48 protein-coding genes and 2 pseudogenes (1 of these 50 running past the window's edge) are annotated in these 57,671 nt (G+C 64.3%); 23 read left to right on the plus strand and 27 right to left on the minus strand.

Translation table 11 applies throughout. The features are described 5' to 3' along the window. From BMX07_RS16875 to BMX07_RS16910, 8 genes are all read left to right on the plus strand, one after another. Positions 1-474, plus strand: a 474-nt coding sequence (locus tag BMX07_RS16875; RefSeq protein ID WP_090620688.1) for a DsrE/DsrF/DrsH-like family protein, incomplete at its 5' end; no start/stop codon positions are given. 374 nt (positions 475-848) lie between these two features. Continuing rightward, positions 849-1,343, plus strand: coding sequence for a ubiD operon protein (locus BMX07_RS16880; protein ID WP_090620011.1), 495 nt, complete (start codon positions 849-851; stop codon positions 1,341-1,343). A 3-nt stretch (positions 1,344-1,346) separates the two neighbouring features. Then, positions 1,347-2,858: a UbiD family decarboxylase gene (locus BMX07_RS16885; protein WP_090620013.1), complete on the plus strand. Its 1,512-nt coding sequence runs from the start codon at positions 1,347-1,349 to the stop codon at positions 2,856-2,858. Further along, positions 2,855-4,255 carry a UbiD family decarboxylase gene (locus tag BMX07_RS16890; protein ID WP_090620016.1) on the plus strand — a complete coding sequence of 467 codons (1,401 nt, stop codon included), beginning with the start codon at positions 2,855-2,857 and terminating at the stop codon, positions 4,253-4,255. The genes BMX07_RS16885 and BMX07_RS16890 overlap by 4 nt, the downstream gene beginning before the upstream one ends. A gap of 188 nt (positions 4,256-4,443) precedes the next feature. Beyond that, positions 4,444-6,126 (plus strand): acetate--CoA ligase, encoded by a 1,683-nt coding sequence (locus BMX07_RS16895; RefSeq protein ID WP_090620019.1) that lies wholly within the window; start codon positions 4,444-4,446, stop codon positions 6,124-6,126. A gap of 57 nt (positions 6,127-6,183) precedes the next feature. Further along, positions 6,184-7,401: an acyl-CoA dehydrogenase family protein gene (locus tag BMX07_RS16900; RefSeq protein WP_090620022.1), complete on the plus strand. Its 1,218-nt coding sequence runs from the start codon at positions 6,184-6,186 to the stop codon at positions 7,399-7,401. 2 nt (positions 7,402-7,403) lie between these two features. Continuing rightward, on the plus strand, positions 7,404-9,176 hold the full coding sequence (locus BMX07_RS16905) for an acetyl-CoA carboxylase biotin carboxylase subunit (protein ID WP_090620024.1): 1,773 nt from the start codon (positions 7,404-7,406) through the stop codon (positions 9,174-9,176). A 5-nt stretch (positions 9,177-9,181) separates the two neighbouring features. Then, positions 9,182-10,933, plus strand: coding sequence for an acyl-CoA carboxylase subunit beta (locus BMX07_RS16910; RefSeq protein ID WP_090620027.1), 1,752 nt, complete (start codon positions 9,182-9,184; stop codon positions 10,931-10,933). A gap of 233 nt (positions 10,934-11,166) precedes the next feature. Here BMX07_RS16910 and BMX07_RS16915 read toward each other — a convergent pair whose 3' ends face one another. From BMX07_RS16915 to BMX07_RS16925, 3 genes are all read right to left on the minus strand, one after another. Beyond that, complete coding sequence (locus BMX07_RS16915) at positions 11,167-11,889, minus strand: class I SAM-dependent methyltransferase (protein WP_090620690.1); 723 nt, start codon at positions 11,887-11,889, stop codon at positions 11,167-11,169. A gap of 134 nt (positions 11,890-12,023) precedes the next feature. Beyond that, positions 12,024-12,473, minus strand: coding sequence for a MaoC family dehydratase (locus tag BMX07_RS16920; RefSeq protein WP_090620029.1), 450 nt, complete (start codon positions 12,471-12,473; stop codon positions 12,024-12,026). 32 nt (positions 12,474-12,505) lie between these two features. Next, positions 12,506-12,784 (minus strand): hypothetical protein, encoded by a 279-nt coding sequence (locus tag BMX07_RS16925; protein WP_090620032.1) that lies wholly within the window; start codon positions 12,782-12,784, stop codon positions 12,506-12,508. Positions 12,785-13,232: 448 nt separating this feature from the next. Here BMX07_RS16925 and BMX07_RS16930 point away from each other — a divergent pair, with 448 nt between their 5' ends. Then, on the plus strand, positions 13,233-13,799 hold the full coding sequence (locus BMX07_RS16930) for a hypothetical protein (protein ID WP_090620035.1): 567 nt from the start codon (positions 13,233-13,235) through the stop codon (positions 13,797-13,799). A gap of 65 nt (positions 13,800-13,864) precedes the next feature. Here the strand turns inward: BMX07_RS16930 and BMX07_RS16935 are convergent, their stop codons facing one another. Further along, a complete protein-coding gene (locus BMX07_RS16935; protein ID WP_090620038.1) occupies positions 13,865-16,900 on the minus strand; it encodes an MMPL family transporter in 3,036 nt (1,011 codons plus the stop codon). Positions 16,901-17,548: 648 nt separating this feature from the next. On the opposite strand from BMX07_RS16935, the gene BMX07_RS16940 reads away from it, so the two are divergent. Continuing rightward, a complete protein-coding gene (locus tag BMX07_RS16940; protein ID WP_090620041.1) occupies positions 17,549-17,986 on the plus strand; it encodes a zinc ribbon domain-containing protein in 438 nt (145 codons plus the stop codon). A 50-nt stretch (positions 17,987-18,036) separates the two neighbouring features. On the opposite strand, the gene BMX07_RS16945 is transcribed toward BMX07_RS16940, so the two are convergent. Next, positions 18,037-18,636 carry a TetR/AcrR family transcriptional regulator gene (locus tag BMX07_RS16945; RefSeq protein ID WP_090620044.1) on the minus strand — a complete coding sequence of 200 codons (600 nt, stop codon included), beginning with the start codon at positions 18,634-18,636 and terminating at the stop codon, positions 18,037-18,039. A gap of 380 nt (positions 18,637-19,016) precedes the next feature. Here BMX07_RS16945 and BMX07_RS16950 point away from each other — a divergent pair, with 380 nt between their 5' ends. The 4 genes from BMX07_RS16950 to BMX07_RS16965 all read left to right on the plus strand — a co-directional run bounded on the left by BMX07_RS16950 (position 19,017) and on the right by BMX07_RS16965 (position 22,823). Further along, entirely contained in the window at positions 19,017-19,838 is an 822-nt protein-coding gene (locus BMX07_RS16950) for a hypothetical protein (protein WP_090620047.1), read from the plus strand. An 820-nt stretch (positions 19,839-20,658) separates the two neighbouring features. After that, positions 20,659-20,907 (plus strand): hypothetical protein, encoded by a 249-nt coding sequence (locus BMX07_RS16955; RefSeq protein ID WP_090620051.1) that lies wholly within the window; start codon positions 20,659-20,661, stop codon positions 20,905-20,907. Then, the gene (locus BMX07_RS16960) at positions 20,904-22,475 is read left to right on the plus strand and encodes an acyl-CoA carboxylase subunit beta (protein WP_090620054.1); all 1,572 of its coding nucleotides are present in this window, start codon (positions 20,904-20,906) and stop codon (positions 22,473-22,475) included. Before BMX07_RS16955 ends, BMX07_RS16960 begins: the two co-directional genes overlap by 4 nt. 93 nt (positions 22,476-22,568) lie before the next feature. After that, positions 22,569-22,823: a Clp protease/crotonase-like domain-containing protein gene (locus tag BMX07_RS16965; RefSeq protein ID WP_139210935.1), complete on the plus strand. Its 255-nt coding sequence runs from the start codon at positions 22,569-22,571 to the stop codon at positions 22,821-22,823. A 1,506-nt stretch (positions 22,824-24,329) separates the two neighbouring features. Here the strand turns inward: BMX07_RS16965 and BMX07_RS16975 are convergent. From BMX07_RS16975 to BMX07_RS16995, 4 genes and pseudogenes are all read right to left on the minus strand, one after another. Then, complete coding sequence (locus BMX07_RS16975) at positions 24,330-24,563, minus strand: ribbon-helix-helix domain-containing protein (RefSeq protein WP_090620061.1); 234 nt, start codon at positions 24,561-24,563, stop codon at positions 24,330-24,332. Positions 24,564-24,792: 229 nt separating this feature from the next. Further along, on the minus strand, positions 24,793-25,950 hold the full coding sequence (locus BMX07_RS16980; protein WP_090620064.1) for an MFS transporter: 1,158 nt from the start codon (positions 25,948-25,950) through the stop codon (positions 24,793-24,795). A 625-nt stretch (positions 25,951-26,575) separates the two neighbouring features. Next, positions 26,576-26,869 carry a PadR family transcriptional regulator gene (locus tag BMX07_RS16990; RefSeq protein WP_090620692.1) on the minus strand — a complete coding sequence of 98 codons (294 nt, stop codon included), beginning with the start codon at positions 26,867-26,869 and terminating at the stop codon, positions 26,576-26,578. A gap of 120 nt (positions 26,870-26,989) precedes the next feature. Then, a pseudogene (locus tag BMX07_RS16995) lies at positions 26,990-27,199 on the minus strand (hypothetical protein); the annotation flags it as partial. 208 nt (positions 27,200-27,407) lie between these two features. Here BMX07_RS16995 and BMX07_RS17000 point away from each other — a divergent pair. Both BMX07_RS17000 and BMX07_RS25210 read left to right on the plus strand, forming a co-directional pair. Then, positions 27,408-27,599 carry a hypothetical protein gene (locus BMX07_RS17000; RefSeq protein WP_090620070.1) on the plus strand — a complete coding sequence of 64 codons (192 nt, stop codon included), beginning with the start codon at positions 27,408-27,410 and terminating at the stop codon, positions 27,597-27,599. A gap of 3 nt (positions 27,600-27,602) precedes the next feature. Further along, complete coding sequence (locus BMX07_RS25210) at positions 27,603-31,943, plus strand: class I SAM-dependent DNA methyltransferase (RefSeq protein ID WP_090620073.1); 4,341 nt, start codon at positions 27,603-27,605, stop codon at positions 31,941-31,943. 89 nt (positions 31,944-32,032) lie between these two features. Here the strand turns inward: BMX07_RS25210 and BMX07_RS17010 are convergent, their stop codons facing one another. Further along, a complete protein-coding gene (locus BMX07_RS17010; RefSeq protein WP_090620075.1) occupies positions 32,033-32,968 on the minus strand; it encodes a WD40/YVTN/BNR-like repeat-containing protein in 936 nt (311 codons plus the stop codon). Positions 32,969-33,449: 481 nt separating this feature from the next. After that, positions 33,450-34,520: an aminotransferase class I/II-fold pyridoxal phosphate-dependent enzyme gene (locus tag BMX07_RS17015; protein ID WP_090620079.1), complete on the minus strand. Its 1,071-nt coding sequence runs from the start codon at positions 34,518-34,520 to the stop codon at positions 33,450-33,452. A 341-nt stretch (positions 34,521-34,861) separates the two neighbouring features. Between BMX07_RS17015 and BMX07_RS17020 the strand changes: the two genes are divergently transcribed. Further along, positions 34,862-35,137 (plus strand): PadR family transcriptional regulator, encoded by a 276-nt coding sequence (locus BMX07_RS17020; protein ID WP_090620082.1) that lies wholly within the window; start codon positions 34,862-34,864, stop codon positions 35,135-35,137. A 489-nt stretch (positions 35,138-35,626) separates the two neighbouring features. Here BMX07_RS17020 and BMX07_RS17025 read toward each other — a convergent pair whose 3' ends face one another. The 11 genes from BMX07_RS17025 to BMX07_RS17075 all read right to left on the minus strand — a co-directional run bounded on the left by BMX07_RS17025 (position 35,627) and on the right by BMX07_RS17075 (position 46,311). Beyond that, the gene (locus BMX07_RS17025) at positions 35,627-36,466 is read right to left on the minus strand and encodes a class 1 fructose-bisphosphatase (protein ID WP_090620085.1); all 840 of its coding nucleotides are present in this window, start codon (positions 36,464-36,466) and stop codon (positions 35,627-35,629) included. 58 nt (positions 36,467-36,524) lie between these two features. Then, positions 36,525-37,007, minus strand: coding sequence for a PTS fructose transporter subunit IIB (locus tag BMX07_RS17030; RefSeq protein WP_090620087.1), 483 nt, complete (start codon positions 37,005-37,007; stop codon positions 36,525-36,527). A gap of 10 nt (positions 37,008-37,017) precedes the next feature. Next, complete coding sequence (gene ptsP / locus BMX07_RS17035) at positions 37,018-38,712, minus strand: phosphoenolpyruvate--protein phosphotransferase (RefSeq protein WP_090620090.1); 1,695 nt, start codon at positions 38,710-38,712, stop codon at positions 37,018-37,020. 12 nt (positions 38,713-38,724) lie between these two features. Further along, complete coding sequence (locus tag BMX07_RS17040) at positions 38,725-39,015, minus strand: HPr family phosphocarrier protein (RefSeq protein WP_090620093.1); 291 nt, start codon at positions 39,013-39,015, stop codon at positions 38,725-38,727. Continuing rightward, complete coding sequence (locus BMX07_RS17045) at positions 39,012-39,488, minus strand: PTS sugar transporter subunit IIA (RefSeq protein WP_090620095.1); 477 nt, start codon at positions 39,486-39,488, stop codon at positions 39,012-39,014. The genes BMX07_RS17040 and BMX07_RS17045 overlap by 4 nt, the downstream gene beginning before the upstream one ends. Positions 39,489-39,526: 38 nt before the next feature. After that, a complete protein-coding gene (locus BMX07_RS17050) occupies positions 39,527-40,717 on the minus strand; it encodes a PTS fructose transporter subunit IIC (RefSeq protein WP_090620098.1) in 1,191 nt (396 codons plus the stop codon). Positions 40,718-40,935: 218 nt separating this feature from the next. Beyond that, a complete protein-coding gene (pfkB, locus tag BMX07_RS17055) occupies positions 40,936-41,871 on the minus strand; it encodes a 1-phosphofructokinase (RefSeq protein WP_090620101.1) in 936 nt (311 codons plus the stop codon). Next, complete coding sequence (gene glpR / locus BMX07_RS17060; RefSeq protein WP_090620104.1) at positions 41,868-42,635, minus strand: HTH-type transcriptional regulator GlpR; 768 nt, start codon at positions 42,633-42,635, stop codon at positions 41,868-41,870. The genes pfkB and glpR overlap by 4 nt, the downstream gene beginning before the upstream one ends. A gap of 177 nt (positions 42,636-42,812) precedes the next feature. Next, complete coding sequence (locus BMX07_RS17065) at positions 42,813-43,601, minus strand: class I fructose-bisphosphate aldolase (RefSeq protein ID WP_090620107.1); 789 nt, start codon at positions 43,599-43,601, stop codon at positions 42,813-42,815. A 130-nt stretch (positions 43,602-43,731) separates the two neighbouring features. Then, the gene (locus tag BMX07_RS17070) at positions 43,732-45,381 is read right to left on the minus strand and encodes an MBL fold metallo-hydrolase (protein WP_090620110.1); all 1,650 of its coding nucleotides are present in this window, start codon (positions 45,379-45,381) and stop codon (positions 43,732-43,734) included. Positions 45,382-45,549: 168 nt separating this feature from the next. After that, the gene (locus BMX07_RS17075; RefSeq protein WP_090620113.1) at positions 45,550-46,311 is read right to left on the minus strand and encodes an aldo/keto reductase; all 762 of its coding nucleotides are present in this window, start codon (positions 46,309-46,311) and stop codon (positions 45,550-45,552) included. Positions 46,312-46,597: 286 nt separating this feature from the next. On the opposite strand from BMX07_RS17075, the gene BMX07_RS17080 reads away from it, so the two are divergent. Then, positions 46,598-47,377: a DUF429 domain-containing protein gene (locus BMX07_RS17080; RefSeq protein ID WP_090620116.1), complete on the plus strand. Its 780-nt coding sequence runs from the start codon at positions 46,598-46,600 to the stop codon at positions 47,375-47,377. Positions 47,378-47,455: 78 nt separating this feature from the next. Here the strand turns inward: BMX07_RS17080 and BMX07_RS17085 are convergent, their stop codons facing one another. From BMX07_RS17085 to BMX07_RS17095, 3 genes are all read right to left on the minus strand, one after another. Continuing rightward, positions 47,456-47,659 carry a hypothetical protein gene (locus BMX07_RS17085; RefSeq protein ID WP_139210939.1) on the minus strand — a complete coding sequence of 68 codons (204 nt, stop codon included), beginning with the start codon at positions 47,657-47,659 and terminating at the stop codon, positions 47,456-47,458. A gap of 225 nt (positions 47,660-47,884) precedes the next feature. Continuing rightward, complete coding sequence (locus BMX07_RS17090; protein WP_090620122.1) at positions 47,885-48,673, minus strand: acetoacetate decarboxylase family protein; 789 nt, start codon at positions 48,671-48,673, stop codon at positions 47,885-47,887. 16 nt (positions 48,674-48,689) lie between these two features. After that, the gene (locus tag BMX07_RS17095; protein ID WP_090620125.1) at positions 48,690-50,057 is read right to left on the minus strand and encodes an alpha/beta fold hydrolase; all 1,368 of its coding nucleotides are present in this window, start codon (positions 50,055-50,057) and stop codon (positions 48,690-48,692) included. Positions 50,058-50,342: 285 nt separating this feature from the next. Between BMX07_RS17095 and BMX07_RS24900 the strand changes: the two genes are divergently transcribed. Next, on the plus strand, positions 50,343-51,623 hold the full coding sequence (locus tag BMX07_RS24900) for a DUF2238 domain-containing protein (RefSeq protein ID WP_217643704.1): 1,281 nt from the start codon (positions 50,343-50,345) through the stop codon (positions 51,621-51,623). 238 nt (positions 51,624-51,861) lie between these two features. On the opposite strand, the gene BMX07_RS17105 is transcribed toward BMX07_RS24900, so the two are convergent. Then, complete coding sequence (locus tag BMX07_RS17105; RefSeq protein WP_090620128.1) at positions 51,862-53,217, minus strand: metallophosphoesterase; 1,356 nt, start codon at positions 53,215-53,217, stop codon at positions 51,862-51,864. A 393-nt stretch (positions 53,218-53,610) separates the two neighbouring features. Between BMX07_RS17105 and BMX07_RS17110 the strand changes: the two genes are divergently transcribed. Next, positions 53,611-54,291 carry a nucleotidyltransferase domain-containing protein gene (locus BMX07_RS17110; protein ID WP_090620130.1) on the plus strand — a complete coding sequence of 227 codons (681 nt, stop codon included), beginning with the start codon at positions 53,611-53,613 and terminating at the stop codon, positions 54,289-54,291. Next, the gene (locus tag BMX07_RS17115) at positions 54,284-54,781 is read left to right on the plus strand and encodes a DUF8154 family protein (protein WP_090620133.1); all 498 of its coding nucleotides are present in this window, start codon (positions 54,284-54,286) and stop codon (positions 54,779-54,781) included. The genes BMX07_RS17110 and BMX07_RS17115 overlap by 8 nt, the downstream gene beginning before the upstream one ends. A gap of 754 nt (positions 54,782-55,535) precedes the next feature. Here BMX07_RS17115 and BMX07_RS17120 read toward each other — a convergent pair. Then, a pseudogene (locus tag BMX07_RS17120) lies at positions 55,536-56,551 on the minus strand (M48 family metallopeptidase). Positions 56,552-56,902: 351 nt separating this feature from the next. On the opposite strand from BMX07_RS17120, the gene BMX07_RS17125 reads away from it, so the two are divergent. Together BMX07_RS17125 and BMX07_RS17130 are read left to right on the plus strand one after the other, a co-directional pair. Continuing rightward, positions 56,903-57,505: an NADPH-dependent FMN reductase gene (locus BMX07_RS17125; RefSeq protein WP_090620135.1), complete on the plus strand. Its 603-nt coding sequence runs from the start codon at positions 56,903-56,905 to the stop codon at positions 57,503-57,505. Between the two features lie 34 nt (positions 57,506-57,539). Continuing rightward, on the plus strand, positions 57,540-57,671 hold the 5' end (the start) of the coding sequence (locus tag BMX07_RS17130; RefSeq protein ID WP_245742146.1) for an NADP-dependent oxidoreductase. It continues 795 nt past the right edge of the window; only the first 132 of its 927 coding nucleotides appear in the window; it begins with the start codon at positions 57,540-57,542; its stop codon lies off the right edge, out of view.

Here is a 57,671-nt window from a genome sequence, read left to right on the forward strand (position 1 = left end):
GAACTCGGCGACGACGGCAAAAAGATGACCATCGTCGCGACCAAGGGCAGCTTCGACATGGCCTACCCGCCGCTGATCCTCGCGAGCACGGCCGCTGCCTTCGGCTGGGACGTCGTCGTCTTCCACACCTTCTGGGGACTCGACATCCTCCACGAGGAGAAATCGGCAGACCTCAAACTGAGCGCCGTCGGCAACCCGAACATGCCGCTGCCGAACTCGATCGCCGCCCTTCCCGGGATGGACCGCATGGCCACCAAAATGATGCAGAAGAAAATCGACGAAAACGGCACCGCCACCATCCAGGAACTCATCGACCTCTCCCTCGAGCAGGGCGTCGACCTCCAGGCCTGCCAGATGACCATCGAACTGATGGACTACGACGAAGACGACTTCTACGACGGCGTCACGACCGGCGTCGGAGCCGCCACCGCCCTACAGCACATGGCCGAGTCCGACGTGCAACTCCTCGTTTAGTTCGTGACTGGTCCCGTCAGTGGACCTTCGGAGCCGCCCCCGTCCACGAAGCTGTCCCGCTCTTTGTGAGAAGCGATATCGGAACCCGGCGACCGCCGTTCGTGTCAGTTCGTTCATCGGACGGCTGCGAGCAACGACGGGCTCCACCGACTGTCCTCACAGTCCATGCGGCCGCGACAGCAATCTCGGCGAATGTTCCGTCGCCGTTTCCGATATATCGTCGACACGTATCGGTTCGAGCGCGGCACGGGCCGAAAACGAGACTACGGACCGATCTCCGGCGAGAACCCCACACTTTAGGAAGGGAGGAGAGTAGAAACGCCCAATCGGGACGTGCGAGCGAGAGCGACGACCCACGTGACCGAGGAGAGGTCATGTCGGACCACTACATCACAGCAGCGGAACATCTACCCGACGAGGAACAGACGGAAACGACGCTCCAGATCACCGACGCCGAGACGAAGCGGATATTCGAGGCACGGGTCCGGATCGCCCGGGCACCCGACGATCTCACCGATCCGCAACCGCTGCGGGTCGTCACAGGACCACACGAGAACGTCAGCGAAGAACGGTACGTGGAGTTCATCGACGAGATCGACTCGGCGGGGATCAACGACGGTCTCCTGCGTCGACTCACGAGCGAGCAGGAAACGACCTCGAACATCGTCAATACTCGATCCGACGATCTCAAGGTCGTGTTGCGCTATCTCGTCGAATCGGGGCAGTACGAATCGACCGCCGAGGCGCTCCGAGAGATTTCGTTTCGATACCTCGCGGATCACCACCCCGCCCTGCTCGAGTCGTACGAGGACGTCCGCACCGAGTTCGAAGCCGACCCGCTTCGGCGTGCCCTCACGGAACGAGAGTGACTCATGTCGGCTGAGTCGTTCCGAGAGTACCTCCGGCTTCTCGCGGACGAAGACGCCCTCGTCTCGGTCGCGGAGTCGGTGTCGTGGGACCTCGAGGCGAGCGCGATCACGACCCTCGCCAATCGGACCGACGGCGAAGTTCCGGTCTTCGAGTCGATCGAGGAGACCGCAATCGGCGCGACACTCGTCGGCGATCCGTATCGAGGGCCGGGATACAGGCCGTGGGCGCACCTCGCTCGAGCGTTCGGGCTACCAGCCGAGCTGTCGGGGCCGGCGTACTACGAGGCGGTCGTCGACCGACTCCGATCACCCCACGAACCGCGAGTCGTCGGGCGGGACGTGGCACCCTGTAAGAACGTCGTCCGGACCGGAACGGACGTCGACCTCCTGTCGATCCCCTGGCCGTACATCCATCAGGGCGACGGCGGACGGTACTCGAACCTCCACACCGTCGTCGCGCCGGATCCGGAGACGAAGTGGGGACACTGGTCGAGCCACCGCATGATGGTCCACGACGACGCCCTCGCCAGCCTGTTGTTTCTGGCGGGCGAACAGGCGCCGAATCGCTACTATTACGAATACGAACCGCAGGCGGAGCCGATGCCGGTGGCGGTCGTCCTGGGTGCCGAACCGGCCGTCCAGTGCAGTACGGAGATGTGGATTCCGACGGGGCGGAGCGAGGCCGCGTTCGCAGGTGGATTGAAAGACGGGGCAGTCGAGCTGGTCACGTGCGAGACGAACGACCTGTACGTTCCAGCGACGGCGGAGCTCGTCATCGAGGGACGCGTGGTCCCTCACGAGCGGCTCGACGAAGGCCCGTTCGGCGATTACTTCGGGTACATGAACGGCCCACGACGGTCCATGCCCGTGTTCGTCGTCGACGCGATAACCCGCCGGACGGAGCCGCACGTCCCGTTTTGCGTCGAGGGAACCGGCGTCGGATACGGCCAGAACTCCAGCAGCACGCTCCAGACCGCCGCGGCCGGTCCCGACGCGACCCTCGGCCTTCGGGCGGCCGGCTTCGACGTAACACTGGCCGTCCCGTGGCGCTTTACCTCGCGGACCGTCTGGGTCATCGCGACGGACCCTTCCTATCCGGGCTCCCTCCACGAGCTGGCGAACTTCGTGTTTACCACGTGGGGGATGCTCCACATCGATTTCTTCGTGTTCGTCGATGCCGACGTCGATCCACTCGATCCGCGGGCCGTGTTGACGGCGATCGCCCTCGAGGCCGACCCGGACGCCGACTTCCACCAGTTCGGCGTCGAACGAATGCCGAAAGTGCCGCTCAACATCTACCAGACACCTGACGAGAAGGGCAGCGCGGACGTCGGGACCTCGAAAGCCAAGACCGCGAAAGCGTACATCGACGCGACCAGCGACCGGCCGTCGGGGGAGGGGAACGGAACCGGAGACGTGACGGAGCTGCGAAAGCGCGCCCAGGAACTCCTCGTCGATGCGGGCCTCTCGCCGGCGCGGTTCGACCTCCTCGAGGAGGGGGGTGGATCTCGATGATTCCGTTCGCGCAGTATCTGCGGGGGCTGGCGAGCGACGGCGACCTGGTGACGCTCGACAGGCCCACCGACGTTCCGCCGGACGTCATCGCGTCCGAAGCGCTCCGCGCGAACGGGCCCGCACTCCGATACGGCGGAGACGACGGGGTCGACCTCGCCAGCGGGGCGTTCAGCGGCCCGGATCAGATGCAGCGCCGGGAAACGAAGCCGTGGTCACGGCTGGCACTGGGACTCGGACTGGAACCCGACGCGTCGTTCGTCACCGTACTCGAGGTGGTCACGGGGCTCGGACCCGCCGGCGACGAGGGGGAACCGACGTACACCGGGCAGGCGGCGTCGCGTACCCTCGGCAGCGTCCGGGCGCTACACCTGCCACGCGGTGTCGAGGACGTCTGGCCGTCACTGACGCTGGGCGTGGCCTCGGTGTCGACGTCGGACGGGTCCCACTGGGCACCGATTCACGGCTCCGTTATCGGCGACGACAAACTCGGCGTGTCCACCCCCGTCGCCCTCTCGTCGCTCCTGGATGACGACGGGATGCTCGCCATCGCCCTCGGAGTGCCACCGGCGGCCATCGCGACCGCGTACCTGCTCGCAGTGACGGGGTGCATCGACGTCCCGATCCAGGCCTGCGGCGTCGCGAACGACGTTCCGCTCGCCCCGACCAACGGCGGCCTCGTCCCGAGCGCGACGGAACTGGTCATCGAGACGTCGGTCGACGATCGCGACCCCGATTTCCAGTCGGACCGGCGCGAAGCGTGGGAACACGGCGTCGAAAGTACGCCGTTGGCGCTGTCGGTCGAACGGATCATCGCGACCGACGATCCGGTGATCCCCTTCTCTCCGCTCGGACGACCGCTCGCCGACGACCTGCAACTCGCGGGCGTAACGACCGCGGCGACGCTGTACCACCGCGTCAACGACTACTGGGGAATCTCGCCCGTCGAGTGGGTCCTGTTACCGGCGGAAGCCGAACTCGGCATCTGTTTCGTGGCCACCGACGTCCTTTATGCGGGCTTCGAGTGGCAACTCGCCAACATCCTCTTTACGTTCTCGTCGCTGTTCGACACCATCGTCATCGTCGACGACACCGTCCCGCCGCGAGAACTCGGACGCGTCCTCGGCGATATCTGGGTGAAAGCGCATCCGTCTCGAGACTGGATCTTCAGTGAACCGTCCGCACCGGCCGCAAACCGGCCTCGCTATCGACAGGACGGAACGACTGGCGCTCGGCTGTACGTGAACGCGGCCTGGGACCCTCGCTGGGAGGACTCGTACATCGCCCCGCGAGTCGCGTTCGAACGGTCGTTCCCGGACACCGTCCGTAGGGCGGCCCGAAAAGCGTGGAACACACGTCACGACCCGGGATCCGAAGACGGCGACCCCGACCGTCGCTGACCGACGGCCGCGACTGCGTGGTGGCAGCTACCGACTATCGTGTCGGTTACTAATCGAAAACAGAACCGTTTACGCCAGATGCTGTCGCTGTAACTTTTCTAACGTTAATAGTTTTGTGTATATTTCTACTGTTTTAGTTGCAGAATTTACCGGTGCGGTTATATAGGGGAACGGAATCCGAGCCGTGTATGGGTTCCAGCCACAACCTGTCCGACTACGAGACTGCACGGAAGCAGTTCTCGTGGGACGACATCTATGCAGCGGCCGACTGGGATGCACCGGGGAACCTGAACATCGCACACGAGGTCGCCGATCGTCACGCCGACGACCGCGAGAAAGTTGCGCTCTACCAGGTCGACACCGACGGGGAGCTCACGAAAACGACGTTCTGGGAGCTGGCCGATCGCTCGAGCCAGTTCGCGAACGTCCTCGAGGAACTCGGCGTCGAGCGGGGTGATCGCGTGTTCTCGTACATGCCGCGGATTCCGGAACACTACGTGGCGCTGATCGGAACGCTCAAGCGGGGCGCGGTCTGGGGCAGCGTCAACGAGCGGTTCGGTCCGGACGGCATCTCCTACCGGCTCGACGACTGTGACGCGACGGTCGTCGTCACCACGACCGACAATCGCGACACCGTCGACGCCGCGCTCGCCGACGCGCCGTCGGTCGAGCACGTCGTCACCGTCGACCGCGGCGGCGGTGCGCCCGCCGAGGACGTCGTGTTCAATACGGCGCTCGACGGTGCGAGTACGGCGTACGACACCGCCGACACCGGCGGCGAGGACGACGCGCTGCTCTATTACACGTCCGGGACGACCGGGCTGGCGAAAGGCGTCCTGCACAAACAGCGCTGGGTGGCCGGCGTGGCCGCCACGCAGAAGTACGCCGTCGACCTCCAGCCGGGTGACCTCTACTGGAGCACCGGCGACCTGGGCTGGTTGACCGGCGCGATCAACACGCTCGGTGCCTGGTTCTGGGGGGCCTCGCTGTTCACCTACGAGGGCGAGTTCGATCCGGAGGCGTGGGCCGACCTGCTCGACGACTATCCGATCACCGTCCTGTTCTCGGTTCCGACGGCCTACCGCATGCTCCGGGAGAAGGAGGAGGTGCTGGAGGGCGTCGACCTCGACCTGCGCCACGCGCTATCGATCGGCGAGCCCCTCAGCGCCGGCGTCGTCGAGTGGGGCGAGGACGAACTCGACGTCACCATCCTCGACACGTACGGCCAGACGGAGACGGGCAACATGATCATCAACAACTATCCCACGATGGAGCTCCGGCCCGGCTCGATGGGCAAGCCCCTCCCCGGAATCGAGGCCGACATCGTCGACCCCGAAACCGGTGCCGTGCTCGAGCCCGGCGAGACGGGCGAAATCGCCCAGCGAGGGGACTACCCCTGCTTCTTCGCCGAGTACTGGAACAAACCCGAGAAGACCGCGTCGTGTTTCGTCGACGGTCCCGACGGCAGGTGGTATCTCTCGGGCGACCTCGCGCACAAGGACGAGGACGGTTACGTCTGGTTCGAGGGGCGAGCGGACGACGTCATCCTCTCGTCGGGATACCGGATCGGCCCGTTCGAAGTCGAGAGTTCGCTGGGCGAGCACGAAGCCGTCGCCGAGGCCGCCGTCGTGCCCAAGCCCCACTCGGAGCGGGGCAACATCGTGAAGGCCTACATCGTTCTCAGCGAAGGCGCGACGCCCGCCGAGGATCTCAAAGCGGAGATCAAGGACCACGTGCGCGACGAACTCTCGGCCCACGAGTACCCTCGAGAGATCGAGTTCCGCGAGGAACTGCCGAAGACTGTCACCGGGAAGATCCGCCGAACCGAGCTCCGGGACGAGGCGGAAGGAGAGACCGAGGCGTCGCCGTAAGCGAGCGCCTCGCGAGACGAGCTATCGAAGACGACGAGCAGTTCGATCCACCGCACGATGAATTTCGAATCTACAGACGAACGTTCGATGATCCGGTCGACCGCGGAATCCGTCGCGGCCGAATACGGACCGGAGTACTGGCGAGCAAAAGAAGAACACGGCGAGTTTGCCCAGGAGTACTGGGACGAGCTCGCCGAGGCTGGCTTCCACGGGCTACTGGTCCCCGAGGAGTACGGCGGCGCCGGCATGGGGATGCAGGAGATGGGGCTGGCGATGGAGACGCTCTGCGCCGAGGGCTGTGGCATGGCCGGCACCTGGTATCTGGTGCTCACCGCGGGGATGGCCGCCGTCGGCATCCGCGAGAACGGCACCGAGACCCAGAAGGAGACCTACCTGCCCGACATCGCCGCCGGCGAGCGGAACTTCTCCATCGGCATCACCGAGCCCGAAGCGGGAACGAACACGCTGAACGTCGCCACGCGGGCCCAGAAGGAGTCCGCCGAGGAAACCACGGCTGACCCATCGGAAGCCGTCGCTTCCGAGGACGGCGACGAGTACGTCCTCAACGGGACCAAGGCGTGGATCACCTTCGCCGATCGGGCGGACAATATGATCCTCGTTACCCGTACGACCCCGCGCGAGGCGGTCGACCAGGGCACCGACGGCATCAGCCTGTTCATCGTCGATATGGACGACCCCGGGATCGAGGTCTCGCCGATCCCCAAACACGGGATCAACTACTCGAACTCCTGTGAGGTGTTCATCGAGGACGTTCGCGTCCCCGAGGAGAACCTGCTCGGTACGGAAGACGAGGGCTGGTGGGCGCTCGTCGACATGTTGAACCCCGAGCGCATCGGCTTCGCCGCGGCCGGGACGGGGATCGGGAAACTGGCCGCCGAGACCGCCATCGAGTACGCCACCGACCGGGAGGTGTTCGGTGCCCCGGTCGGGAGCCACCAGGCCGTCTCCTTCCCCATCACGCAGGCCTACGCGCGGATGGAGACGGCCGCGCTGATGCGCGAGAAAGCCGCCTGGCTCTACGACCACGGCGAGGACTGCGGCTACGAGACCAACGTCGCGAAAGCGACGGCCGTCAGCGCCGGCATCGAGGCGGTCAAGCAGTCGATGCAGGCGTTCGGCGGCTGGGGCTACGCGACGGAATACGACGTCGAGCGGTGGTGGCGTGAGATCAACCTCACGCGGTTAGCCCCCGTCTCCCAGCAGATGGCGTACAACCACATCGGCCAGCAGCTCGGCTTCCCCAAATCCTACTGATCATGTTCGAGAAAGTTCTCGTCGCCAATCGCGGCGAAATCGCCGTTCGCGTGATGGCAGCGTGCGAAGAACTCGGTATCGAGACGGTCGCCATCTACAGCGACGCCGACCGCAACGCCGGCCACGTCGACTACGCCGACGAGGCGTACAACGTCGGTCCGGCACCGGCCAGCGAGTCGTACCTCGATCAGGCGGCGATCGTCGACGTCGCCGAACGCGCCGGCGCGGACGCGATCCATCCCGGTTACGGCTTCCTCGCCGAAAACGCCGCGTTCGCCCGCCGCGTCGAATCGACGGCCGGCGTCACGTGGGTCGGACCGCCCAGCGACGCCATGGAGACGCTCGGCGAGAAGACGACGGCCCGGACCGTCATGCGGGAGGCCGGCGTTCCGGTCGTCCCCGGGACGACCGAACCGGTCGCCGACGCCGACGACGTGCGGACGCTGGGTTCGGAGTACGGCTACCCCATCGCCATCAAGGCCGACGGCGGCGGTGGCGGCCGGGGCATGAAGATCGTCCGCGGCGAGGCCGAAGTCGAGGACGCGCTCGAGAGCGCACGGCGCGAGGGCGAGGCGTACTTCGACAACGACACGGTCTACGTCGAGAAATACCTCGACGCCCCCAAACACATCGAGGTGCAGGTGATCGCCGACCGTCACGGCAACGTCCGACACCTCGGCGAGCGCGACTGCTCGCTCCAGCGTCGCCACCAGAAGGTCATCGAAGAAGCGCCGAGCCCGGCGCTCGACGCCGACCTGCGCGACGAGATCGCCGAGGCCGCTCGCCGAGGCGTCCGTGAAGCCGGATACACGAACGCCGGAACCGTCGAGTTCCTCGTCGAAGATGGCGCGTTCTACTTCATGGAGGTGAACACCCGCATCCAGGTCGAACACACCGTCACCGAGGAAGTGACGGGAATCGACATCGTCCGGTGGCAGCTGCGGGTCGCCGCCGGCGAGGAACTCGCGTTCGACCAGAACGCCGTCGAAATCGACGGTCACGCGGTCGAGTACCGCATCAACGCCGAGAATCCGGCCGCCGACTTCGCACCGACTCCCGGCCGGCTCACTACCTACAGGCCACCGTCGAGCATCGGCGTCCGCCTCGACCACGCGGTCGCGCAGGGCGACGAGATCGGCGGCGACTACGACTCGATGATCGCGAAACTGATCGTCAGCGGCGACGACCGCGATCACTGCCTCGAGCGATCGAAGCGGGCGCTCGAGCACTTCGACGTCGAAGGTGTGCACACGACGATCCCCTTCCACCGGCTGGTGCTCGACGACGACGTCTTCGTCGCCGGGGATCACACCACGAACTACCTCGATCGAGCGTTCGACGCCGACGCGCTCGAGACGGCCGTCGACCGCTGGGGACCCGCAGCGGCGACCGACGGCGATGGCACGCGGTCGACGACGTCGGCGGTGACCGTCGAAGTCGATGGCCGGCGGTTCGACGTCGTCATCGAGGATGGGGCCCCACAGGCTGCCGTCGAGAGCGGCGACACCCAAACCGGTCCCGGCGGTGACACCGGAGCGGACGGTACCGCCGCGGTCGCCACCGGCGACGCCGTCACCGCGGAGATGCAGGGGACGATCCTCTCGGTCGCCGTCGAGGAGGGCGACGACGTCGCGGCCGGGGACGTCGTCTGCGTGCTCGAGGCGATGAAGATGGAAAACGACGTGGTCGCCGCCAGCGGCGGGACGGTCGAATCGGTTCCGATCACGGCGGGTGACTCCGTCGATATGGGCGACACCCTCATCACACTGGAGTAATCACGATGCGAGTCAGTATTTCCGACGACGCGACCGAAGCACAGGCGCGAGCGATCGCCGAAGCCATGGCGTTGCAGTACCGTGACGACGTGACCGTCGTCACCGATGGCGGCGACGAACTCGGCAGCGCCTCCTACGACGGCAGCTCCGACACGACGCCGGGAACAGACCCGGACGACCTCGGGCCGACGGCCCGCGAGGAGGCACTGCGCGAGGAAATCGACGACATCCTCGAGGGCGGCCCGGAGAAGTACAGGGAGCAACTCCCGGAGGAGGGGAAGCTATTCGTCCGCGACCGGCTCGACCTCTGGTTCGGTGACGACTTCCTCTTCGAGGACGGGAAATTCGCGGCGTTCGACGACTGGCACCCGAGCGGGTCGAACGTCGACGACGGGACCGACGACCGGCTCCCGGCCGACGGCCTGATCACGGGCGCCGCCGAGTTCGAGGGCCGTGACATTCACGTCATGGCCAACGACTACACGGTCAAGCGAGGCAGCATGGCCGCGAAAGGGGTCGAGAAGTTCCTGCGGATGCAACAGCGTGCCCTGAAGACGGGCAAGCCGGTGCTGTATCTGATGGACTCCTCGGGTGGCCGGATCGACCAGCAGACCGGGTTCTTCGCGAACCGCGAGGGCATCGGGAAGTACTACTACAATCACTCGATGCTTTCGGGACGCGTGCCACAGATCTGCGTGCTGTACGGCCCCTGTATCGCCGGGGCGGCCTACACGCCTATCTTCGCGGACTTTACCGTCATGGTCCGGGACGTGAGTGCGATGGCCATCGCCAGCCCGCGAATGGTCGAGATGGTCACCGGTGAGGAGATCGACCTCGAAGCGCTGGGCGGCCCGGACGTCCACGCACAGTACTCCGGAAGCGCGGACCTCGTCGCCGAAGACGAAGCGCACGCCCGGGAGCTCGTCGCGCAGCTCATCGGCTACCTGCCGAACAACAGCGACGAAACGCCGCCGCGAACCGACGGCCGGGCTCCCGCCAGTTCGCCGGCGGGCATCGACGCGATCGTCCCGCAGGAGCCGAACAAGGGCTACGACATGTTCGACGTCATCGAGCGAGTCGTCGACGCCGGCTCGGTGCTCGAGTTGCGGCCGCAGTTCGGCCAGGAGATCATCACCGCCTTCGCCCGGATCGACGGCCGGCCGGTCGGGATCGTCGCCAACCAGCCCGCCCACCGCGCCGGTGCGATCTTCCCCGACGCAGCCGAGAAAGCGGCCCAGTTCATCTGGACCTGTGACGCGTACGACGTCCCGCTGCTGTACCTCTGTGACACGCCCGGTTTCATGGCCGGCTCACAGGTCGAGAAGGAGGGAATCCTCGAGCAGGGGAAGAAGATGATCTACGCCACCTCGTCCGCGACGGTTCCCAAACAGTCGGTCGTCGTCCGGAAAGCCTACGGGGCAGGTATCTACGCGATGTCCGGTCCGGCCTACGACCCCGAGAGCGTCATCGGCCTCCCTTCGGGCGAGATCGCGATCATGGGGCCGGAGGCGGCGATCAACGCCGTCTACGCGCGCAAGCTCGCCGAAATCGACGACGAGGAGGAACGCGAGCGAACGGAACGGGAACTCCGGGAGGCGTACCGAGAGGACATCGACGTGCACCGAATGGCCAGCGAGGTCGTCGTCGACGAGATCGTTCCGCCGAGCTCGCTCCGCGAGGAGCTCACCGCCCGCTTTGCCTTCTACGAGACCGTCGAGAAGGATCTCCCGGACAAGAAACACGGAACGATCCTCTGAGCCCCAGCGACGACGGGGTCGGACGACGAGGCGTTCGAGGGCGACGATGGCCGACGAGCACGAAGCCGGCGACGGCGAGCGCGGGATCGTCACCATGCACGTCGACGTGTTCAGGGTGACCGAGCCGGATGAACCGCTGGTCTGTGCGTTCGGCCGGACGGCGCTCTCGCCGAAACGGGAACACGAACCGTCGCGATGCCGGATGGCTGGGCCGAACCGGTTCGCTCCGGCCCCTACTCGGCGACGCCGACGATCCATCGCCACCGCTGTTCGACGGTCCCCTCGAGGCCGTCGAGCAGATCGCGCGCCTTCGCGACGCGTTCCTCGGCGTCGAGTGTCGGATAGAGGCGCGCCGCCATCGCCGGAATGGTGTGGAACCGCCGGACGTCCGCGGCCGTCGTCGCGAACCGCCAGGTGCCCGCGGTGACGGCGAACGCGTCCTCGAGCGCCGCCTCGACCTCGTCGGCCCCCGCCGGCGACCGCGACTCCCGGTCGAGGGCGGCGAAGACGTCCGTTCCGTCGGCGTCGACCCAGCCGAGCGGCGCGACGGCACCGACGACTCCGCCCGACCGCAGGACCCGAGCGGCCTCCCGCACCGCGACCGCGGGATCGGGGGCGAGAAACAGCGACGCGGTGAACGCGACCCCGTCGAACGCGTCGGCGGTGAACGGCAGGCGGTCGAAATCCGCCACGACGCGCGGCGCGGACTCGAGTTCGCGCAGCATCTCACGACTGATGTCCAGCGCGACCGTCCGTCGCGACCGTTCGTCGAACACGCGCGTGCTCACGCCCGTGCCGGCCCCGGCGTCGAGAACGGACGTGAAGTGACCGTCCGCTCGAACCGACATCTCGGCGGCCAGCAGCCGCGCGAGCGCCGTGAACCGGCCGGTTCGCCGTTCGTAGGCGTCGTAAGCGGAGACGCTGTCGTCGAAGTTAGTCCGGACGACGGCCTTCATACGCCCCGAGACGACCGGCGGCGGAATATGCGTTCCCATTCGACGCACCCGCCGGATCGACCTGTCGACGTATCGCTCGCTACCCGGCCGAACCCACGAGAGACCGGTCCCGCTGCTCGACGGCGGGCGGATACCTACTCGTCCGGGTTTCGCCGCTCGATCATTCCCGTAACCGTGTAGGAGAGGACGACGTCGCCGTCCTGGTTCAGCACTTCCACGGCGTTGTCCACGTACCCGCGACGCGGATCACTCTCGGAGCGGTGTTTGTCCAGCACCTCGGTTCGAAGCGACAACGTGTCGCCCGGCGTGACCGGTTGCTGCCACCGGAGTTCGTCCGCGCCGCGACCGCCCATGCCCGCCTGCTCGAGGAGGTGGTTGTCGACGAGCATCCGCATGGATATCGCGGCGGTGTGCCACCCCGACGCGACTAACTCGCCGAACGCCGACTCGTTCGCCGCGTCCTCGTCCGTGTGGAACGGCTGCGGATCGTACTGTTCGGCGAATTCGAGTATCTCCTCCTCGGTGACGTGATAGTCACCGAACTCCTCGACCGTCCCGACCTCGATGTCTTCGAAGTAGCGCATCGGTAGTGAGGACGCAGAAGACGGAAAAAAGACTAGCGGACGACGTGTGATGCGCTCCGAGTGACCGTGCCCGCGCCAGCGAAGGCGCTCGAGTCGCCGTCCGAGCGCGAACGAAGCGACGCGTCTCGATCGGCCACGAGGACGCGCCGGCGGACGCACAGCGAGCCATCGACGAGTTCGTTCTCGACTCGCCGTCCGCCGACGAGTGACTCGAGCGGTGTCGACCCCCGGCCGCCTCGAGGCGCCGCTCGCTCGTCGGTACCTCCATCGGCCGCAGTCGTTTCGACGCCAGAGACACGGACGACCGTCATCTCCTCAGTCTTCGTCGTCCGGAGAGCCGAAGATCCCTCGCTCGGCCAACTCGTCGAGCACCCCCTCGGAATACCCGCGCTCGCGGAACACCAGTGGTATCGTTCCAGGGATGCGACTACCGATACCGCTCGTCGGCGTATCGACGACACCTGGGAAACGTGGACCGCCTCGAGATCGCGCGGCTCGGGAGCGGTTCCGCTCGTCGTTTCGGTGGACGAGTCTTCCGGCGACCCGGAGACGCCCACCCTGCGCTGCCGATCGCGCTCGACAGCCTCTGCGAGCGATATCTGGACGGGGCGAACGGTGATAACGGTGGTGGATGCGCCCACTGACGAACTGCCCGTACGTAGCCGTGACGGAAACCAGTTCGTCCGCTCCTGTCGGCGGTCAGTAGCCAGTCGATCAGCCGCACGTAAAACTTATGTCGTGATGTAACTAATTTGAACTATGAACGCCTCCACGCTGCGTGCCATCTACAACTATGGCGCGGTCCTCTCGGTCATCGCAACCGCCGTTGCCGCGGTCGCGTTCGTCGTGAACGGACAAAACAGCTTCCTCGGGCTACTCTTCGGGTTTTTTGGCCCGTTCTGCGGGTTCTTCTTCATCGGAGCGGTCCTCTCCCACACGGCCAGGTATCACGACTTGGGAGAAGAATGCTTACGCGGAATCGTGTGGCACTTCGGAAGCCTCGTCGGCTGGGGAGTTATCGCCACCGCCTCGAATGCGCTATCGATAACGCCGTTTACCGTGTTCGGACTCCCGGTACTCACAGCCCTCGGGATCGTTCTCCTGTTTGTCGGTATCCGGCGGGAGACGGGGCTCGATCTGAAAGCGAAGACCGAAAGCGGTCAACTGCTACTATCGATACTCGGAACGATCGTCGGCGGGTTTCTCGTCCTCTCTTTTGTCCTCGTCGAGGGGCGTTCGCCGCTGCTCGTCCCCGTCTACCTCCTTGCGACGGTCGTCGGATTCGGGCTCTGGCAGCGACACTTGCGACCGCAGCGAGTCGCCTGAGACGGAGCCCGGCCGCTCGAGACAGCCGTCGTGACGGAACGAAAAACGCGGCGTTCGTGAAATCGCTACGTGCCGTCCTGGTCGTTCGACGCCGCTGTGACTTGCCCGCCGTCGCTGGCCGTCGCGACGGCCGAACTGTCGCTCGGTGCGTCGAAGGAGACGTCCGGACCGAGATACTTCGTCCAGACGACGAGCAGGCTCGGGAGGACGAGCACGCTCGCGAGGAACGCGTAGATGATCGTCATCCCGGTGATGATCCCGAACTGCTGGAGCGGCGGGAGGATGGCGACGACGAGGACGCCGAAGCCGCCGACGGTCGTCGCAGCGCTGCCCAGTAGTGCGCCGCCAGTGCCGGTGACCGTCCGCGACATCGCTTCCCAGACCGACCCCGTCCGTTCCAGTTCCAGACTGTACCGTTCGCTCATGTGGATGCTGTAGGCGACGCCGAGCCCGACGGTGAGGCTCGTGATCATCCCCGTCATGACGTTGAAGGGGATCTCGAGCAGGGCCATCGTCCCGAGAATCCACGAGACGCTGAACACGACAGGGAGCAGCGTCACCGCGCCGAGCGTCGCGCTCCCCTTCGTGAGCCGATAGGCGACCATCAGGAACACGAAGACGGCCACGAGCGTTATCAGCAGGCTCTCGATGACCGTGTCCATCAGTTGCTCCTGGACGATGTCGAACAGGATCGTCTGTCCGGTCGCGGTGGCCTCGAGCCCGTTCCCGTCGAGCCCGTCCGCGATAGCTTGCATCTCGGTCGTGACATCGCTCATCGCCGCGGCCCCGCTCGTCGAGACGACCATCCGAACGGCCTCGTAGTCGCCGTCTTGGGTCCGGTGGATGACGCCGGCCGCCTCGTCGGGGGCGACGGCGAACAGCTCGTCGTACACCTGCTCGACGTTCCGGTCGGGCACCCCGTCGCCGTCGGTGTCCGCCGCGGTGAGCGTCGCGTTGAACGACTCGTTCTCCGCGGCGACCCGTTGCATCGTCCGGAGCGGACTCTGAACGTCGGCCTCGTCGCTCGAGAGGGGGACCGCGACGTCGCTGTCGGCGGCCTCGCGCTCGGCCTCGGAGAGCCGCCGTACCGTCTCGGGATCGGTTACGGTACCCTCGACGAGGATCTGCGCCTGGGAATCCTCACGGACGAAGTTCCGATTGACGAACGCGAGGTTCTCCTTCATCGAGTAGTCGCTGGGCTCGAGCGGGCCGGGAAGGGTGCTCGTCCACTCCGGGGGATCCTCCGCGATGAAATCCTCCTGATCGAAGCTGGTGTCTACCTGCGTCGCCCCGTACGCGCCGCCCGCGCTCACGAGGGCTGCGACGAGGATGACGACGATCGGAACCCGTCGCGCCGCCGTCGACCCGGTGGACAACAGCTGGCTGAACCGGCCACCGCCCGTTCCGAACGCCCGCTTGCGCCGATCGAAGCCGCGATTCTCGAGGCGTTCGTCCAGTTCGACCTTGAGAGCCGGAACCAGCGTTCCGAACACGAGCAGGGCTGCCGTGATGCCGACCGCGCTGACGATACCGAAGTCCTGAATCGGCGGCACCGGACTCGTGAGGTTCGAGAGGAATCCGATAGCCGTCGTCGCAGTCACCAACACGAGGGCGATGCCGACGCCGGCCAGCGCCACCCGCATCGAGCCACGAGCGTCGTCATCGCCGTACGCACCACCGTGCTGGCGCTGCTCGCGGTGGCGCATGAAGATGTGGATCGCGTAGTCGATCGACAGCCCGATCAGGAGGACCGGGACCGCGATGAACATCTGGTTGAAGTCGATACCCGCCCAGCCCATGAAGCCGAACGTCCAGACGAGGACGGCGACGATACCGAACAGGCCGAGGAGGATGTCCAGCAGATCGCGGTACGCGACCAACAGGGCGACGACGACGAACAGCAGCGCGAGCGGACCGACGATCGCGAGGCTATCGCCCATCGAGTTCTCGATCTCCTGGCTCATGACTCCGCCGCCGAAGACGATGACCGACGATCCGTCTCCCGCGACGTCCTCGTTCGCGATGGACTGCATGGCCAGTTGCGCATCGACGACCGCGTCGGATGCCGTTCCGCCTCGACCGCCGCCACCCTCGCTCTGGTGTGTGACCATCAGCATCGTCGCGTTCGAACTCGTCGAACCCGCCTCGTAGTTCGTCGGCATGAACGCCAGCCCACTCAGCTGCCCGGCCGACTCCTCACCCAGGACGGTATCGAGCGCGCGTTCGTACTCGGTGGCGTTCATCGACTCGACCGCGTCGATCTGTTCCTGCAGCGTGGGCGACGTGGCGTTCTCCAGCGCCGCCTGCTGTTCCGCCAGCTGGCCGCCGAGTTCCTCGAGCCGATCGGCCTGTGACTCGAGGTCCTCGCTGCGCCGTTCGAGGTCCTGGTACTCGTCGGCGAGGACACCCTGCGTGCCGAGCCGGGAGGCCGCCGCGATCTGTGACTCGTTCTCGGCGTTTCTGCGGAGCTGCGCCGACTCGTTGAACGTCGCGTACTGCGTGTCGTCGAGTTCGACCGACGAGTTCGCGGCTACCGCATCGAACTGCGCCCGCGGCGATGCCGACGGCTCCTCGTGAAGCGTGTCGAGAGCCGCACGCAGCTCCCGTTGAGTCGCGTTCAGTTCCGCACGTCGTTCCTCCAACGCGCCACGTTCCTCCCGAACGGTCGCGTTCACCGCCTCGAACTCCGCAGCCGTCGCCGCTAACTCGCGCTGTTGCTCGCCGGTAATCGACGCGATCGCGAGGAGATTCGCGACGCCGATCGTCGGCCGGTCGTCGACGAGCGTCCGGTCGATCGTCTCGTTCTCCCGGAACGACTGTTGGAGCCGAAGAGTCTCGAGTTGCGAGTCCCGTGTGAGGACGTTGTCGCCCCGCACGATCACCTGAGCTACGGTCGTGTTGTTCGGGCCGGTCGAGAAGTTCGCTTCGACGTACTCCAGTTTCTCGGATTCCGTGGTATCGCTCTGGAACTGCCCGAGGTCCGACGACTGCTCGATCGTCCCGGCACCGGCACCCGCAACGACCGTGAGTACGAGCATGACAGCGATCACGGGTCGACTGTACGCCATAATCGTCTCGGCGAATCGATCGACCCAGCTCATGCGTCGAACCGGCCTCCACGAGCACCGTCCGCGTCCGTTTCACTCGAGCGGGGCGGAAGACCGGCATCGAACCGACAGGGCGATACAGCGATCGACAGTCGTGGATTCGCCGCCGGACTCATCGCCACCCACTCCGTCGAGACGCTCGTTCGTCTCGAGCGTTCCGGTGAGCGATTCGCGGCCGTCTCGATCCTGTGCGCTGCGATAGACGAGCGGACCCGACGGATTCGTCCGGAGGGAATCCCGTTTCGGCAGTTCGTTTCAGTTCGGCAACCATCACTGACTGACTAATTAGTCAGTACACATCAACCTTTTCACTGCAGCCCGCAGTAGCGTGGCTACGCGTCGAAACGAGGGACAGAACGCGTCGATACGGGCTGATCGTTCAGTCAATTCTGTACCGGGAACACGAATACGGTACGGGAAATTGAACCGCTACAGGCCCGAATCGGGCGCGGATCACCGCCGAGAGGACCGATAACGTCGACCAGAGGTCCACCGTGGACGACCCCGAAGAGACCCCCGACTTCACGCGGCACTCGTCGAGCTTCGAGCACAGGCGGCTCACGACGGAGATTTCCGGGAGTATCTCACCCTGTTCGATTCGACGAAGCGAAGACTTATGCCTACTAATCAGTTAGTTAGAATATGGCCCAGTCGAACTCCCGGAAGCGACCGTGGCTCGCAGCGCTGCTGGCAGTCCTCGTCACCGGCCTCGGACACCTGTATCTCCGCCGATGGCGTCGCGCGCTCGGGTGGCTCGCGAGTTCGTTTCTCGTCACCGTCCTGTTCGTCGATCCGGCGGCGGTCGACGAACTTTCGACTGGAGCCCCGAGCCTCGAGACGCTACTCACGGCCGCGCCGATGCTCGTCGTCGCGGGACTCAGTACCCTCGACGCGTACGTGCTCGCTCGCGCCCGCCACTCGAGCGCGAGCGCAACCGCCCTCCCGTCCGACGCGGCCGACGACGCGTTCGCCTGTCCCCACTGCGGCAAGGCCCTCGATCCCGAACTCGAGTTCTGTCACTGGTGCACACGCTCCGTCGCGGACGCCGAACCGAACCGCGAGTCGACGAACAACGAGTGACGACTGCCGACTGACGCCGTCCGCTCGCGTATCGGCGCTGCGGCTCCACGTCAATCGCCGTCCAGCAGGACGTGACTCACGTACTCGGCGGCGGCCCGTCTCGCCGTCGGGAGCGCGCGCTCCTCGTCGAAGACGACCGCTCGAGTCCGGGCCCCGTCCACGAGCGTCATGAGTGTTCGCGCCACGTGTTCGGCGTCGACGGGCTCGAACGTGCCCGACTCGATCCCTTGTTCGATCACCGTGCGAAGCAGGTAGCGGACGTACTCGTCGTTCTCTCGGAAGCGCTCGCGGAACCGTTCCTTGTACGGTGCCTGACTCCGCATCTCGAGTATGGCGACGAGCAGGTCCACGTGGTCCTCGGCGTCGACGAGCAGTTTGTCGAGTAACAGCTCGAGTCGCTGCTCGGGATCGGTCGTCTCCACCTCGTGGACGGTGTCTTTGAACCGATCGAGGACGAAGTCCAGAAACGCCGCAAGCAGGTCCTCCTTCGTCTCGTAGTGGTAGTGGATCGCCGCCGTCGATTTGCCGTACTCGTCGGCGATCCGCTGAATCGTGAGATCCGCGTACCCGTGCTCGCGAAGCGCCCGGTAGGTCGCTCGCATGATCTCCTCGTTTGGATCGGCATCCCTCTCGTTCGGCGAGTCCGCCATCGTCTCGGTAGTTACACGGCCGACTGATAACGGTTTTGACCTGCTCGTCAGGATAGAGTACGTCGCCGTCTGGCGAGTGGCTGTACCGCGGGTCGATACAGCAATTCAAACCACTTAGCGCGACGATCTCGTTTCCGAACGTTTTTGACTGATCAGTTAGTAAGCTCGATATCGAGATGGATGGCGACACGACGGACGATCGGTTGCGTGCGACGCGCCGAGTACCGTGTAGATACGGACACGCGGACACGCGGAGACGCATCCCGGTAACTCGGCCGAGGGGCCGTGCTAGTGGGAACCCGTCGCGTCGTCGACGCCCCGTTCGACGGGCTCGACGAGTTCGATCGAGGTCTGACGCCACCACTACGGACGACTGAGAGATGATCCAAGACTACTCGCTCGACGACCGACGCGCGGAAATCGGCACCCGCCTCGAGACGGCGCTCGACGCCGCGACCGGCGCGTATCTGACGCCCGCTCGAGCGGCCGTGTTCGAATCGGACGATCGCTGGTACGGACAGCTCGCCGCGTGCAGTTACGCAGCCGTGGCCGGGACGTCCGACGACGAGGCGGCGCTTCGAGCGGCGACGGCGATGGAACTGCTTCGCGGCTATCATCGCCTCCGCGGGCGATTGCTGGGCGGTCTCGCCGAAACGACCCCGGTGGGGCTGGAATCCGATGCCGCCCTATTGGCCTCGGACTACCTCTACACGACCGCGTACTCGAGGCTCGCCGGCCTCGACGAGGCGGACAATAAGGCCGGAGCGGCTATCCGGAGGCTCGCCAGCGTCTCGGCGGCGATGATCGAAACGTACGCGAATTCCGACGCCCGGTCGTCCACGCCGCCGTCGGTCTCCGTGTCGTTCGTCGACGGGACGGCGGGTGCGCTCGGTGCCGGTGCGGCCGCGATCGGTGCGACGCTGGCGGGCACCGACGACCGTCACACGGACCGCTTCGCCACGGTGGGACGCGGGTTCAGTACGAGCCGCCGGATCCACCGCACCCTCGACGGAGACGACGACGTATCGGCCGCTGGATCGGCGGGCCTCGACGACCGACGGCTCCGGCAGCACGCTCGACGGCATCGCCACGACGCCCGCCGCGCGCTCCGGACGCTCTCGGCCGCCGTATCCGTCGAGCCGCTCACGGCGTTCCTCGAGGCGCGCCTCCCCGATGGGGTGGCGGATAGCGTACGGGAGTGAGCGATCGACAACGGACCCCGCGCGAGAGGAGGGGCGGTCGCGGTCACTCGCGTCGTCACCCGCCGTGGGACAGAGCTCGAACGACGAGAGACGACGCTCTCGCGAGGAGTTCGTCCAAAAGTAGCGGAAGAACGCCAGCGTGGACGAAGCCGTGGTTCTCGTCGACGGCGCACCCAGCACCCGACGGAACCCGTCGTTACGAGCACTGCGTTCGAGACGGGGACCGTGCGTTCGACGCATTCTCGAACGTGTCTGCTTCAATAGATAACGAGTGACCTGTTCGTTCGGCTGTATTTGTAGTAACCGATATTTTGGAGGCGAACCCTCGGTCCGCTACGTCGTCGACGATCGGCAATGCGCGACGAACCAGACGATGCCAGCCGGTATCTGCATTCTCGTCGCTTCGCCGAGAAACCGGTTCGTGAGCAGCGGCTTTCCGGGACCAGTACGTCCACTTCGTTCGTATCATGTATCGTTGAATGACGGTGGGTCGAAAATTCTGGCGTCCATCGAGATCCCACGGGGGCTGCTCGAGCCACGTCACGAAATCGGTCGTGACTCGCACGAGTGCGCCGCTGGTTTCTCGAGAGACCCGCGAACCGTCGACGAGGCTGAAGACGGCGTACAGTATCGCGACCCCGCTGTAGACCAGTTTCGTCGATCGGGGGCAATCCGCCGAGAGAGCGCACGTCACGATGTCGGGTAAGATCGCCGTCCACACCGCCGGAAGCCGCCGAGAAATGACTGCCAGTGGTCGGTTCGAGACCCTTGTTAACACACCAGAACACTTATCAAACGGTTCTGTCGATGTAGTTGATGTATGAGAGACACAGGCACGCTAGATACGAGACCCATCGAAGCGGTCCGAGACGACCTCGAGACCGATCCCGAAATCGTCGTCATCGATACCGGCACCGGGACGCCGGAAACCGCCTTCGAGACGACGGCCGTTGCCGAACTTCGGGACAACCCCGACGACGACACCGAGGTCGACGTCACGTGGGACGACACGGCGAGTGAAACGAACAAGATGCGGAAGGTCGAACTCAGAAACCAGCTCCTCGAATGACCGACGATACTCCTTTCGAGAACGTCGCAGAGGCGAAACGGACACTTTCGGACGACGCGCGTGAAGACGCAGTCGAATATCAACACGAACTCGGCAAGTTGACCGCTCGAGAACGCATCGACTACCTCCTCGACGACGGGACGTTCGACGAGATCGGCCGTCTCGCTTCGCCGATGCCGACCACCCCCGAAACGACCGACTGGGAGCGAAGCGACGCGCCGGCAGACGGCGTGATTACGGGATTCGGGACGATCGACGGTCGAGAGGTAGCCGTGTTCGCGACCGACTTCACGGTCAAAGGCGGATCGATCGGGCACGCCGGCGGTCGGAAGATGAAGCGAGTCTCCGAACGCGCGCTGGACCGGGGGCTCCCGCTGATCATGCTCCACGACGGTGGCGGCCATCGAATTCAGGAGGGACTCGATGCAGCGCCGTTCGCTCGAGGAGACAACGGGTTCTCGAAGCTACAGACGACGCTGTCAGGGTGGGTCCCTGTCGTCTCAGCGATGATGGGGCCGGCCTTCGCGGCGCCAACGAACTTCGCGGCGCTCTCGGACTTCGTCCCCATCGTCGACGGAACGGGGACGATGGGCGTCGCCGGCCCCTCGCTCGTGAAAGCGGCGCTCGGCGTCGACGGGAGTAAGGACGAACTCGGCAGTGCGCGTTTCCAGACGAGCGAGACCGGAATGGCGGACGTCGCGTGCGAGGACGACGAAGCCTGTCTCGACGCGGTTCGGACGTTCCTCTCGTATCTCCCGCGAAACGCCAGACGGGACCCACCGACGACGGATCCGGAACCGCCGGCCGATGCGGCCGTCGAGCGATTGCGCGAAATTATTCCCGCGAGCCCACGGAAGGGGTACGATATCTACGCGATTATCGACGGGATCGTCGACCGGAACTCGACGTTCGAACTCAAACCGACCTACGCTCGGAACATCGTCACGACGTTCGCGCGACTCGACGGGAGACCGATCGGCGTTATCGCCAACAACCCGCGGTTCAAAGCCGGAACGATCGATACCGCGGCCTCGGAGAAGGCGTCCCACTTCGCATCGCTGTGTGACGCGTACGGACTCCCGATCGTCACCTTGACCGACGTTCCCGGGATCCTGCCCGGTCCGGACTCGGAACAGGAGGGGATCGCCCGTCACTCGGCGAAACTGCCGTTCGAGTTGGCGCGGGCGACGGTGCCGATCGCGAACGTCGTTCTCCGTCGCGGATACGGGTTCGGCTACGTCGCGATGGGCGGCGGACGGTCGCTCGACTCCGAACTGACGGTGTTGTGGCCGACCGCCGAACTCGCGGCGATGGGTATCGAAGGTGCCGTCGACATCGCCTACGGACACGAGATCGACTCGGCGGACGATCCGGAATCCCGCCGACAGGAGTTGATCGACACGTTCGAATCGCGGACCGACGCGGTCCGCGCTGCGACCCGCGTCGGCATCGACGGTGTCGTTCAACCGGAGCAGACCCGTGATCGAATCCGTCGGGCGTTCGAGCGCGCGACCGAACCACACGATCCCGACTGGCCCCCGAAAAAGCATCCGATCAATCCCATCTGAGCGCGGGTGACGGTCGGCCGCCGTCCAACGCGAACATCACGATCAGTTGCGCTGCACGCAGCGGTTTTCCGCGGCGAGCGATTCCGCCGGTCGATGCCCGTAACCGATGTGTCGAACCGGGACACCACCGACGAGCGCGCTCGAGGCTGGGCGGATTCGGTAGTCGAGAGCGCTCCGCTGGGCATGGAGTCCGGACGACGGATGGTGAGTTCGGCCCTCGAGATGCCACTCGATACGGGCCCCGAACTCGAGCGGGAATTCGGAGCGACGCTGCCCGAAATCGACGATCATGCCGAGGGGTTCGCCGCAGGCCTCGAAAACCGGGAACCCGAGTTCGACGGAAACTAACACGGGGTCGACCCCCAGCGAGAACAGGACGACACTCGGCAGGTGACGAGGAACCTGGCGACCGACCCGTCCGAACGAGCGGGACGGTCTCGATTTCGCTCGGCGCAGCGCCGTCCGATAGCATCGGATGTATTTATATTCCGAACGGTTGCGTGGCAACTATGGGACGAGACCAACCGAAGACGAAGCCGCTCACGTCCCATCAAAGGCTTACTCGAGATTGCGAAGCCGATTCTGTCCGACGACGGAGTTCCACACGGGGCCGTCGAAATTGCGGGCCCGATGAAGCGGTTGGAGAACGACGAGTACCGACGAGCGCTTCTCGACGAAATCGAGAAAGCAGTCAACGAAATCGAAGTCAACGTTCACTCGGGCGAACTCTAGCGACGATTCGGACGAGAGATGGCGGCACACGGCGTCAGTTGCTCTCTCGACCCGTCTACGGACTCCGACGCACCCGACGACAGTGCGTCCGACACTGTCGGATTTAGGACACAGAATGGTCGTCGCGGAAAGGGGCGCGTCTCACAAGCGCGTCGTCAGGGTATCGACGCCGCGTCAGTCAGTCGGTTCCACAGTAGCCAGTCCGATCGACTGCGACTGCCGGTCACTCGAGGCGGCCTTCACTGAACGATTTGTGTTACACCAATATGCGTGTAAATCACTGTGGGAGTACGAGGAACCGACGCGCGAAACACGAGCGAGACGGGTGGCACCGTACTTCCCGTCTCTCGATTTCAGGAGGGTGTTCGGAGACGGTCCGTCACGCGAGGCGATCGACGCTCGTAGTGGTCGTGCCGAACTAGCTCCCATCGGCTCGAGTATCGGCATTCGGTCAGTGTTCGCGGAGTGGGAGCTGGTGCCGTGCGAGTCGATGATAGAAATCGCTCGAACCCGCTTGCCCGAATTACCATTTCGACATACAGTTTCTGTGCTGAAACCGTTTTATGCCGAGCGGAGCCAATCGACCATCCAGACGGCGGCGCGTGAACTGATGCGCAGCCGACGGATGGAACCGCTCCGGCTCACAGCGCCGGCGACGAACTGTGGACGCTATCGGTCCGGGGGTGAACGAACGGGACCGCGTTACGCACTCTCCCGCGAAATCGCTCCAGTTACCTCGGTGTACCTCAGCGAGCGTCGAGGGAGACGACGTCGAAGTCGCCGTGTTTCCCATCGAGACGGCTCGGAAGATACCGCTTCAGTCCACGACCACGGGATTCGATCTCGATACGGGAACCGTGGGAGTCCGACGCTATCGAACAGCCATTTCAGGGACAGGTTTTCATATTACTCAAAATTCGAACGTTTCAGAACCGCCGGTCTCGCGACCGCCAGAACACGGTACGGTCGGGCCGTCGAGACGGACGAGGGTCGATTCCACCGACGCTGACCGGGTTCGCCGCGTCAGATGCGTCGGGTCGGTGATTCGGTGGTAACGAGCACGCAAGACGAGTTCGCGATCACGGGTGCCGAGACGTCGAGACGACCGTTCCGGAGGCGAGGTCACTGGCTACCGCTGTCGGCGTCGACCCGAGCGTGCTGCTCGAGGAGCTGTTGAATCCCGGCCCTGATCGCCGCGCTCCGAGTGGGGTACGCGCCGGCGTCGACGAGCGACTCGAGCGCGTCGAGTTGTTCGTCGGTCGCCCGGAAGGTGACGCGATCGAGCGGCTGGCGGTCCGCCAGTCGGGAGTTGGCCGGTTCGGGCGTGATGTCGCTGGCGGAGGGCTGCTGTGCCATCGTTACGGAGCACCTCCTCTGTGGGTCGGAGCCGATACCTGCCCCGTCGTCGTTCTCGCGATGGCGCGTTCGACTCTGTTGCTCCGAAAGACCATGGACGGAGAAGGGCGTCGTCGGCAAAAAGGGCTCGCGTATCACGGTGAAAGTGAAACTGTATCCCGCTTCACCGACGCATCGGAACCGCACGTCGCACGGACGGGGTAGCGGAAGCGAGCGGCGCTGTCCACGGTCAGCTCGGCAACCGTCCGGTTCGGTCGATGAGCGCGAGAACGACGACTGTGGCACCGAGGACGAGAGCGCCGGTCCGGAACACCGAATCGTAAGAGTAGCCGGATTCGACGAACAGTCCCAGGACGAACGAGCCGAGCGATTGCGTGAGCATCCAGGCGGAACTGAACACGGCGTAGGCGCTACCCCGCGTCGAATCCGGCAGCGTATCGAGGAGGAACGTGTCCGTGGCCGGAAACAGCGCGTGAATGACGAAGCCGAGGATCCCGGAGACGACGATCAGTCCGATCAACCCGTCGACGACTGTCAGAACGAGCAGCGTGACGGCGAAGACGCCGACGATACTGAGCAAGTAGGGAACGCGCGGCAGCCTGTCTGCCAGATCGCCGCCGAAGTAAAACGCGGGAATGCCGGCAGTGAAGACGAGAGAGAGCAACAGCCCCGACACCTGCCCGGAAAGCCCCTTCCACTGCATGTACAGCTCGTAGAAGTTGAACACGCCCTGCCAGACGAACGACGCCGCGCCGACGACCGCGAGCGCAGTCACGATGAGACGCCACTCCGAGAGCGCGCCGGCGACGAAGTTTCGGTCCGCCTCGCTGGCCCTCGGTAGCTCGGTCCGTCTCGCGGCGATCCACGTGTAGACCGTTACCGCCGCTGCACCGACGGCGATCCCCCACAGCGAGAGGCGCCAGTCGACGACGAGCGTGAGCGCCACGAGCGGCGCGGCGACCACTGCGGCGAGCTGACTGGCGGCACCGTGAATCCCCATGACGCGGCCGACGCGGTCCGGAAACAGCTCGCTCAGAAACGGATTGGCCGAGACGAAGTACACGCCGGAGGCGATGCCCATCAGGAAGGCCCCCACCATGAGGTGGCGGACGGTCGTTGCGGTCGCAGCGAATCCGGACGCGACCGTGAGGACGGCTCCGGACCCGATCACGACGTAGTGTCGCGGCACTTTCGTCAGGAGCCACCCCGTCGGCAATCGAGGGGTCGCGCTTCCGACCCACGCGAGCGTCACGAGGAGTCCGGCAGTCGCCTCACCGATAGCGAACTCACCGATAATTACGTCCAACAGCGGTGCAAAGACGATTCGCGCGAGGTTGAGGAGGAAAACGAGACCACAGAGCGAGGCGAAGAGTCGGGCGCGGCCCATGGCCACTATTTCCGAGTATATTTGACAAACGTTCCGGATTCGAAACGAGTAGAACGAGTGGCACGAGACGGTGTTCAGTTCCGACCGTCGATACGGACGGGGACGGGACCGAGTGGATATCCGCCGTCACGAGAGCAAACGAAGAGAGATGCGTATTCGTTGAGAGGAGTCGGTACGAGCGGCAGTGACTCGCTTCCCGTCGCGGTTCGTTCGGACGTTTCGGTAGTGAACGCGGTTTCGATAGTCGTCGCGACTGCGCCGTTCGGATACCTGTTCGGGTACCGCTTCACGGTCCACGCCGTCACAGACGAGACGACGGCAGTGTGGCTGACGACTATCGCGTTCGCCGTTCTCGCTTACTCCTCTGGCCAACCTGATCTCGGTTCCTGTCACGCGGGTCGCGTGCGACGTGACCGCTGTGACACGGCTCCGTGAGGTTTCAGGGACCGTCTCGGAGACAGTCACGGCCCTCGTCTCCTGCGTCTCGCAACCAGCAGACGTGATACTCCGGAAAAAATGTTCGGGAAGAGCGTTCCGCTCGAGACCCACACTCGTCGACCGTCGGACGCGACTCGAGCGACGCGCGAGCGAGTCGATCGGGTCGGTACCAGCGACCGTATCGCCGTTACGCCGAGTCAGCGAGTAACTCGTCGACGTACTCGTCCTCCCACTCGCGCCGGGCCTCGAGTTCGCGGTGGCCGCGAGCCGTGATCGTGTAGTAATTCGTCCGCTGGTCGAGCTCGCCTTTCTCGACGAGGCCCTTGGCGACGATCTCGTCGAGGTTCGGATAGAGTCGGCCGTGATGGATCTCGTTCTCGTAGTACTCCTCGAGGTCCGCTTTGATCGCCAGTCCGTGTGGCTCGTCCAGTCCGGCGATCGTGTAGAGCAGGTCTCGCTGGAACCCCGTGAGATCGTGCATATCGAAATCTGAGGGTAGTGGCGGATAAGTACTTCGAGTACGGAAACGAGAACGCGGAGTGCGGAACGGAGATCCGTCTCCGGGCTCGGATTCCACCCCGATGTCGCCGCCGTGGCGTTCGACGACTCTCGCACAGAGCGCGAGCCCGATTCCGGCTCCAGCCTGTCGTCGACGCTGGCGTCGCCGTGAACACGGGGCAACGGCTCGACGGCGATTTCCGTGTCGTTTTCGCCGATCGTCACCTGCAGGTCCTCGAGTGCGTTTGCGACCACACGGGCCAGTTCGATCGGCTCGAACGGGTCTCCTCGTGTCTCGACTCGAGACACTCATCCTGACGAATCAGCGGTCGTCGATGGGAATCACAGCTGCGAACCGCCACCTCGAGACGACGACGGCCGGAGGCCGGAGTGGCGACGGTATCGACGCCGATCGAGCGGCAGTCCGGGAACGGGCCAACGCAGCGTCCCGGGCACCACCCCATTTCCACGAGATTGAGGAAAGACTATATATTCCCAGTAACGCTTCCGGCGCATACCGAATGACCCGGGAGCAAATCGGGAGACGAACGGGACGGCCCGGACGGATCGACGTTTTCGGGGCTGAACCCGACGAGATCGACGGTACCGTCGGCGACGCGGTCGAGGTCGACGCCGTCGACGCGAGAGTACTCGTACACGCGCTCACCGACTGCACGACCGCAGACGCGTTCGTCACCGTCACTCCGGCCTGACAGATGCAGACTGCACTCACCTACCGCACGAACCGAGATCTGTTCTCCAACCACTACCTCGACGAGCACCTCCCAGAGACGGACGCGTGGGACGAGGTCAGTGACGAAACACTCCGCGAAGCCTACGAGGCCATCAACGAACTCTGGGAGCGTGAGAAGACGACGGCCCCGAAACGGAACGAGTCCCAGCTCGAAGAGACGTTTATCCGGCCACTGTTCCGGACGTTGGGCATCCCGTTCGAAGTCGAGGAGAGCACGAGTCGCACGCGGCGACGCCCCGACTACGGGTTCTTCGAGACGGAAGACGCCACCCGCAGGGCGTTCGAGCGTCGCGAGGAGGGTGGCGACTTCTACGAGGGTTCCGTCGCCGTCGCCGACGCGAAGCGCTGGGGACGCCCCCTCGACACTCGCGGGAGCGGTGAACACGACCGCGATTTCGAGAACCCGAGCTACCAAATTCACGTCTACCTTCAGGAGACGCCGGCGCGATGGGGCGTCCTCACCGACGGCAAGAAATGGCGGCTCTACTACGCGCCGACGAGCCACCGCCTCGACTCGTACTACGAGATCGACCTCCCCACCGTACTCGAGACGGGAGACCTCGAGGCGTTCAAGTATTTCTACCTCTTTTTCCGCCACGAAGCCTTCCTCGAGGATGCAGGTGGGGACAGCTTCCTCGACGACGTCTACGACGAGTCTACCGTCTTCGCTCAGGAGTTGGGAGCGGACCTCCAGGACAACATCTACGAGGCGATCACGGTCCTCTCGGAGGGGTTTCTGCAGTACCCCGACAACGATCTCACCGAGGACGACCTCGATCTGATTCACGATAGCTCGCTCGTCTACCTGTATCGGCTCATCTTCGTCCTCTATGCCGAGAGTGAGGGCCGCGACCTGCTCGACACGAACAACGAGATTTACGAGCAGTCGTACAGCCTGAACTCGCTCAAACAGGAGGTCGCCGAGGAGCTCGACAGTGCGGACCCGACGTACCGCGACTGGCAGAACACCCTCCAGGCGCGTCTGGACGAGCTCTTCATGCTCATCGACGAGGGGAGCAAGTCACGCGGGATTCCCGAGGAGGAGCTCCACATTCCGGCGTACAACGGCGGACTGTTCCGAACGGATCCCGAGGACGACAGCCGCGAAGCGACGTTCCTCGCCACTCACGACGTCGGCGACGCCTCCCTCGCCAGAGTCATCGAACTGCTGACCCGGAGCGAGAACGCCGCCGGTGACGGAACGGTTTTCGTCGACTATTCGTCACTCGACGTGCGCCACCTCGGGAGCGTCTACGAGGGACTACTGGAGTACCAGCTCGCGGTCGCCGACGAACCGCTGACGCTCGACGACTGCGAGTACAGAAGCGCCGCCGAGGGCGACGACGTCGTCGTGCAGAACGGCGACGTGTACCTGACGACCGGCAGCGGTGAACGAAAGGCGACTGGGTCGTACTATACGCCCGAGTACGTCGTGGAGTACATCGTCGAGAACACGCTCGAGCCGCTCGTCGACGACATCCGGGCGGACCTCGACGGTCGGAGTGATCGGGACGATCGTGGCTTCGGGGCAGCGTTCGCCGAGCGCGTGTTCGATTTAAAGATTCTCGACCCGGCGATGGGGAGCGGTCACTTCCTCACGAGTGTCATCGACTACCTGGCCCGCGAGATCATCGATGCCCAAGAAAAGCAGGCCGCACAGCAGGGCATCGAAACCGTCGACGAGGAACACGACATCAACTGGGCCCGTCGACAGGTCGCCCAGCGCTGTATCTATGGGGTCGACCTGAACCCGCTTGCCGTCGAACTGGCCAAGGTGTCCCTGTGGCTGCGCACCCTCGCCGCTGAACAGCCGCTCGCCTTCCTCGATCACCACCTGAAGACGGGCAACTCGCTCGTGGGGAGTGACATCGAGGAAATCGAGGAACTTGACTCAACGGGCGGTGGCGACGGCCACAACGCCTCGCTCGCGGACTTCGGTGTGGCTCGGAAGGGGACGATCGAGCAGTTGATGCGGATCTACGAAGCGTTCATCGCCATCGAGAATCAGGAACTCGCGGACGTCAAGGAGATCGAGTCCAAGTACGACGAGTTCGAGCGGAACGAGCTTCGGCAGCGACTCGAGGCGATGGCAAACGTCCATACCGCCGACGCGTTCGGGCTGGACGGTCTCCCGAGCGACGCCTACGAGCGGATGGCAGCGGCGATGGAAGACGACGACGAATGGGAGCGAATCGAACGGATGCAGTGGTTCCAGGATGCACAACAGTGGGCCGACGACGACGACTACTTCCACTGGAGTTTGGCGTTCCCCGAAGTCTTCTACGATACGAGCGGGACCGAACGGGAGACCCCCGGGTTCGATGCGGTCGTCGGAAACCCCCCGTATCTCAAGTCACACCACATCCCGGATGGCGTAGATACCGTGTTGCGGACCGAGTACGAAACCGCTGAGGAGGGAGCGTACGACATCTACGTTCCGTTTGTGGAACTTGCAAATCGACTCCGAAACGGCCGTGGTCGGGTCGGCGTTATCGTTCCGAACAAGTTCTTCGAGGCCAACTACGGGGCCGCACTACGGAACTATCTGGTGGAAAACGATTGTCTCGACGCCGTCGTCAACTTCGGAGAGAAGCAAGTGTTCGACGGGGTGAGCACGTACACGTGCGTGGTATTCCTGGACGAAGCCGTTTCAGCCGTTGACTACCTGGCAATCTCGGACCTAACCGGCTTCGCCAATCGAAAGCCGGACGGAGACGTTGGAGAGAGGCAAACGTACGGTCTCGAGAGCCTGGGAGACAGGTGGAACTTCGTTACTGGTGACACCGCTGCCGTTATGAGCAAACTCGCCGATAAGCCGACGCTGGGCGATGCCAGTGAGCGGATTTTCAAGGGTCTCGACACCGGGATGGCCGATTTCTATGCCGTCGAAAAAAGAGCCGAACACGGAGACACCTACACGGTATACTCGGCGCAAGCCGAAGCCGAAATCGAGATCGAAACACGGCTGCTGAAACCGCTACTGAAGGGGAAAGACATCGAGTCGTTCCGTCCGGACTACCAAGATCGGCTCCTGTTCTTTCCCTACGAGACGCACACGGACGGGTACGACTTGCTGGCCGAGTCGACGATCGAGTCGACCTATCCGCACGCGTACGAATACATGAAGCAACACGAATCCGAACTGAGACAGCGGCAAAACGGCGCGTACGACGACGACGAGTGGTATCGATTCACGAATCCACGGAACCTCCATCACTACGACAACGAAAAAATCTGTTCTCCCTACAATTCCTTTCGCCCTGCGTTCATCTTCGATACGGACGAGTTCTACTTCACGACCGGCTTCGCGGGTGCCTATGGTACCATCACGACGGAGCAATCCCCCGATTTCTATCGAGCAGTCACTGCGATCCTCAACTCGACGGTGACGCAGTTCGTTATGGAACAGACGAGTACGCCGATGCGGGGGAACTACTTCTCGTACGAAAAGCGGTTCATCAAGCACATTCCCCTGCCGATCGACGCGTACTCGACGACGGCGGAGCAGCGAGAGCGTATTGCTGCGCCCCTCATTCAGGAATTCGATGCGGCTATGTGCGAGGACGGTTCTGAACCGCGGTTCTCCGAGACGGTAGAACGCTTCTGCGAAGAACGGACGAAGACAGAAGCCGTGTGTTACGCCATAGCGGATCTCTGCACCCAGATCGGGGAGATGAAAGAAGAACGCCACCGTCTGAACGGAGACGTATTGGACTACCTCGGTACGTACGACGGCGGGGAACAGTTGAGTGAAGTTGCCGAATACCAGCCGCCGAGCGGGGTTGCAGACAGCATCCTTTCGGAGACGGCGGAGAGCCGTGACAATCTCAGAGTTGGCGACGTCAGGATTCGAGAGCGTGGCTCGAAACTCCGGATCCTGGCAACAGCGCGATACAAACCGGAGACCCCTGACGAGTACGAAACTGATCGCTGGGGGTATACAGAGACGGATTATCTGCCCGCGATGGACTTCGTCGGGCTGGAAGAGGTGAAACGGAACGTGATAACCGAATTCGTCCCGAAAGCAGTCGCCAACGGCGACGGGTTCGCGGATTTCAGAGAAACGGCAACCAAGACGAACTCGATAGTCGACCGGATTGGCGGACTGACGCTGCCGAACGTAGCCGACGTAGCGTCCGGTCTGAACCGGTATCTGCGGACGAAACGACGAGACGAAGAGCTCGGTAGACGACTGGAATCCGCCACGTCCGTACTCGACGACGTAGTGTATACACTGTACGGGCTGAGCGACGAGGACGTGGAGACGGTGGAGTCGACCGTCGCTGCTGAACGCGGAAAGTGAACGCCGAGTCGGCGACCGGATCGAGTTCGCCGGCGCCCGCGGACGAGGCCGAAACGACGACGACCGTCAGCGGCGCTGTCCGCTCCCGTTCAGCAGACTGTGAGCGAGCGAATCCCCACCGAGATCGTTCCGACGCCGGTCCACGTGCCCTCCTCGTCGCGGCCGATGAGTCGACCGTCGTTGGTGCCCGCCACGACGCGCTCGTCGACGGCGGTCCACGCGAGGATGACCGCTTCCGGCCCGCCGGGGTACGAGGCAGTCGCCATCGTCTCGCCGTGATCCGTCGATTCCACGAGTATCGCGTCGGCACCGTCGTCACCGGTCCACGTCCCCGGCGGGCTCCGGGCTGCCGCCGCGTAGAGCCGTCCGCCGTGTGCGAACGCCTCCCGAAAGTATCGATGATCGAGCGCCGCGTCGAGTCGCGTCCACGACTGGCCGGCATCACGCGTCCGGTAGAGGCCATCACCGCACGAGGCGACGTACTCGTCGGGGCCGAGGACGAGGACGTGGTGGACATCGTCTTGTACCCCATCGCGGCGCTCGGTCCACGTCTCGCCCCGGTCCTCGCTGACGTGGATGCCGCCGACCTCGACGCCGGCAATCACGCGGTCGGGCCGTTCCGGATGGACGCCGAGACTGCGCACGTGGGCCTCGTTGCGATGCCGCGGCGTGTGCCACTCGGCTCGCGACGGAAGGTCCCGAAAGCCGTCGAGCTCGTCCCACGTTTCACCGCCGTCGGTGGACACGTACAGGTGCGCCGGATGGGTCCCCGCGTAGAGGCGGTCGCCGTCCGAACTGGCGACGACCGAGTACACTTCCTCCCGCGGGACGCCGAGGTTCACCCACGTCTCACCCTCGTCCGTGGATCGGTACAGCCCCGTCTTCGTCGCGGCGAACGCGCCGTCGACGGCGGGAAACGTACGAACTCTGGGCGTATCGCCGCCGTCGAGTACCCGTTCGGCGTCGTCGACGGGGACGGTTGCTGTGCGGTAGACACCGTCTCGAGTACCGATGAGGACCGCCATAGCGTGCGTACGTGCGCCGACCGCGTAATACCGAGGGGTGATCTCCCACGGACTGCCACCAATACCGTGCGTCGGTATCGTCTCTAGATGGCGGCGAGACGTGAGCGGTGACTCGGTGTCGGCTCCCGGGTCACGATGCGCCGATGGCCGACGGGCCGGGCGGGGAAGAACGCATCAGCACGGCGATAGAAGAACCGCACCGGGCGACAGCCGCTGTCCGACCTGCGAGGAGCGGTCCGGGAAGGCGGGACCGAATCCAACCGAGACGCTCGCAGGGACGCGGTAGCCTGGGTCTACAGATGAACAAGGCGAGGCCTCGGGGTCGTTTGGAAGCTCTTCGATCTTCCGTGATGACGAGGGAGCGACGCGCTCTCGAACCACTCGACCCCGAGGCGGTTCACGCCGGCTATCGCAGTCGTTGGTACGTGTTAGAAACGTCGTACAGGGCGGGACTGTTCGACGCGCCGTGACGACACCGGCGTCAGCGACGGGTTTCGATATGCCGGCCGATCCGCTCGAGACCCGCCTCGAGCTCGTCGGCGTGGAGGCCGAACCCGATTCGGAACCGGTTCGGATACCCGAAGACGTCACCGGGTGCGAGGACGACGCTCTCGGCGTCGAACAGCGAGCGACAGAACGCAGTCCCGTGTTCGAACCCGTCGGGAACTGTCGGAAATCCGTTGACGCCCGTCGGTTCGAACCAGTCGAGATCGTAGCGCCCGACGAATTCGGCGACGCGTTCCCGGTTCGCCCGTGCGTGGGTACGGTTCGCCTCGAGGATGGCGGCCTCTTGGCCACCGAGCGCCTGTCGAGCGATGTGCTGCCCGAGAATCGGCGGTGAAATAGTCGTGTAATCCTTCCATTTACGTACTGTATCCGCCAGCTTCGTGTCCGCGACGACCCAGCCGAGACGCGCACCCGCGAGGCCGTACGACTTCGAGACGCCGGCGGTCGAAATCGCTCGGGGGCCGAGCGACGCGGCCGGGGCGTGGGGGTCGTCGGCGAGCATCCGGTACACTTCGTCGACGAGGAGGAACGCATCGTGCGCATCGACGAGGTCGTACAGCGCTCGCAGCGTCTCAGGGCCGAGGTACTTCCCGGTCGGATTGCTCGGATTGGCGAGTACGACGACTCGAGTGTCCGGGCGCATCGCCTCCGCGACGGCGTCGACGGGGAGATCCCAGTCCGGTGGTTCGGTTCGGACTTCGGTTACCTCGCCGATGGCGGCGGGGACGCTCGCGAGCGACTGATAGGTCGGCGAGACGACCACGCTGTGGTCCCCGTCGCCCAGGAGCGCCATGAACGTGAGGTAGTCCGCCTCTTGCGTTCCGCAGGTGAGAACCACTTCCTCGACGTCACGGTCGTACCGTGCAGCGATTTCGGCTCGGAACTCCGGGGACCCGTCAGTAGGGATCACGTACCCGAGTTCACCGACGTCGAGATCGAATCGATCGGCGGGAAGACTCCGAACACCGCTTTCAGCGAGCATCAGATCGGCGTCCGGCTCGTATTCGTCGAGCCACCGTTCCAACTCGAAGGGTGGTAACTCCATACGACCCCTCCACGGAGACGAACAATAGACCCTCCGTTCCCCACGGAACGACGCGCCCCGAAGGACGGTGACGCTTCCCCGCCCCTCTCCCGATTACCCCGACGGGATTTCGTCGGCCAACGCTGCTGGACACGTGCGCCACCGGAGCCGAGGTCCTTTCGCTCGTCGACGCTGCGGATTCCGCGGAACGGCGAGACGCGCGAGTACTGGACGAAGTGGACGGACGGGGGGATCGGAATCACCGAGCGTGGCGCTTTTTCTCCGACGGACGGGCCAGTTGCGTCGACGTACAGGCTCGTACGGGTGAGATAACAAATATCACAGGGGTCGAGCGCCGAAACATGGACGACCTCACGGGATTCCAACGAGACCTGTTGTACGTGATCGCCGGTGCCGACCAACCCTCCGGACAGGATGTCAAAGGGGAGATCGAGCAGTACTACAGCAACGACATCAATCACGGACGGCTGTATCCGAATCTCGACACCGTCGTGGAGAAAGACCTCATCGAAAAAGGGCAACTCGACAGGCGGACGAACTATTACGCGATTACCGACGACGGCGAGCGAGCCATCGCCGATCGTCGCGAGTGGGAGTCGCAGTACGTGGACGAGTGACCGGCCTCGTCGTGCTCGCTCGCGCTCTCGAATAGCGGTGGAACTGATACCACGAGCGACGTACGTCGATAGGGATCACGCCGCGTTCGCTGGTGGCGCGATGGGGTCGAAAATCGAGAGACCAAGGGCCGACGATGGGAAGGGGGACCATCGTCGGAAACCACGGTAGGGCGTCGGTAGGTGGGTGATTGGATCGCGGTCTGTCGCGCACAGCGGGTTGCGCGACAGATAACATGTTCGGGAGGACCGTTATCAACTTCTACCCGATTCCCAGTTGCTCGAAATCGTCCCGCCCGTTCGGTAGTGGCACCTCCACCCCACGACTACTGACGTGATAGCAAACGGCACGTATCGTCGGGGCCGGCGGGCTGTCGGAGACGAACCGTATTGCTACTGGAGTAGCGGAGCGGGCAGCACTCGATCCTGCGTTCGAACGACGGAGCGGCGACGTCGTTCGGTCAGCGATTGCGCTTCTCGGTCGAAACGGAATTAGACTCGATCCTCAACCCTGTCGATTAGGGCAGTGCTCCCGAAGTACGCCGGGACGTGCTGGTGGAGGTCATCCGGGGGGACGTCGAGAAGCGATCCGCGACCGGTCGATGCGCGTCCGCCTGCAGTCTCGACGAGGTGTGCGATCGGGTTCGCCTCGTACTGGAGTCGGAGGTCTCCGTTCGGACTGGACGACCGTTCGGGGTACCCGAGTAGTCCGCCGTCGACGAGAAGGTGGTCCACATCGCCGACCATCGCCCCGGTGTACCGAAGTTTATACTCGGCGTTCAGACCCTCCCAGAACGCTTTGATCGGGTCCGGCCACTCGTTCGTCGCCCCGGCGAATCCGCAGATGTGGTCTTCGTCGGGGAACGTAACGGGGACGGCGTCGACGATTTCGCCGTCGTCGATCGTGTATCTGGTCACCTCCCCGTCCACGGCGGCCGTCATCGTCGTGAGCGGCCCGTACAGGAGGAAGGCGCTTGCGACCAGATCGCGGCCGCTGGCCGGGAGCGGCGCATCGTACACTCCCACGACCGTTCCGACGACGTTGTTCGACCGGAGGTTCGACGAGCCGTCGAGCGGATCTACGGCGACGCTGTACCCGTCACCGACAGTCTCGATCGTCTCGCGCTCCTCGCTTGCGACGGCACCGACAGCGTCGAGTGAGGCTATCCGGTCACGAAATCGGCGATCGATCGCCAGATCCGCGGCGGACTGCGCGTCGCCGCTGGGGTTCTCCGTCGCGGTCGTTCCGGTTTTCGAGGCCGTTCGCAACTCCTCGCGGACGGCAGGCGTCACCGTCACGAGCGCGTCCACAATCGAGCTACGGCCGGTCATCGATTCGACCGACCTCCCGGGATCGCGTTCACTTCGGAACCGGATTGGCGAAACAACCTCATGAGAACAACCGCTTCAATCGGGCGAAGAGCCCCTTCGATGGATCACCGCCGAGCTGTTCGGGGTGCGCTTCGTTCGCCGAGTCGGTGTCGGAGTCGGACTCGGATTCGCGCGTGTGCGAAGCCGCCGTCTCGGCACGAGCTCCATCGCTGGCCCCGGTGACGCCGGTTTCGCCGGCGTCGGCGCGTTGCGCTGCGGTATCGATCAGTCCCTCCGGATCGTTGACGGCATCTTTTACGGTCCCTTTGACGAGCGGTTTCTCCTCGAATCGGCCGCGGCTGACCGACGTGTCCGCGGCGATGATCACCGCATCCGCGGCCGCGATGTCGCTGTCGGACAGTTCGTTTTCGGCCCCCATCGCACCCTGGACCTCGACTTCGATGTCGTGGCCCGCCGCTTCAGCGGTCGTCTCGAGATTCTCCGCTGCCATCTGACTGTGAGCGATACCTGTCGGACATGACGTGACTGCAACGAGTTTCATTGGTCGTGGGTTATGAATCGCGGCTTCGAATTCGTTCGCGTACCTGGTCGCTGGTGGTCGCTTCGAGCGCTCGAGACGCGTGTGCGACCGCCTCGTCGGCGTCGACCGACTGGACGGCGGCTTTCACCTCGGGAACGGTGACTGCGCTCATGCTCAATTCGTCGAGCCCGAGGCCGACGAGCAGCTCGGTCAGCTCGGGATCACCGGCCATCTCTCCGCACATGCCGATCCAGGCGTCGTTCTCGTGGGCCGCCTCGACGGCTCGATCGATGGCCCGCAACACGCTCGGCTGACGTGGATCCCTGATAGCGGACACGGTTTCGTTCTCGCGCGCCGCGGCCATGACGTACTGCGTGAGGTCGTTCGTCCCGACGCTGAAGAAATCCACTCGCTCGGCGAGTTCCGAAGCGACGAACACGGCACCGGGCGTCTCGATCATCACGCCAAGTTCGGGGATGGCGTAGTCGATACCGTCCGCAGCGAGGGCATCGGCAACTGCATCGACGGTTTTGATCGCGGCGTCGAGTTCCGCGACTGTCGTGACGAGCGGAAACATGACCGAGAGCCGGCCGTCACCGTCGGCGGCGGCTCGGAGTAGCGCCCGGACCTGCGTCTCGAAGAGTTCCGAGTCCGGGCCGAGCGATCGGCGGATTCCCCGCTCGCCCAGGAACGGATTGTCCTCCTCGGGCACGTCGAGGTAGGGGATCGGCTTGTCGCCACCGACGTCGAGCGTCCGAACGATTACGCGACCGTCCGGGAACGCCCCGAGTGCCTCCAGGTACGTCTCGTACTGTTCGTCCTCGTCCGGCGGTGCCTCGCGACCGAGAAACAGAAACTCCGTGCGGTAGAGACCGATGCCGTCGGCTCCCCGGTCCTTCGCGGCCTCGAGTTCGGCGGGCTGACCGACGTTCGCAGCGACCTCGATTTCGGCACCGTCGGCGGTCGCGACCGGCGCGTCGCGGATCTCGACCTCGCGGGCGGCCGCCGCCGCCTCGCGGCGCTCGTCGCTCGGATCGACGACGACCTCTCCGGTCTCGCCGTCGACGGCGACGGTCGCTCCGTCGTCGATGTCGCGTAGTTCGTCGCCGACGCCGACGACGGCCGGGAGGGCGAGCGACCGGGCGAAGATCGCGGCGTGCGACGTTCGTCCCCCGGTAACGGTGACGAATCCCGCGACGCGGTCGGGGTCGAGTCGGGCCGTGTCACTCGGTGTGAGTCGCTCGGCGAGGATCACCGCCCCCGCAGGCAGGTTGCCGAGGTCGGTCCGATCGCCGCCGGTGAGCAGCCGAATCAGCCGGTCCCGGATGTCGCGAAGGTCGTCGGCCCGCTCGGCCATCCGCCCCTCCATGCCTTCGAACTGCTCGATCGGATCGGCGAACGCTCGGTGGACGGCGTGCTCGGCAGGAAGACCGTCCGCGATGGCGCTCTCGGCCCCGTCGCCGATCTGCGGATCGTCGAGGAACTGCAGGTGGGCGTCGAATACCGCGGCCTCTTGCTCGCCGACGCGTTCGGCGGTTTGCTCGCGCTCGGATTCCAACTCCGAGCGGGCGGTATCGCGAGCGGCTTCGAACCGATCACGCTCGGTAGCCGGGTCGACGTCGACGTCGTCGGGGTCGGGGAGTTCGGCGTTCTGACTGTACCAGACGGCCGTCCCGACGCTCGAGCGGGGCGTCGCACCGGTTCCGGTGAGGGTTCGTTGAGACATCTGCTCAGTTGATCACGTGTTCACGTCGGCGAGTTCGTCCTCGGGCGTGGTCAACACTCGCTCGAGGGCGTCCAGGGTCGCCTCCTCGTCGGGACCGTCCGCGACGATCCGGACCTCCGCACCGCTCTCGACGCCGAGACTCGTGACGGCGATCATGCTGCCAGCGGGGGTGAGCTCCTCGTCGTCGGCGCGACCGATCCGGACGGTCGACTCGTGGTCGGTGACGGCTTCGACGAACGTGGCGGCGGGGCGGGCGTGGAGGCCGGCTTCGGGGACGACCGTGACGGTGCGTTCGCTACTCATGCGACCGCCTCCTTCAGGACGGCCTGTACGTCGTCGGGCGTCTCGGCCGCGGAGAGGTCATCGCGGACCTCGTCGTGCATGAGTGCCCGCGAGAGGGTGCTGAGGATCGCGAGGTGGTCGTCGGCGCCGGACTCGGGGACGAGGATCATGAAGACGAGCCGCGCGGGTTCGTCATCCATCGCCCCGAAATCGACGCCCTCATCGGAGCGGGTGAACGCCACCGACGGGCGACTGACGGCGTCCGTCTGGGCGTGCGGAATTCCGATCCCCATGCCGACGCCGGTCGTGGTTTCTTCCTCCCGAGCGAGCAGCGCCTGCAGAGCGGCCTCGCGGTTCTCGACGCGCCCCGCGTCGACGAGCAGGTCCAACAGGTATTCGATGGTGGCTCGTTTGTCGGCGGGCGGCGGATCGAGCGTGATGTGGTCGGTCGGGGCGAGCGTGTCGATTCGGTCTCGGTTGAGTGTATCTGCCATGGTGAGTCTACGGGCTGTGTCCGTACATCGAGCGGCGATTAGCTGATAGTGCTTTGGTCGTCAGTCTGGGGTGCGGTTTGAGCACCCGTCCCGGCCTCGGTATCGACATCAGCGACCGTGCGATCGAAGTCGGGTTTGAGAGCAGTCGCGACGACTGCGGTTACGATCGTTCCGAGCGCGATACAGCCGAGGAAGGCGAACGCGCTGTTCGACAGGAGGAACACGAAGATACCGCCGTGCGGTGCAGGCATCGTGACGCCGATCCACATCGCGGCTGCGGCGGCGGTGGCGCTACCGGCCATACAGCTGGGGATCACGCGCAACGGATCGGCCGCCGCGTAGGGAATCGCCCCCTCCGTGATGAACGACAGACCCAGCGGCAGTGCCGCCTTCGCGTTCTCGTACATCTCGGCGGAGTACTTCTGAGGCGCGATGAAGTTCGACAGCGCCAGCCCCAGCGGCGGCGTCATGCCGGCGATCATCACCGCGGCCATCGGGCCGTAGATCTGCTCTCCGACCAGCGCGACGGCGAAGACGTAGGCGACCTTGTTGACGGGACCGCCCATGTCGAACGCCATCATCGCGCCCAGAACCAGGCCGAGCACGATCGCGTTCGTCCCCTCCATCCCCTCGAGGAACGTCGTCAACGCGTCGTCGACGATCGCGATCGGGACGCCCAGTCCGAGGATGACGAGCGGGGCGAGTAGCGCCGTGGTGAACACCGGAATGATTAGCACCGGCATCATCGGGTCGATAAAGGACGGCACTGCCCACTGTTTCATCCAGCGAGCGACGTAGCCGGCGAGGAGACCAGCCACTAACGCACCGAGAAACCCGGCAACGGCCCCGTCGGCCGTGAACCCGACGATGGTGCCCGCAGCTTCGATGATTTGCTCTTGCTGGATCGCCCACGAGAGGATGAAACCCGGCGCGAGTCCGGGCCTGTCCGCGATAGCGTACGCGATGTACGCCCCCAGAATCGGAACCATGATCGTCAGACCGAGCACGCCGATCTCGGCCAGATACCACGCGAGCGTTCCGTTCTCTTCGAAGACCGTCTCGGTGTTGCCGGCGGTGAACGGGAGCTCAGCGATCATGAACGCCACTGCGAGGAAGATACCCCCGATGGTGACGAAGGGGATCATGAACGATACGCCCGTCATTACGTCCTCCTTCACGGAGGTGACGTGGGATCGAAGCGCATCCTCGGCTTTGTCTGTACCTACCATACAGGGAATTCCAACCTATTATTCAAAAGGATTTTCGAATGCGATTGTTTCTGACTTACTATAACGAAATGAATATTCGAGCGGACAGCGGAACGCGAAACGGGGCAAACTGTACGGGCGTAGTAACGCGGATGGTCGGTTCATCCCGGTTTTATATAATACTCGCAACATAGCTCGAGCCGAAACGACGGCTCCGACGGGTGACGGAACGAACACATTCAGTCACCGGTAGTGTGAGACGAGCTATCGCGTCGAGAGAGAGAGACGCGATCGATCGCGTTCGTCATATCGCCGAACGGCGGGACATCAGTTCCCGGTACCGAGACGACACAGGAGGCGACGGCAACACCGGTCCGAAGTGCCTCTTCGTCCGTCGCGCCCCGGTCCAGCGCGGAGAGAACCCCCGCAAGCATCGAGTCGCCGGCGCCGACCGTGTCGACGACGTCGGCGTCCAGCGCCGTCGCGTGCAGGCGTTCGTCCGGCGTCGCCATGATCGCACCGTCGGCACCGAGCGACGCGATGACTCGGTCGTAGCCCCGCTGGCGGAGGTGTTCGATCGCATCGTAACAGTCCGCTCTAGATTCGACCCGTCGGCCCGTCGCCGCAGCGAGTTCCTCGCGGTTGGGCTTGCAGAGCGCGTAGGAAGCGTCCAATTCGCGGAGAATGTCCCCACCGACGTCGACGGCGGTCGGGCAGTCGCTCTCGCGGGCGATTCGGTCGATGGCGTCCGGTTCCAGACCCGGCGGGAGGCTGCCACCGACGACGACGGTATCGGGATCGTGACGGTCGATACTGCGGAGGAGGCCGTCGATCGCACTCGAGTCGACCGTCGGACCGTTGTGATTGATCTTGTATTCGGCCTCGTCGGTCAGGATCGTCGTATTGAGCCGCGTCCGCCCCTCGATCTCGACGAAGTCGCTGGGAATTCCGTCGTCGCTCAAGCTGTCGCGAACGAACCGACCCAGAAAGTCACCGACGACGCCGGTCGCGACCGTTTCCGTGTCGAGTTCGACGAGATACTGTGAGACGTTGATTCCCTTCCCCCCGGGGTCGACGTGCGCGGTGTCGGTCCTCGCGACCGTATCGGGGGCAGGGAGTTCGTCGACCGTCAGCGTGTGGTCGACAGCGGGATTGAGTGTGACTGTCAGAATCACCCCTCGGCCACCTCGACGAGCTCTACACCGGCGTTTTCGAACGGTTCACGCTGCTCGTCCGACAGCGTCGTATCGGTAACGAATACGTCCAGATCCCCGAAATCGGCGAATTTCACGAAGCTCTGTTTTCCCAGCTTGGAACCGTCGGAGACGAGCACGACGCGACCCGCGTTCTCGATCATGAGCGATTTGAGTCGCGCTTCGTCCTCGTTCGGTGTCATCAGCCCTTCGGACGGTTCGATGGCGTTCGTACCCAAAAACAGGAGATCGAAGTTCGTTCGCTCCATGAACCGCTCCGCGCTCGGCCCGGTGAGCGCGCGAGTCTCGTGACGGAGCGAGCCGCCGGTGAGCTTCACGTCGTCGTTCCGTTTCCCCAGTTCGATCGCCAGGATCGGCGAATTCGTGACTGCGAGGAACGGCAGATCCGTCGGGACGTTCTTGGCGACCTGCATCGTCGTCGATCCCGAATCGAAGAAGACGACCTGGTTCTCGGTCATCTCCTCGACCGCGCGTTCGCCGATCGCCATCTTGCCGTCGAGGTTCTGTACCTCCTTCTGGCCGTAGGTCTGTTCTTCGCCGACGGTCGTGGCCGGCACCGCGCCGCCGTGGGACCGTTCGATCAACTGCTGGTCCGCCAGGTCGGTGAGATCGCGACGGATCGTCGCCTTCGAACAGTCCATCTCCTCGGCGAGTTCGGCGACGGAACATTCGCCGCGCTCGGAGACTAGCTCGACGATTTCGCGCTTTCTCATTGCCGGTAGCATAGGTGTTCGTTCACGAGCGGATAGTACGGTCGCGTTCATATTTCTATCTGAATGTGATCGTTTTTGACCGCCCCTGGTGCACCGATTGGCAGCGACGATGTCGACGGCACCGTGGGCGAAATCGAACCGCAACCGACCGCTCGAGCCGCCCGATGGATCGCGCGTATAGACACCGTCTCAACCGTCAAGCACCTCGTCTGCGGTTGCACCGTCGAAGACGACCGCCTCGAGTGCGTCCAGAACGCGCTCGGGTTCGTCGCGCTGCCAGACGTTTCGACCGACCGCGAGGCCGCACACACCCGCATTCATCGCCGTCTCTACCAGAGAGAGGAACGCGCGATCGTCGGTTTTGGAGCCGCCGCTCAAGACGACGTTTACGTCGCCCGCCGCGTCCACCGCGTCGGCCATCGCGTCGCCGCTGCGCGGATACTTCACCTTCGCGATATCCGCACCGAGCTCGAGCGCGATTCGGGTCGCGTAGGCGATGACGTCCGGCTTGCGCTGCTCTTTCAGCGCCTGTCCGCGCGGATACGACCACATCGCCACCGGCAGGTCGTGTTCGCGAGCGGTCTCCTGTACCGACCGGAACTCCTCGAACATCTCCGGTTCGCGATTCGTCCCCGGGTACACCGTGTATCCCACGGCGTCAGCACCGAGCTCGAGCGCGTACTCCACCGAGCACGTCTGCGGCGAGTACGGCTCGCCCATCCAGAGACTGCTCGTGCCGTTGAGCTTCGCGATCAGGTTCACGTCGTCGGCGTAGGAGGGATAGTACGTCTCCGCAAGTCCCTTCTGGACGGCGAATCCGGTCACTGCGTCGTGCGTCGCCATCTCGAAGATCCTCTCCGGATCGAGCCGCTCGGGGACGTCCGCGAATGCGGTCGGCCCGTGTTCGAGTCCGTGATCGTGCGCGAGGATGATCGACTTCCCGTCCTGTACGATCGGCGTCTCGTCGAGTGGATGCATTCAATCTCGATCAGTACCAAATACAGTTAGCGACTAAACGTTACTGTACACGATTTATCTCTACTGTTTTGGTACGAAATATATGCGAGCGAGCACAACAGACGACTCGAGCGATCGGCCGTCTCGCGAGTTACTCGGTATCGGCTTCAGGAAGGACGACTTCGACGACGTCTCCGGCGTCGACATCGGCCCGTTCCAGGAGGCGGAGAAACTGCTCGCCGTCGCCGTCGGTGAGCACTCGAGCCGGGACGGTCTCCGTGGAGCGATCGAGTTTCGACTCGATCGCCTCGAGCCGCTCGAGGAGTTCGACCTCGATCGAATCGTCGTCCGCCCGTTCACGGGATCGATCCGTCCCGGTCTCGGTCACCGTCGCATCGTCGGTCGGAACCGAGTCGGCGTACGGATCGGTCGGCGCTCGAGCGAAGGCGTTCTCGAGCGCCTCGATATCGACGCCTTCTGCCTCGAGATCGACCGAATCCCGCCGAACGGACGGCACCGTTCCATCGGAAGCGAACGATTGGCGTTGCACGGTCTCCCACCGGCGTTTCCGAATCCGCGTCGCGGTCGTGTCCGTGATCCAGCCCGGTGCCCGCCACTCTCCCGCCTCGTAGAGCCGATGGATATCGTCGTCGTTCGTGCCCCAGACGAAACAGTGATCGAAGCGACGCTGGAATCGGTTGAGCGCATCACCGGTCGCGTGTTTGACGACGACGTGCATCGGCGCGAGATCGCCGACGAACTCGTCGATCGTCTCGAGAGACGGATGGTTACGGAGCTCGACGTGCTGGGTCGTACAGCGCACGTCCGAAATCGCCGCCGCATCACCCGTCGCGAGCTGGACGAAGACGCCAGCGGGGTCGTCCTCGATCGCGTCCAAGAGCCGGGACGCACTTCCCCGCGCGGGCGTCTCCGGGCCGGCGATCGTCACCCGCCCCTCCTCGAGCACCTCGGCAGTCCCATCGAACACCGCTCGTGTCTCGACTCCGGGAACGTCGAACTCGAGTGCGTTGTACAGTTTAGCGGCCTGCCCGACGAGCGTGATCGGCAGCGAGCGATCCAGCTCAGCCGTAATCCGTCCCAGCAACACCGCGTAGTGAACGCCGGTCAGGGAACTCGTCGCGACGACGACCCGCGAGCCGGCGTACGCTCGCTCGAGCACCGTTTCCAACGACTCGTTGAGCGCAGTCGGGTAGGACTCGTCGGTCGAAACGTTCAGGAGCACCGCGTCGATATCGAACGGGAACGTCGGGTCCAGTCCCGGAAAGCCCGCACAGGGGCGGGTCGTGAAATCGCCAGTTACCAGGAGATGCCGTTCCCCGTTCAAGAGCCCGTCAGCAACAGTCTCGTCGCGAAAGCGCACGACGAAGCCGGCTGCGCCCGGTGTGTGACCGGCGCTGACCGGCCGGACCTCGAGGTCGTGCAGGATCGACGTCCAGTCGTCGATCGGCTCGAGTGCGTCCAGCGCGTCCGACACGTCCCCGACATCGTTGTCCTTCCGGGCTTCCGGCAGTGCGTGCTCGAGGGCGGTCGCGGTCGCCGGCGACGCGTAAATCGGTGCGTTGTGTCGAACGTTTCTCGCGAGCGTTCGATAGTGATCGATGTGTGCGTGCGTGAGGAGAATCGCGTTGAGATACTCGTCCGCTGCGAGTAGCGAATCCAGCTCGACACCGTCGCCGGCGTCCACGAGAATGCACGCGCGTGTCCCATCATCGGTCGTGAATCGGAGGAGCGTCGATTCGTTACCGCCCCTTATGTTCGTATTCTGATAGGAGACGCGCATACACTTGTCCTCACTCACGGCTGGCGCTACTTAAATTCCACCTCAACTGTTAGCCAATTATAACATAATGGCGACAGATGTGTCTCGTGCCATCGACGCCGACCGTCGACTCGAACACCGGACGTGGTCGCAGCCCGGGTTCCCGGCTCGGTGCGCAGTCCCACCGTTCTACTCGGGGTATAACTCGTCCTCGCGGTCGACGCCGTCGATGCGGACGACGTCCGCCTCGTCCAACTCGAGATCCAGGGCCGCGCGGTTCGCCTCGAGGTGGTCCCGACTGGACGCCTTCGGAATCGGATAGATCCCCTTCGCTAGTAGCCAGGCGAGGCTGGCCTGCGCCGGCGAAACACCGTGCTTCTCGGCGACCGTGACGACCTCGGCGACGTCGCCGACCCGCCCGCCTGACAGCGGCGAGTACGCCACCAGCGGATAGCCGTGCTCGCGGGCGTGGGCCAGCCGATCCTCCGGCTGGAAGAGGGGGTGGTACTCGACCTGATTGGCGGCCGGTGGCCGTCCCATCACGTCCCGGAACCGCTCGAGCTGGTCGACCTCGAAGTTGCTGACCGCGACGCCGCCGACGAGGCCGTCCTCACGGGCCGCCGCCAGCGTCGGGAGGGTCCCGTCGGGATCGTAGTCGCCGCGGGGGCGGTGGACGTACAGTAGGTCCACGCGTTCGAGTCCGAGGCGCTCGAGGCTCGCCTCGACGCTCTCGTAGACGGTATCGGCACCGAGCTGGTCGACCCACACTTTCGTCGCGACGGTCAGCTCCTCGCGATCGATCGCCGCGCGCTCGATACCCTCGCCGACGACGACCTCGTTGTCGTATATCTGTGCGGTGTCGAGGTGACGGTATCCGAGCTGGATCGCCATCTCGATCGCCGCGGGATCGTCGATACCCATCGTCCCGAGCCCGAGTCGTGGAAGGTCCATGCCGCTAGATCCGCGACCGGCGAGAAGAGGGTGACGACCTCACCGAGCCGGCGAGCAACGAGGACGAAAGCGGTCGCCGAAGTACCCGTCCGGAGCGGATGAGACGATCGTCACTGTCTCTCTCCGCGCTTTCCCACACGGTTCCCGAGTACAGTCAGCCTCCCGACTACTGGTATCTGACCACCCTATCGACAATCACCGTATACGTCGACTGCCCTCGCCGTCGAAACGGCGGCCGCCCGCACCGATCCCAGCCGTTGACGTATCGGCCCCCCTCAGTGCTCGTATGAGCTACGTCGGTGTCGACTGGGCGGGTAGTTGCTGGGTCGTCGTCGCTATCGGCGACGAGATTACCGTGTCGACCGAGCCGTCGATCCTGAACGTCTGGACGGCGTACGAAGCGGACGCGGCGTCCATCCTCGTGGACGTCCCGATCGGCTTGCCCGAAGACGGGGATTGGGCGTGCGATCGCGCGGCGGCGCACCTCCTCGAGAGTCGATCGAGTTCCGTCTTTTCCATTCCCTGCCGAGCTGCCGTCACGGCCGAGACGTACGAGGAGGCGCGCGACGCGTGCGGCGGATCGCTGGGAAGCCAGAGCTGGTGGCTCTTCCCGCGAATCAACGAAGTCGACGCGTTCCTGCGGACCATCGACGACGCCCGGAAGATCGTCTACGAGAGTCATCCCGAAGTCTGCTTCGCGGCGTACGACGGCGGAGCGCTCCCGTCGAAAGGCGACGAGGACGGCCTCCGGGCTCGAGTAGCCGTTCTCGAGGGATTGAACGAACGGCTCGCAACGAAAGTCGGGAAGATCGTCGACGAGCGGCGAGACGGCACCGAGTGGCACGATCGCATCTCCAGTAGCCGGCGCGACGACGTCGTCGACGCCGCCGTCCTGGCTGTTACGGCGGAGCGACTCGAGCTCGGAGAGCGGACGCCCGAGCAGGCGTATCCGTCTCTTCCGGACGGAGACTATTCGGGGCCCGGTGAATCGGGGACGGACCCGGCACTGGAGATGCCGATGGAAATCGTGTTTCCGGGACGAGACCCCGGGCGAAGCGACGAGTAGCGACGACTCCGACTTCGGGTCGTCCGTCCCGAGAGCCGATTCGAAGCGATCGCTGCAGGGTACCGATGTCGGCCGTCTTCACTGTCGATCGGTTGCGAGTTCGAAGTATCCCTGTTCGTGTTTGATCGTTCCCTCGTTATCGAGTGCCGAAATCGCGCGGGTGATGGCACCGTCACTGTACCCGTACTCCTCCGAAATGGTCCGTCTAAGCGATTTGTGGGTGTGTCGGGTTCGCTCGAGTTCCGCGACGATCCGTTCGTTCAGGCGTTCGGGTTCACTCATCGTTCTCACCGTCGCTACTGACAGCCGTCCACGGCTACCGCCGTAGGTGTTCGCCTCGCCACCACTGGACGATCGGGTCGTCGCTGGCAGCGCGGTCGCGTCCACTGGCCACGCTCGCTGCGCGGCGACTCCGACGGATCGTCGATGGTGTCGGACGGCGAGTTGCTGCTTTCGAGAGCGGGAATCGAACGACCGGATCGAGCCGATCGACGGAGTTGCCCCTCGTTACGGCCCCTCGGCGAGATAGTCTCTAACGCAACGCCCCTGTGGATAGGTGAAGGTGACCGTCCCGTGGAGGATCGACGGCGTCGAGAGCGGGTCCGTCGGGGCGAACTGCTGAAATCGAGATCCCTCGGGGAAATCGAAGTCGATCCGATCGACCTCGGCCTCGAACAGTTCGCTGACGAACGGGATCGGGAACTCGACGAGTTCGTTGATTTCCGCTCGACCGCCGGCCGGATCCGGTATCTGCCGGTGGGCGTAGTAGTGGAGGTGACCCGTGAGCGTGTCGACCTGTTCGTCGCCGACGCTCACCGCCGCCTCGATGACGGAGTCGCCGTCGACCTCGAGCGTCGAGACCAACTCGTCGTCGTCCGTCGTCCACTCGCACGATCCGGCCTGAGCCGGAATCCCACCGCCCTCGCGGGTGTACGACTGCATCTGCGGAGAGTCGGTCCAGTAGCCGACCCAGAACCGTCCGGGAACGGGAAACTCTCCCTCCGCGCTACTGATCGCGGAACTGTCGTGGTCGGCTACCTCCACGGTCAGATAGGTGAGCGTATACGGCTCGAGGTGGCTGGTTTGCTCCGCGGATGGGACCCGATACATGTTCATCTGGATGAGGTTGTTCGGATGCGGGCTGAGCCCCGGTGGCAACACCGACTCGAGCACTTCGGGGTCGGCCTCGTAGCCGACGATGAGCATCCGCGCGTTCTTGATGAGCTGTGGCGAGGGGACGGTCGCCCCTGCCGGCATTCCGGTGTACGTCTCTGGATCGAATTGGTGGGTACTCATGGGCGCCTCGTGTGTGTCACTTGTTCGCTTCGACGCCGAAGTCTTCGGGTGCGAAGACGTCGGGAACCGGTTCGTCTCGGACGCCGCGAATGTCGTCGAGCACGGGCTTCAGATAGGCTCGGAATAGCTCCGGGCGCTCGCTCATCGGGAAGTGACCGGTCGCCTTCATCTCGTGAGCCGTCGCGCCGTCGCCGATGGCCGCGGCGGCCTCGCGGGCGTCGTCGGGATTGGTCAGGTAATCGTACTCGCCGTTCATCAGATACATCCGAACCTGGGTAGCGTCGATATCGTCGGCGGATTCGCTGTAGTCGTGATCCGTAGAGTAGTAGTGGAGATCGCCTTTGAGCACGCCGTTGGCACCCTGCTCGTACAGGTAGAGGGTTTCGCGGCGCGCCCACTCCGGCCCGTGGGGGGCCATCAGCCCCCACGTCGCGTGGGAGTTGACGTCGTTCGCGTTGACGTGAGGGTGGTCGAGCCACTGGATGTAGAACCCCGGCGTGAACAGGCCCGCCTCGAGACCGATCAGGGCTCGGAACCGCTCGGGATACCAGTCAGCGAGTTCGAGCGTGATCGTCCCGCCCATACTCGAGCCGATGAACACGGGGTCCTCGAGTTCGAGCGCGTCGGCGATGGAGACGATGGTGTCCGTGAATCGCTCGGCGGTGAGGTCGTACTGGTCGGCCCACCACGACTCGCTCGAGGGCGGGACCGATTTCCCGTGCCGGGGCAGGTCGTAGGCGACCACCCGGAAGTGCTCGGTTATCTCCGGGTCGTTTAGCACGTGCCGCCACTGCTGATTGTTGCACCCCGCGGTGTGCTGGCAGAGCAGCGGGATGCCGTCCGTCGGGCCAGCGGCTTCGTAGTAGATGCGATGATCGACGCCGTCGAGATCGACGGTAACGTACTGTCCCGTGATGGGCTCGTCCGTCACTTCTTCGGGTCGGTTTGACCCTTCGGTACGCGGTTGGCCGCCGTTGTGCGCCGTCCGCATCAGGTCGAGCGCCCGCTGGAACGGTCGGAAGTTCTGGAATATCGCCTCGTGATTGCCGATGAGGTCGAAGTAACCCTCTTCCCCCTTGACTGCGGTCCGGTAGAACGACGCGAACACTTCGTTGTGGTGTGGCGACGGCACTTCGCTGACGAATTCCTCCCACGCCTCGCGCGGGCCGACCACGCCGAACGACCACGCGTCGTCCAGCCCCGGCGTTCGGACGTCCTGCACCTCGCCACCCTGCATTTCGACGAGAAAGTGTTCCTCACCGATACCGACGACGAAGTTCTCGTCGAACGCGTCTCGGCCGTGCAACGTCATCTCCGGGTCCGAATTGACGACACCTTGATACTCGGACCACCATTCGTCACTGGCTAGTGTTTCGTTTGGCATGATTCGGTCTCCACCCCCGTTCCGATAGTGCGGTATGGACACGATCGTGAACGTGGGTATGGCTAACGTACTACAGAGAGTATCATAAACACACCGGCGCGAAGTGACACGAGAGACCAGTTCACCGCGAGGAAACGGGTACCTCCGGAGCAGACACCTCCATCACAGTTGAAATCGGCGACCGACAACTGGTGACGGAGACGTGCGTTGGTCGTGCCATCCGAACTCCGTCACGAAACCGCCCGGCACGACTTATACGTCGTCGAGATGTAGACCAGGTAACCAATGGTGTACCGTCCGTCCGAGAATTCGCTCTCGTTTCAGCACCTCCTCAGCCGGCTGTTTCAGGCGACTATCGGCGCCATACTCGTCGTCGGAGTCGTCACGCTGACCCTGAGCGTGATCGTGAACGCGGCTATCGCGCTGGGGGTGACGTTCGTCCCGGCCGTCCTGCGACGCGACTACCGTCTCAGTCTCGACCCGTGGATGACGCTGTGGATCACGGGGGCGCTCTTCCTGCACACGGTCGGAATGCTCGGCCTGTATCGCGACGTCTGGTGGTACGACCACATGACGCACACGCTCTCGGCGACGATCGTCGCCGGCGTCGGGTACGTGACCGCCCGCGCGGTCGACGAGTGGAGCGACGCGATCTATCTCCCGCCACGGTTCATGTCGGTGTACGTCCTCCTCTTCACGCTCGGTTTCGGCGTCTTCTGGGAGGTCACGGAGTTCGTCGCCCGAATCGGCGCCGACCTGCTCGGACTCGAGGCCGTGCTCATCCAGTACGGCCTCGAGGATACCCTTCTCGATCTGCTGTTCGACGCGGTCGGAGCCGTCATCGTCGCCATGTTCGGGACGGGACTGGTGTCGACGATGATCGATACGCTCGCGGCCAGGATCGGCGACCACCATGACGGCACGCACGACGGGGTCCGGGACGACCCCGCTGCTGGACGGACGACGACACGAGGCGGTGACGAATCCGGACACTTCGGCGGGTTCGTGTCCGACGGACCGGCGAACGCGCGTGCGTCTTGGGCGGTCACCGTCTTCCTCGGCGCCGTCGCGATCGGCGGGGTGTTCGCCGGTGCCATCCTCGCAGCGATACGCGTCGGCGTCGTGCTGGCGTTGGCGCTGCTCCCGGCGCTGGCGTATCGGGATCACCGGGCGACGCTTCCGTGGCCGGTCCTCGGACTCGCCAGCCTCCCGGTATTCGGTACCGTGATCGAACAGCCGTGGCTGACGTCGAATCTCGTCACCTACGTTGCCGTCGCGACGGTCGCACTCGTGATCGCGGTCGAACTCAACCTGTTCACGGCCGTCAGGATGTCGCCCCGGTTCGCCGTCGTCTTCGTCGTCGTCACGACGATGGCGACGGCGGGACTCTGGGCGCTCGGTCGCTGGTTCGCTGACCTCTCTCTGGGAACGGAGCTGCTCTTACAGCCCGGCTACACGGACGCCGAGATCGAGACCGCGCTTATGTGGGAGTTCCTCCACGCCGTGGTGGCCGGGGTAGTCGCCGGCATCGTGTTCGAGTGGGGCTTCCGGCGGCGGGAGGAGTGACGTCCCGCGACACGGACGGATGGCCGCCATTGCTCGCTACTCCTCCTCGAACGACAGGGGTACGTCGACCGACGGCCGAAGGGCAGTGCCCCCTCGATTATCGTCGGCAGGTCGAGACGGCTCCTGAACGTCCTGGTGTCAGGAGCCGACGCTGGTACGGAAGACATCCGCAGGCGAAGAGCGGGCGCATACCGATCACCGTCGGGCCGATAGAGGCGATCGGGGACGAACGGCCGCGTCACGAAACCCGGTCGGATCGCTCCCTCGAGCGCTCGAGGGGAGAACCGGTCGCCGCGTTCTCGACGACCGCACGGCCGGGTAATTCGGGGTTCGGCGACCGACCCAGCGTGAGCAGTCGCTCGGTGAACGTGAGCTCTTTCGCGGTCGGACTCGATTTCTCGATCCCTTCGAACTCGACCGCGACGCCCTCGGCAACGGCTTCGATGCGGACGACACACAGCTGATACGACGGATAGAAGACCGGTGGGAGTCGCCCGGCGACGACGTCCCGCCGGTGGAGTCGCTTCAGCCAGGTTCCGGTGTTGACGAGCAGCCTGTCCTCGACTTGCCGCATCGACGGCCGGTGGGTGTGTCCGTAACAGAAGACGGCCGTCTCCGGGCGGTCGGCGAAGACCTCACGGGCGGCCCGCACGTACGGCGCTTCCGGATCGACCGTGAGGTCCGTCTCGGCGATCCCGAACCGGTCGACCGTCTCCCTGACGTCCCGAAGCAGGAAGTACGCGGGAATCCCGACGAGCAACAACAACCCGGCGATCACCGCGTTGATCGTGAGTAGCAGGTGAACGGCCGTTCCCGCGAGGCCGAACCGATCCAGAAACGCGTCGGCCGATTCGACCGGCATCGTCCAGATGCCGGCCAGATCGAGCCCCGCGAGCACCGCCAAGATGACGCTGACGTTGAACAGCAACAGAAACGGGACCGCAGCGTACCGCAAAAGCGGATTCATCTCGCGGTAGAAGTACTTCGAGACGAGCCAGTGCGGCATGCGCTCGGTCGGCGTGACCGCCTGTACGTCTTTCAACCAGTTGTACCGTCCCCGGTCGGACAGCTGTCCGGCCCGACTCGTCACGTGCGTGTTATAGAAGTACCCCATTGGCGTCGCGTGCGGATTGCCGAAGTCCTCGATTCGGTTGTTGGGATCCCGCTGGTGGCCGTGTTCGAAGTAAACCGTTCGGTCGCCGACCGGCCGGGTGATCGACTCGGATCGGACGAGATCGACGTTGTACTCGGCGAGGCGCTCGACGTACGCGTCGTAGGCGGCGAGTTCGTGGTCGTGGTTACCCGGTTGCAGCGTGATCGGGACGGACTCGCCGGTCGCACGGAGCTGTTCGAACAGCGCCGGATACGTCTCGACGAGAACGTCGAACTTCTCCAGCCCCTCGATTTCGGTGAGCTCCCAGAGGCCGAACGCGTCACCGTTGATGATCAGCTCCGCGTCCTCGTCAGTCGTTTCCAGCCGCTCGAGAAAGTCGAGCAACTCGTCGAGGAAATCGACCGTCCCCAGCTGTTCGTCGCCGCCGATGTGGAGGTCGCTGATAACGTAATAGACCCGGCCGTCGGCGTCGTCCGTCATAGAGTCGACTATCGTGTCCATCACACAAGGTCCTGTGCCCGGCAGTTCGAGGAGACAACCGCGCTCCTCCGGGGGTCACGACGCGAATGGCCGGCTCGGTTCCGGGCCGGTCGATCACCGGGCGACCCCCGTCTCGAGCGAGTTGCTAAACCGTCTTACTGAACGTCGTCGCTCGATCTGCGGCCAGGTCGAGCACTGTCATCTCGGAGTCACTGCAGTAGCGTTGCCAGTTACGCCGATACCAGAGATATATCTGTTACAGACGTCTGTAACAGCCATTGTGACGACAGCGGCAAGATTCCACCCTCCAGAGCGATATTCAGCTGAGACGGCGTCCGGGGTATCGTAGCCAGTTATTTATACCTCGTTGCACAAAATCAGACAGTGTCTGAGATGGCGAAACGAGATATTACAGTCTGCATCGACGCGTACCCGGATGCGGACGCCGACGTATTTCGCATCAAAGCAGCGGACGATATTCTCCGTCTGCTCGTCGACGCCCACGAGACTGAGTTCACGATCCCCGATCTCGTCGATGCGACGGACGTCACTCGCTCGACAGTCTGGCGGGCCGTCGAGCTGCTCGAGCGTATCGGTGCCGTTCGGATACGGGAGACGCCGCAGCGGAACTACGTCGCTATCGACCCGGACCGCCTCCAGAAAGACGATCCGATACTCGCGGTCGACCAGTCGGAGTTCCACGCACCGATTCGAGCGTTCGTTGAGCGGGTTCGAACCGCAATCGCCGACGCTGACGACGTCGACACTATTCTCGGCATCGTCGTCTTCGGAAGCGTCGCTCGCGGAGAGGCGGACCGCCAGAGCGACATCGACCTGTTCGTCGTCGTCGACGGCGACCGGACGAGTGCTCGACGCATCGTGACCGACGTCGTTGCCGAGCTCCGCGAGCAGCGATTCGATGGAGATCGGTTCGATTTCGAGCCGTACGTCGAATCCGCGGAGAGCGCACAACGAGCCGGATCGAAGCTCCGTGAAATCTTCGCAGAGGGTATCACAGTGGACGGTGACGACCAGCTTCAGTCGCTTCGCAAGGAGGTGTTCGCCGATGAGTAGTACACGCATCGAGCAGCTCATCGACGACGTTCAGGCGGCGTTCGACCGCCGGCCAACCGCCATCGAACCCGGTCTCGACGTCGAGGACGCAGCGCTCCTCCAGTTACGGAAGGCGTGTCGGTTGCTCGCTGGTGCTGGAACCCTGCGTGATGCACGGTACGACACGCTCGTCGTCGAAGCATCGTTCGTAGCTATCGAACGGACGATCGAATTCCGGCTCCTCGAGCGGGGGAGGATGCAGCCAGACGATCTCCCCGGCACGCATCCCGGGGTATACCGAGAAGCAGCGACAATCGGAATCGTGGCCGAATCGACCGCAGAAGACCTCGCCGATCTCTGGCGCGATCACCGGGCGAAAACGTACTACCAAGACGGCCTCGCCGCGGCGGATCGTGCCGCGGAGATGTATGCGCTTGCCAGGGAGATCCACGCCTTCGTCGTCAACCGGTCTCCACAGAGCCACGAGTGTCTCTGTGACGAGATAGACTGAGGCGAGACCACATCAAATCGCTCTTGCGGACTCCCGGGACAGCCCTTCCGTCGCCCAATTACGGGATCTTCCAGAGTAGCACCGTTCTCTGCTCCGGTGGGGAAATCTCCCGCACTCACCGCGGTCGTGTCAAGGAAAGGCTGAAGAGAGAGGTCGGGTTCAAAACCGCTCGTCGCTTTTCACGAGGCCCGAAGGACAATGGCATTGACGCGAGTTCCTGCCGAACGCGATCCTTCCGTTTCAGTTTCACCGCGGTTGGATCGGTTATATACCGATTTGGACGCTCTACTCGTACAGCGAGCAGTTCCTCAGACCGGTCGCGATAACACGCTCCACGTACCACCGCAGCTCACCTCGGCAAAGGAGGGCGGGTCAAAATGGCACATATAGGATGAATTAACCACAGCTCCGTTCGCACTCACTGTGCAATTCCGACATCACGATCGTCCGTCCGGTCAGCGAGCCTATGTCGGGTGAGAGAACGACGATAGACGCAGAGTATCGTGATACTGAGGGTCCTGCGGGATTTTCTCGACGATGATAGCTGGATGGATCTCCCGGGTAGTAACTGGCGGGAGCGAAACGGTTCACAGATACGAGTGCCGACACCGTGGGACCACCGTCGCGGAGGCGACCGACGCGTGCCCTCGATGCGGGGCGGCGGAGATCGCTCGGTATCACCTCCCCTGACCATCTCCGTTGAGCGGTGCCTCACTGCAGCGCGGGCCGCCACCGTCACCTCGGTTCAAACCGCTTATCGCCGCCGACGCTGCTCGAGCGATCGCAACTGCTCGATCCGGGTTTCAGTCGCCGGGTGCGTCGAGGGTCGCCACCCGAGCATCCGACGAACCTCCGACATCGTCGGGCGGACGACCCTCGTGTAGAGCCATATCAAAACTCGATTTACCCCGTTGGGACCCGCAGGTCCCTCGAACGAGACGCCCGGCAAATACCGGTCCACCCAGTGTTCCGCATTGCCCTCCGCATCCTCGACTGACAGCGGCCGCGGCACGATTCCCGAGCATCGCGCTCGCGTACACCCGTGCGTCCTGCTTCGGACGGTCGTCCTCGAGCGTCTCGAGTGCGCCCGCCAACGCGGCCGGGTCGCCGATGAGCTGACACGCTCTACGATCGACGGCGTACTCGCGGGTCTTCGAGAACAGTCCGAGCGAGATCGCGTTCACACCGAGCAGTCCCCGTGCGACGATGCGCACGACGAGATACGCCAGCCCGATCGCCGATCGCGACGGTCGCGGCGACGGCGGTGACGACCGAGAGGTCACGGTTGGCGACGTGAGCAACCTCGTGAGCGAGGACCGCTTCGAGTTCGTCCCCGTCGAGTTGCTCGAGCAGTCCCGTCGTGACGACGATCGTCGGCGACCGTTGCGGTCCGACGGTCAGACAACCCGGTTCGGCTCGGTCGGCGACGGCCACCGACGGGGACGGGACATTCGCCTGCGCTGCCAGCCGTCGGACTCCTCCGGTGACGGTTCGCGGACCGCCACCCTCGAGTTCCTCGAGACTGAGCCCAGCAACGACAGTTCGCGAGGCGTATCGTCCCTGCAGGGCGGCGAGTCCGATCGCGCCGAGGAGGACCGCACCCACGGTGAACGGAACCCCGAATGCAGTCGGCAGTGGCCGCCCGCTCGCAGACGCCACACGGAGACCGCTCCAGGCGAGGACCGAGAGGAAGAGCGCGTTGACGCCCACCACCAGCGCGAGTGCACCAGCGATCCGAATCTGGCGGTGACGGTTCGGGGAGAGTGGCACACTGTCGGCTCGCTCCCGAATTCCGAACAGTATTTCGGGAGCGGCGGTGCGCGGTAGCTCCGAGTACCGGTCGAATATCCGTCTGCGTTCGATGACGATTTGGATACCGCCGACGACAGCTATCGACTCGACACGACGACGGACTCGGCACACAGTACTCTCGTGTGTCATGGGGGAAGCTCATCGAGCAGTACCTATCTATCACGGCGCGGATTTCGCAGCCTCTCCAACGCGGTCGTTGTCACTGATCTGACGGTGTAGCTTCTGTTTCTAAAACTGGTTTTTGCAAGGAACACTACAAAACATCAGTTTAGGAACGATTTTTCTGGTGAGATCGCCTATCCAACGACGATGACAACGAGCCGAACAAATCCGAACGTGATCGCAGTCTGTGGCAGTTTGCGTGACGAAAGCCGGACGCGAATCGCCACGAACGAGGTACTCACAGCCGCGGCTGAGGGTGGTGCGACGACAGAACTGATCGACCTACGATCGTACGACCTGCCGAGATTACACGCCGACGAGACGGACGTCCCGGACGCGGAGAGACTCCGAGAATCCGTCGTACAGGCCGATAGTGTCCTTCTCGGGACGCCCAACTACCACGGGTCCTACTCGGGTGCACTCAAAAACGCTCTGGACTACTGTCGGCGTGACGACTTCGAGGGAACGACTGTCGGCCTGCTCGAAGTCGCAGCAGGGGACTTCCCTGGCTCCGCACTCGGACACCTCCGGGCCGTTAGTCGGACGCTCCGCGCGTGGACCCTGCCGACGGAGGTTGCGATTCCCAATTCGCAGACAGTAATCACCGACGATGGAATCAGCGATTCCGACATCGCCGAGCGAGCGCGGCGACTCGGGCACGAACTCGTCGCCTACGCAGGCATGTCGAGCTACCCGGAATTAAACCAGCTGTCAGCCGCCCCCACGGCTGACTTCGGGGCAGACAACTAACATGAGAGCAATGCAACTTCCAACTCTCGACGGGATGGACGCGCTGGTCTACGAAGATGTCCCCCGACCCGAACCGAACAGCGACGAACTGCTCGTGCGTGTCCACGCAGCTGGCGTAAATCCACTCGACTGGCTCATCTGCCGCGGAGCACTCCCGGAGGTACGC

Source organism: Natrinema salaciae (assembly GCF_900110865.1).
GTDB lineage: Archaea > Halobacteriota > Halobacteria > Halobacteriales > Natrialbaceae > Natrinema > Natrinema salaciae.

Coding starts and splice junctions, on each gene's coding strand:
- BMX07_RS16880 (WP_090620011.1), top strand. CDS start 849: ATGTCGGACCACTACATCACAGCAGCGGAACATCTACCCGACGAGGAA.
- BMX07_RS16885 (WP_090620013.1), top strand. CDS start 1,347: ATGTCGGCTGAGTCGTTCCGAGAGTACCTCCGGCTTCTCGCGGACGAA.
- BMX07_RS16890 (WP_090620016.1), top strand. CDS start 2,855: ATGATTCCGTTCGCGCAGTATCTGCGGGGGCTGGCGAGCGACGGCGAC.
- BMX07_RS16895 (WP_090620019.1), top strand. CDS start 4,444: ATGGGTTCCAGCCACAACCTGTCCGACTACGAGACTGCACGGAAGCAG.
- BMX07_RS16900 (WP_090620022.1), top strand. CDS start 6,184: ATGAATTTCGAATCTACAGACGAACGTTCGATGATCCGGTCGACCGCG.
- BMX07_RS16905 (WP_090620024.1), top strand. CDS start 7,404: ATGTTCGAGAAAGTTCTCGTCGCCAATCGCGGCGAAATCGCCGTTCGC.
- BMX07_RS16910 (WP_090620027.1), top strand. CDS start 9,182: ATGCGAGTCAGTATTTCCGACGACGCGACCGAAGCACAGGCGCGAGCG.
- BMX07_RS16915 (WP_090620690.1), bottom strand. CDS start 11,889: ATGAAGGCCGTCGTCCGGACTAACTTCGACGACAGCGTCTCCGCTTAC.
- BMX07_RS16920 (WP_090620029.1), bottom strand. CDS start 12,473: ATGCGCTACTTCGAAGACATCGAGGTCGGGACGGTCGAGGAGTTCGGT.
- BMX07_RS16925 (WP_090620032.1), bottom strand. CDS start 12,784: ATGACGGTCGTCCGTGTCTCTGGCGTCGAAACGACTGCGGCCGATGGA.
- BMX07_RS16930 (WP_090620035.1), top strand. CDS start 13,233: ATGAACGCCTCCACGCTGCGTGCCATCTACAACTATGGCGCGGTCCTC.
- BMX07_RS16935 (WP_090620038.1), bottom strand. CDS start 16,900: ATGAGCTGGGTCGATCGATTCGCCGAGACGATTATGGCGTACAGTCGA.
- BMX07_RS16940 (WP_090620041.1), top strand. CDS start 17,549: ATGGCCCAGTCGAACTCCCGGAAGCGACCGTGGCTCGCAGCGCTGCTG.
- BMX07_RS16945 (WP_090620044.1), bottom strand. CDS start 18,636: ATGGCGGACTCGCCGAACGAGAGGGATGCCGATCCAAACGAGGAGATC.
- BMX07_RS16950 (WP_090620047.1), top strand. CDS start 19,017: ATGATCCAAGACTACTCGCTCGACGACCGACGCGCGGAAATCGGCACC.
- BMX07_RS16955 (WP_090620051.1), top strand. CDS start 20,659: ATGAGAGACACAGGCACGCTAGATACGAGACCCATCGAAGCGGTCCGA.
- BMX07_RS16960 (WP_090620054.1), top strand. CDS start 20,904: ATGACCGACGATACTCCTTTCGAGAACGTCGCAGAGGCGAAACGGACA.
- BMX07_RS16965 (WP_139210935.1), top strand. CDS start 22,569: ATGCCCGTAACCGATGTGTCGAACCGGGACACCACCGACGAGCGCGCT.
- BMX07_RS16975 (WP_090620061.1), bottom strand. CDS start 24,563: ATGGCACAGCAGCCCTCCGCCAGCGACATCACGCCCGAACCGGCCAAC.
- BMX07_RS16980 (WP_090620064.1), bottom strand. CDS start 25,950: ATGGGCCGCGCCCGACTCTTCGCCTCGCTCTGTGGTCTCGTTTTCCTC.
- BMX07_RS16990 (WP_090620692.1), bottom strand. CDS start 26,869: ATGCACGATCTCACGGGGTTCCAGCGAGACCTGCTCTACACGATCGCC.
- BMX07_RS17000 (WP_090620070.1), top strand. CDS start 27,408: ATGACCCGGGAGCAAATCGGGAGACGAACGGGACGGCCCGGACGGATC.
- BMX07_RS25210 (WP_090620073.1), top strand. CDS start 27,603: ATGCAGACTGCACTCACCTACCGCACGAACCGAGATCTGTTCTCCAAC.
- BMX07_RS17010 (WP_090620075.1), bottom strand. CDS start 32,968: ATGGCGGTCCTCATCGGTACTCGAGACGGTGTCTACCGCACAGCAACC.
- BMX07_RS17015 (WP_090620079.1), bottom strand. CDS start 34,520: ATGGAGTTACCACCCTTCGAGTTGGAACGGTGGCTCGACGAATACGAG.
- BMX07_RS17020 (WP_090620082.1), top strand. CDS start 34,862: ATGGACGACCTCACGGGATTCCAACGAGACCTGTTGTACGTGATCGCC.
- BMX07_RS17025 (WP_090620085.1), bottom strand. CDS start 36,466: ATGACCGGCCGTAGCTCGATTGTGGACGCGCTCGTGACGGTGACGCCT.
- BMX07_RS17030 (WP_090620087.1), bottom strand. CDS start 37,007: ATGAAACTCGTTGCAGTCACGTCATGTCCGACAGGTATCGCTCACAGT.
- ptsP (WP_090620090.1), bottom strand. CDS start 38,712: ATGTCTCAACGAACCCTCACCGGAACCGGTGCGACGCCCCGCTCGAGC.
- BMX07_RS17040 (WP_090620093.1), bottom strand. CDS start 39,015: ATGAGTAGCGAACGCACCGTCACGGTCGTCCCCGAAGCCGGCCTCCAC.
- BMX07_RS17045 (WP_090620095.1), bottom strand. CDS start 39,488: ATGGCAGATACACTCAACCGAGACCGAATCGACACGCTCGCCCCGACC.
- BMX07_RS17050 (WP_090620098.1), bottom strand. CDS start 40,717: ATGGTAGGTACAGACAAAGCCGAGGATGCGCTTCGATCCCACGTCACC.
- glpR (WP_090620104.1), bottom strand. CDS start 42,635: ATGCTACCGGCAATGAGAAAGCGCGAAATCGTCGAGCTAGTCTCCGAG.
- BMX07_RS17065 (WP_090620107.1), bottom strand. CDS start 43,601: ATGCATCCACTCGACGAGACGCCGATCGTACAGGACGGGAAGTCGATC.
- BMX07_RS17070 (WP_090620110.1), bottom strand. CDS start 45,381: ATGCGCGTCTCCTATCAGAATACGAACATAAGGGGCGGTAACGAATCG.
- BMX07_RS17075 (WP_090620113.1), bottom strand. CDS start 46,311: ATGGACCTTCCACGACTCGGGCTCGGGACGATGGGTATCGACGATCCC.
- BMX07_RS17080 (WP_090620116.1), top strand. CDS start 46,598: ATGAGCTACGTCGGTGTCGACTGGGCGGGTAGTTGCTGGGTCGTCGTC.
- BMX07_RS17085 (WP_139210939.1), bottom strand. CDS start 47,659: ATGAGTGAACCCGAACGCCTGAACGAACGGATCGTCGCGGAACTCGAG.
- BMX07_RS17090 (WP_090620122.1), bottom strand. CDS start 48,673: ATGAGTACCCACCAATTCGATCCAGAGACGTACACCGGAATGCCGGCA.
- BMX07_RS17095 (WP_090620125.1), bottom strand. CDS start 50,057: ATGCCAAACGAAACACTAGCCAGTGACGAATGGTGGTCCGAGTATCAA.
- BMX07_RS24900 (WP_217643704.1), top strand. CDS start 50,343: ATGGTGTACCGTCCGTCCGAGAATTCGCTCTCGTTTCAGCACCTCCTC.
- BMX07_RS17105 (WP_090620128.1), bottom strand. CDS start 53,217: ATGACGGACGACGCCGACGGCCGGGTCTATTACGTTATCAGCGACCTC.
- BMX07_RS17110 (WP_090620130.1), top strand. CDS start 53,611: ATGGCGAAACGAGATATTACAGTCTGCATCGACGCGTACCCGGATGCG.
- BMX07_RS17115 (WP_090620133.1), top strand. CDS start 54,284: ATGAGTAGTACACGCATCGAGCAGCTCATCGACGACGTTCAGGCGGCG.
- BMX07_RS17125 (WP_090620135.1), top strand. CDS start 56,903: ATGACAACGAGCCGAACAAATCCGAACGTGATCGCAGTCTGTGGCAGT.